This window comes from Demequina sp. NBRC 110051, assembly GCF_002090055.1.
GTDB lineage: Bacteria > Actinomycetota > Actinomycetes > Actinomycetales > Demequinaceae > Demequina.
Genome location: NZ_BBRH01000014.1, coordinates 1 through 55,361 on the forward strand (window position 1 = coordinate 1; position 55,361 = coordinate 55,361).

Sequence of the window (55,361 nt, forward strand, 5' to 3'; positions counted from 1 at the left end):
GGAGACGCCGCCCACCTCTTCGCCGGGCTCGAAGTTGCCCTCGGCGATGTCCTCCCAGAACTGGGGCAGCTCGTCCTCGGTCAGGAGGACGGTGGAGCCCACGCCGTCGACGCTGTGCCCCAGCGAGGTGATGGGCGGGGTGCCGGTCACGGCGTTGCCACCCAAGCCTGCGCGCAGGTCAAGAGCGATCGTCGCGAGGCCCACAAAGTTGGTGCCCTCGTCCACGCGGAAGGCGCCGAGCGTCGCGCTCGTGACGGGGATCAGCTGTGTGGGGTTGAGTACCGTCGCGGGGCTGAGGATCTCCTCGGCCACCGCGGCGACGACCTGGCGCTGACGCTCCGCTCGCCCGATGTCGCCGAGCGGGTCGGAGTAGCGCATACGTGAGAACGCCAGCGCGGTCTCGCCGTCGGCGACGTGGCAGCCGGCCTCCCACTCGAGACCCGACTTCTCGTCGGAGACGTCCTCGTCGTAGCAAAGTTCGACGCCCCCGACCGCGTCCACCATGTCCTCGACGCCACTGAGCCCGATCTCCATGTAGTGGTCCATGGTCAGCCCGGTGAGGTCCTCGACCGTCTCGACCAACAATGGGGGGCCACCAAAGGAGAACGCGGCGTTGATCTTGTTGTTCTTGTAGCCGGGGATAGCGACGTACGAGTCACGCGGGATCGAGATCAGCGCGACCGGACCGGACTCGGGCTTGTGCAGCACCATGATGGTGTCCGTGCGGGCTCCCTCGGTGCCGTCGTCTCCGTCCCACCCTTCGCGCGAGTCGGACCCCACGATGAGTGTGGTCTCCCCCGGTGTGTCCGCCGCGCCCGACAACGCGTCGACGTGGTTGATCTGTCCGTTAACCCAGACGATGAAGACGATCAGCGCGCCCACGAGGATGGCCAGCAGAATCCACGCCCACCGGCAGCAGCGGTGCTTCCCGCGCCGCGGCGACGACGATTGACCGGCGGCCGATGCCGTGGCGGGCTGAGCGCCCTCGTCATACGTTCCGTAGGTCGCCGCCTGGGGCGCCGACGGCCGCTGCTGAGGCGGGTATGACGGCGGCTGCTGACGGGCGGCGGGCTGTGCGGGCATGGCCCGCGTCGGATCCATGACGGGCTCGTTGGCTCGCGCCTGGGGCTGCGTAGCGGCCGGCTGATGCGTCGACACGCGCTTGGGTCGCGGCGGCACCGACGGCGGCATGGGCCGGCTCGAACTGCGCGGCGTCTCGCGCTCCCGATCGTCTGTCACGGTCCCGAGGGTACCTGCGTCGCCTTCACAGACGCGGGAACCGGGGCGCCACGCGCGCCAGCCAACCCCGGGACCGTAGACCCCTCGCCGCGGGACGCCGGGCGTGCCAGGGTAGGTACATGGCCGACTCTTCCAGCCTCTTTCCGGGCGCACAGTTCATCTCGACGGTGCTCGAAACCTTGGAAAAGAAGACCGAGATGAGCGGCACCCTTGCCCGCGTCTACCTCATGCGCGCAGGGATGGCCGGAGCGATCATCGGCATCATGTACCTCACCGAGTTCGCGGTGTTCGCAGCGTTCGGTCACGGCGAGCTCGAGGGCATCGGGCACTTTGTGGGCGCCGCGACGTTTGGCTTCGCCCTCGTCTTCATCTACTTCAGCAAGTCCGAGCTGCTGACGTCGAACATGATGATCGTGTCCATCGGCCGCTACTACAAGGCCGTGAGCTTCCTGCGCGGCCTGCGCCTGCTGGCGTTGTGCTACGCCGGCAACTTCGTGGGAGGGCTCGCGATCGCGCTCGCCGTCGCGGGCTCGACGCTCGGCGCGGGCGACATCGGCGACTCGATTTCCTCAACCGTCGACACCAAACTCGCGTATGTGTCGGGCGGCGCCGCCGGCTGGTCGGACCTCTTCATCCGGGCGATCCTGTGCAACCTGATGATCAACCTGGGCATGCTGATGATCTACAACGGCATGATCAAGAACGACCTGATGAAGGCCCTCGCGATGATTTCCACGGTCTTCGTCTTCGCCTTCGTGGGCTTCGAACACTCGGTGGCCAACACCGTGCTGTTCACCATCGCGGCCTTCCAAGGCGGGCTGGAGTGGGGCCTCGCGCTCGGCAACCTCGCGATCGTCCTGGTCGGCAACCTCATCGGCGGAGGCCTGCTGATCGGCTGGTACTACGCGTACGCCAACGACGACCGCCGCCACCTCGCGCGCAAGGCGCGCTAACAGCGAGAGCCCGCCACGGCATCGGCCGTCTTAGTGGCGCTTGATCTTCTCAATCGCCTTTCCACGCGCGAGCTCGTCGACAATCTTGTCGAGGTAGCGGACCTTCTGCACCAACGGGTCCTCGATGTCCTCGACCCGGTAGCCGCAGATGACGCCGGTGATAAGACTCGCATCGGGATTGAGCGTGGCGGCGTCGAAGAACTCGGGGAACGTCGACTCGTCGGAGGCGAAGGCATCGATCTGGGTCTTGTCGAAACCGGTCAGCCACGTGATGAGATCGTCGAGTTCGGCCTGGGTGTGCCCCTTGCGCTCGACCTTCTGGATGTACATCGGGTAGATCGACGAGAAGGTCATCGAGTACATGCGCTCGCTCATGGGGCTCAGGATAGCGAGCGCAGGAACGGCGGGCCTTCGCAGGCCCGTCGCCGGTGTTTAGGCGACCGGACCTTGCGTCAGGGTGACGGTCGCGGTCGAGGTCGCACCGGTCGCGTCGGACCACGTGAGGCCGACGGCGTCGCCGGGATCAAGGTCCGCGAGCGCGGCCGTCAGTCCGTCGGCGTCGGTGATCGCGACACCGTCGACCGCGGTGATGATGTCGCCCGCGACGAGGCCCGCCTCTGCCGCGGGGGTGTCGTCATAGACGCCGAGCACGGCAGCTCCAGCGGTGGCGGCCTGGGCGTATCGCCCCGTGGTGCCCACCGCGACCCCGAGCATGGCCGGGTAGCCGATGGTGACCGTGCCGGACTCGTCGCCGGCGGTGATCTGCGCGGCGATGGCGAGCGCCTGGTCGATGGGCACGGCGTAGGCGATGGTGGTCGCAAGCCCGCTCGAGGCGGCCGTGGTCATACCGACCACCTCGCCCTCCTCGTCGATCAGGGCGCCGCCGGAGTCGCCTCCCACTACATCCGCGGCGAACTCGATCATGCCGTCGAGAGTCTCGCCCTCGACCCCATACTCAGCGGAGGTGGTCACGGACGAGTCGAGTTCCGTGATGGTGCCGTCGGCGGCCATCAGCACTCCCCCGCCCTCGGCGTTGCCCACGGCGGTGACGGTGTCCCCGGCGCCTGCCTCGTCGTCGTCGATGGTGACGGCGGTGAGGCCCGTCGCACCCTCGAGCTGCAACACCGCGACGTCCTCGGTCGCATCGGTGCCCACGAGGTTGGCGGTGTAGGTCTCACCTGTGGTGCCGATCGTGACCGTGATGTCGGTGGCGCCCTCCACCACGTGATTATTGGTGAGAATCAGGCCATCGCTCGTGAGCACCATGCCCGTGCCGGCCGCGGCCGCACTCTGGTAGCCCAGCTCCGTATCGATGAGGACCAGGCCCGCGGATTCGGCGTCGCTCGCGGTCGTCGCCGCCTCCTGAGCAGTCGTCGTCCCTGAGCCGGTCCACGTCTGACCATCGCCCGGGACAGCGGTCATGCCCTGCTGCGCCTCCCACTGCTCGTAAAGCTCGCGGTACAGCTCCTCCCAATCGGGGCTGGCGGCGCTGCGAGGGTCCTCCTCGTATGCGTCGCCGCTCGCCCCGCCGGGCTGGGCGATCGAGGCGACCGCGGCATCGGCCGTCGTCTCGCGCGGCGCACGCACGATGACCCCGGTGGCCACGGCGCCCACGGCGAGCGCCGCGACCGCTGAAGCCGCCACGACCTTGCGGGCGCGCGGGCGGCGCTTGGTGGTGGCAGATGGTGTGTCGGTGGCCTGGTGCATCGCGTCCTCCTCGGTGGTGTCCTGGGTACTAGTTCAGGACACCGAGCCGGGAGTCGGCCGGGAGATTCCTCAGAGGTGGCTCAGAGTCGCGTCCTGGTCCGCGCCCAGGGCGTCCGTGAGGAGCCCCACGAGCGCCTCGACCTGCACGTCGACCTGGCTCGTCACGTCCTCCTCGGCGGCGCCGTCGAGCGCCCGCGCAGCGAGCCCCGACTTGCTGTCGATGAGCTCGGCGATGCGCGAGTCGATGGTCTGCGCGGCGAGGATACGCCAGGCGGTCACCGGCTCGGATTGGCCGATGCGGTGGATGCGGTCGATCGCCTGCGTCTGTTCCGCGTCGGTCCAGGACAGCTCCGCGAGCACCAGGTTGGAGGCGACCTGCAGGTTGACTCCCACGCCGGCAGACATGAGCGAACACACGATCACGTGGACCTCGGGGTCCTCCGTGAACGCCTTGATGCTCTGCTCACGTGCCTTCGCGCTCTGGTCACCGCGCAGCGTCACATAGCGGATGCCGCGCTCCTCGAAGACCTGCTGCGCCTCGTCCATGACGTCGATGTGCTTGGCGAAGAACACGACCTTGCCGGCGTGGTGCACCAGCTGGGCCGTATAGTCGGCGGCGAGCGACGCCTTTGCCTGGCCGATGCGCCTGACCATCGAGAACACGTTCTCGCCCAACTTCTTGTCGCTCGAGTCCTTGAGTTCCGCGGCCGCGATGCGGTGCGCGAGCTCGAGGTCGATGCCGTCGGTGGGCTCCGCAGCGGGCCGGGCAGCGATCGCACGGCGGTACTGATCGACCATCCGCTCGGCGAGGGCCTTTTCCGCGGCGCGGATCGAGCGCCCCACAGGACCGTCGAGTTCGACCGCAAGGTCGGCGACGCGACGCGCGGGGATGTCCGCAGCGACGTCCACCTTGCGCCGCCGCACGATGCCCTGGGACACCACGGCCGCGCGGGCGGCGGAGTAGAAGCCGCGATCGGTCGGGATAAGTCCGGTGTCCTCGAGCGCGTTGATGAGCGATCCCAGGGGCTTCTCGGCATCGATCCAGCCCAGGAACTCCCAGATGGCGCGGAAGTCGTCGACGTCGTTGATGAGGGGGGTGCCCGTCAGCGCCATCAGCAGCGGCCGCGGCGTGCGCTTGCGGATGCGGTCCGCGAGTCCGAGGACATGCTGCGAGCGCTGCGAGGTCTTGTTCTTGATGAAGTGCGCCTCGTCGACGACCATGCCGCGGAAGCCGTGCTCGGCGAACCATCCCACGTGCCGGTCGAGCACGGCGTAGTTGACGACGATGACGTCCGCGAACGCGTCGACCTCGTCGCCGTCGCCGTGCACCACCGTGGCGGTGCGGTGAGGGGTCCACAAGGAGACCTCGCGCGCCCAGTTCATCTTGACAACATTGGGAGCCACGACGAGCAACGGGTAGGCGTCGGCGGCCTCTGCCGCCATGAGCGCCTGCGCGGTCTTGCCCAGGCCCGGCTCATCGGCCAACAAGAACGTGCGATGGCCTTCGGCGGCGGCGGCGACCAGCTGCTCCTGGTGAGGCATGAGGGCCCGCCCATTGGGCACGCGCAGCGGGCCTGGAAGAGTGTCGCCGTCGGGAAGCTCCATGCACGCGCGGGCGCCCGGGGCGTCACGCTCGAATGAGTGGAACAGCGGGTCGAGCAGCTCCCAGCCGGCGAGCCTGCGCGGACGCGCGGCGCTGCGCTCGCGTGCCGCCGTGAAATCGGGGGCGAGAAAGGGGTTGGCGAGCTGGCGCGACAGCGCCGACTGCGGCGTGACCTGACGAGATGTGTCCGCCTTAGGCGTCACAGGCTCGGGTGCCACGGGTTCTTCGGGGACCTCGCGGCCGGCCTTGGTGAGCAAGGTCGCCTTGTATTCGCGGGCGGACGTGGTCACCCGGGCGTCCTCGGCGAGGAGCGCGAGCAGCGAGGTGTCGCGCACGGCGACCTTGGCGAGGATGGTGGCAAGGCCGTCGAGACGCTTGACGGTCTGCTCCCGCTGGGAGGCCGTCAGCGTCTCGTCACCGGTGACGGCGGCGCGCTCTTCACGGATGAGGAGGGCGACCACCTGGAACTTGATGCGCAACTGTGCGCGCGTGGGGGGACGCTGGACGGCACGGTCGACCTCGCGCGCGACGCTCGCCAGCACCTCGATGAGGTCCTTGGGGGTCGTGGGGCCGCTGGTGCGTGCCCGCGTGCCTGTGTGCCGGTTTCCCGCGCGCGCTCGGCTGGACCGTCGCTGCTGCTCGGGTCGTGCCATCTCGCCTCCTCGACGAATCCTTGCCATCGGCGAGCGGTGAGTGGTGCACCGCTCGTGGTGCGGATGAGTTGGCCTGTACGCCGGGTTCTGTCGGGTGCACGCGTTGCCGCATTGCGCACCGGGCGACCATCCATCTAGGCCCTGGATTGCTCCAGGGCTCCAGCGACCTACCCGAGAGCATCGGGCGGGCAGCCCTCAAACGCTCTCTGTCTGGCCTTGCTCCGGGTGGGGTTTACCGTGCCGCTTCCGTCGCCGGTCGCGCGGTGAGCTCTTACCTCACCCTTTCACCCTTACCTCCGGCCGAAGCCGGAGGCGGTCTACTCTCTGTGGCACTGTCCCGCGGGTCACCCCGGGTGGCCGTTAGCCATCACCCTGCCCTGCGGAGCCCGGACGTTCCTCGGGATCTTGCGATCACGCGGCCGCCTGGCCAACTCATCCGCGGGTCAAGCCTACCGCGACTGCCCTGCTCACGGCAGCAATGACGCGGCCGGGCTGACGGCGCCCTGGGTCGACTCTCGTCGAGCCTGGTGGGTCGACTCCCGTCGAGCCCGGTGCCGGCCGCCCGGCCGGAGGTGTCGTGCTAGTCCTGCTCGGTCAGTCCTGCTCGGTCAGCAGGCGATAAAGGTCCTTCCGTGCGGCCGCGAGAATCGCGGCAGCCTTGGCCACCTGCTCCTCGTTGCCGGCGACCTGACGCGTGACGTGCATGGCGGCATCACGCAGTTGCATCATCTCGTGACGCACCTGGCCAATGCCGGCACCGCCCTCGGGCCTCGCGAAGAGGGCCTCCGGGTTCGGCACGTTCTGCGCGAGCCATTCGCGCCCGGCGTCCGTCACCGAGGCCACCTTGCGGCCCTCGACGAGGTCGATGGTGACGAGCCCCTCGTCTTCCAGTGCCTGCAGCATGGGATAGATGGACCCGGGGCTCGGCGCCCACGCGCCCTCGGTGCGCTCCTCGATGGCGCGAATGAGGTCGTAGCCGTGGCGCTCCTGCTCGGACAGGAGGACCAGCACTGCGGCACGGACGTCACCGCGAGCGCGCCCGCGGCCTCCGCGTCCACCCCGGCCCTGGGGGCCACCAGGACCACCGTGACCGCCCGGGCCGCCGTGTCCGCCGGGGCCGCCGCGCCTGCCGCGGCCGCCACGCTCTCCTGGGCCGCCGTGAGGCCCCTCGAACTCCGCGTCGAAGCGCGGGCCCCCGTGGCCGTGACGCCGGCGCACCTGGCCGCGTGAGGCGTAGGCATCAAACATCGTGTCGTTGTCTCTCATCGATATCTCCTTTTCTCTGATGTCGATACTTTGACGATATATCGCGATATGGCATGAGTCAAGCGTGTCGCTCGAATCTGTTCACTGAAGTCGCGCGAGGTACGGTGCGCACGGCCGGCGCCCCTACCCTGGACGCGTGCTGATCCTGCTTCCCCCGTCCGAAGGCAAGACGGCGCCGCTCGCCGGCGCGCCCGTCGACCTCACAGCGCTCAGCCACCCCGGCCTCGCACCCGCCCGCGAGCGCGTCGGCACGGCGCTCGCGAAGGTCAGCGGCCAACGCAACGCGTTCGAGGTGCTTGATGTGGGGCCAAGCCTGGGCGCCGAGGTCGATCGCAACCGCACGTTGTGGGAGAACCCCACCGATGTCGCCGCACGGGTCTATACCGGCGTGCTGTACGAGGCCGCATGCGCATCCGAGTGGGGCGAGGCCGATCTTGCGCGCGCGGCCGATCGCATCCGCATCGTCTCCGCGTTGTGGGGCGCGGTCTCCCCCGCCGACCGTATCCCTGCGTATCGGCTGTCGATGTCGACGAGCCTGGGCAGGATCGGAGCGCTCGCCTCGTTCTGGCGCCAGCATCTCGCGACGGAGCTGTCACACCTCGCGGGCGACGGGCTCATCGTCGACTGTCGCTCGTCTTCCTACGTCGCGGCGTGGCGCCCCACCGGTCACCCAACGGTGGCCGTCAGGGTGGAGAGGGAACTCCATGGCAAGCGCACCGTGGTGAGCCACATGGCCAAGCACACGCGGGGCCTTCTCACGGGGGTGCTCGCCACGGCAGCCTCCGTCCCCGCCACACGTGACGAGCTCGCGGACGTGGCGCGCACGCTTCCGGGCGTGGTCGACATTGCGGTGAGCGACAAGGAGCTCACCATCGTCATCGCGGGCTAAGCGTCTAGTGTGTCGGCACTCCGAACGCCAACAGGTGGCGCTCGGCAATCGTCCCGTCCTCGCGCACTCGCAGCTGCAAGAGCGTCATCGACGCCGGCTGCGGCCACATGCGCGACCATGACGACACGGGCATGCCCATAGAAATGGCGACCGCGGACTTGATAGCGACGGCGTGTGAAGCGACCGCCCAGGCGCGCGCCTCGTCACGTCCCTCGCGCGCCAGGGACGCGTGTTCGCGCGCGGCGTCCACGATGAAGGAGTCGAAACGCAGACCCACGTCATGCAGCGACTCGCCGCCCGGTGCACGGTGGTCTCCCATGCCCCACAGGTGCATGTTCTCGGGCTCGCGTTGGGTGATCTCCGCGCCGGTCAGCCCCTCCCACTGACCGAAGTGGACCTCGCGCACGCGGTCCTCGGTCTCCACGTGGGCACCCACGCGCCTCCCGATGGCGCCGCCGGTTTCCTGCGTGCGGGTCATGGGCGAGGCGAACACGCGGCTGACGTGTGGCACGCGGTCCCAGTCCTTGCGGCCGATCCGATAGACGGCATCGGCCGCCTTTGCGGCCTGAACCCGCCCGGCAGCGTTCAGCGACGGCCCTACCTCTCCCGAGCCCGACAGGGCATGCGTGACCGTCATGTCCGTCACGCCGTGGCGCACCAGCACCAGGGTCAGCGGGCTCACAAAGCCCTCCTGGCCCAGGTCGTACAGCGACCGGCCGCGAGCGGGCTCGGGCGAGACGTCGGAACCGGTCTCGTGGGCCTCGCCCGAAGGGGCGGAGGGAACGGAGGGAGACGACGTCATGCTCAGGCGTCCGCCTTCCGCACCAGGATCCTTCCGCACTCCTCACAGCGCACCACCGCATCTGGAGCGGCCGACTCGATCTGGCGCAGGTCCGCGGGGTTGAGCGTCATGTGGCAGCCCAGGCACTGGGAACCGCGAAGCGCGGCGGCGCCCACGCCGCCGTTGTGATCGCGCAACTTCTCGTACAGGGCGACCAGCGCCGCGTCGATTCCCTCGACGGCCAGCGCACGCTCGGCCGCGATGTCACCGATCTCCGCGTCGATGGCGGCGAGCTGCTGGTCACGCTCATCGCTCAGGCGCGTAATGTCGGCGGCGATCGCGTCGCGCTGGGCCCGCACCTCGTCGTGGAGCTTCTCCGCGGTCTCGAGCCGCTCCATCGCCTCGATCTCGATGTCCTCGAGCGCGCTCTGGCGCCGGCCGAGCACCTCGAGTTCACTCTGCAGTGCCTGCAGGTCCTTCGCCGACCCGGTGCCGGACTCCAAGCGTCCGCGATCGCGGTCGGCGCGCAGCCGCACCGCTTGCACGTCGTCCTCCGCCTTCGTCACCTCGCGGCGCAGGTCGGAAACTTCCGTGCCGCGCGAGACGGCGTCCTCCTCGAGATCGGCCGCCCGCCCCGTGAGCTCGCGGATCTGCTCGGTGACGGGCAGGGTCTCGCGGCGGTGACGCGCCTGCTGGAGGCGCAGGTCGGCGTCCTGGACGTCAAGCAGTCGCAGCTGGTCGGCGACGGGGGCGGTAGGCACGGGTAGAGCTCCTTGTCACGAGGACGCGTCGCTCGCCGGTGAGGCGAAGTGCGCGGTCCAGGGATCGGTGTTGAGGGTGGACACGATGGTGTCGACGCCTGCGGCGTCGGCGACATGTTCGGCGGCGGCGGTCAGCCACGCCCATTCCGAGGCGTAGTGTGCCACGTCCACGAGGAACGGGCGGCCGTCGCCCAGGTCGGCGAGCTCACGCGCGTCGGACGCGGGGTGGTGGCGCAGGTCCGCAGTGACGTACACGTCCGCCCGTGCCGCCTTCGCGGCCGCGAGGAAGGAGTCGCCCGCTCCCCCGCAGACGGCCACCGAGGTGACGAGAGCGTCGAGGTCCCCCGCGACCCGCACCCCGTGCGCCGTCGCAGGCAGCTTCTCGGCAACCAATTGAGCGAACTCCCCTAAGGTGAGCGGCCCGCCCAGGACACCCATGCGTCCGGTGCCCTGTGTCGCATCGGCCGTCGAAGGAACCAGCGGCACGGTCGAGCGCACGCCGAGCGCCTCGGCAAGCGCCTCGGCGACACCGCCCGAGGCGTGATCGGCGTTGGTGTGCGCGTTGAACAGGCCGATGCCATGGGCGATCAGCTGGTGGACCACCGCGCCCTTGGCACTGGTCACGGGCAGTTGCTGCACACCGCGAAGCAGCAAGGGGTGGTGCGTGACGATGAGGTCGGCATCGACGTCGATCGCCTCCTGCACCACCGCGAGTGTGGGATCGACCGCGAAGAGCACCCGCCCGACGCCCGCCCCGGGATCGCCGACCGTGAGGCCGTTGACGTCCCACTCCTCCGCGAGCGACGGAGGGAACCTGGTGTCGAGGATGTCGACGATGTCTGCGACCGTGGCCATGCCCTCACGCTACTGGGGATTGCGGGTGGGTGAATCCTCAGACTTCTCGAGCGCGGCCGTGAGCCGGTCTATCTTTCCCTCGAGTTCGGCGATCCGGGCCTGCACCTCCTCGTGGCGGGTGACCTCGCGAGCCTCGTCCTCCTGCTCATCGGCGCCGCTCGTGAGGGCGACAAACCAGGCCGCCACCGAGGCCGTCACGACACCGATAAGGGCGATGCCGACGAGCATCATGAGCACCGCGATGACGCGGCCCTCGACCGACACGGGCGAGAAGTCTCCGTAGCCCACGGTCGTCACCGTCACGAAGGCCCACCACAGGGCGTCGCCGAAAGTGTTGATCGCCGAGTCTGTGACCTCGCGCTCGGCGGCGAGCACCGCGACCGAGCCGATCCACAGCAGCAGCACCACCGACAGCACCACTGCCTGCATGGTCTTCATGCGGCCCTTGGCCGTCGCGAAGGCCGTCGCCTGGGTGAAGGCCGTGAGCACCTTGAGCGGGCGGGCCGCAGGGACCAACACCGCGATCACGTCGATCGGGTGCGTCCACAGGAAACGCCAGGACTTCTTCGAGATGATCGTGCGCACGATGAGGTCGGCGAGGAAAATGGCCCAAATCACGCCCTGCACCGTCAGCATCGTGGCGCGCACACCGCCGGGCAGCGAATGAAAGAAGATGATGCGGCCGGACCACACGCACAGGAAGATCAGGGCGAGAGCCGCCATCGGGGCATCGGTCTTCTGGGCGTAGGCGTCGTACTTGTCGCCCATCGGCTCGGCCATCGCGGCGCTTCCCTTCAGTCGCGGACAGGTGCCTCACGCCATCGTACTGACGGCCGATGCCGTGGCTGGGGAGCGCTCGCCGCTCGTCTGCGAGCGGGGTTGAGTCACAGGAGTGGGCCCTGCCGGACTCGAACCGACGACACCTGCGGTGTAAACGCAGTGCTCTAACCAACTGAGCTAAGGGCCCTGGGGTGACCATTGTGGCGCATCGCGACGCCGCGATGTCACACCCCGGTGCGACAGTGCTCTCAGACGAGAGGATTCGCCATGACAGCCACGGCCACGACAACGACCAACGCGCTGCGCCCGCGCTGGAGCAGCCACGGCGACGCGCCGCATTCCGTCGCCACCGAGCAAGACATGGCGGCACATGTCGCTCGACTTGCCATGCCCGGCAGTTGGGCAACCGTCACCCGCCCGGGCGGCGCGTACGAGGTGCGCCGCGTGCCGGGCGGATGGGTCGTCGAACGCGAGGGCGCGTCGCAGCGCTTCCGCCGCGGAGGCGAAGCCGCCCACGCGTTGTGGGCGTGGCGCGTCTAGACGAAGCGCGTCAGTCGAGCGCCGCGATGGCCTCGCGGTAGTCGTCGATACTGCGCGCCTCACCCGTGGGGTTGCGCACCAGCCAGCGGACGATGCCGTCGGCGTCGATGAGGAACGTGCCACGCGTGGCCAGGCCCTTGTCGTCCGAGAACACGTCGTAGGCACGCGCCGCCTCACCGTGAGGCCAGAAGTCGCTCAGCAGGGACTCGTTGAACGCGTGCACGTCGCCCCACGCCTTCATCGTGTACAGCGAGTCGCACGACACGACGGCGACGGCGACGTCCTTGTCCTCCGACAAGGCGCCCGCGTCACGCAGGTCGATGAGCTCATTGGTGCACGTGTCGGAGAAGGCAAACGGCACGAACACCAGCAGCAGCGGCTTGCCGCGGAAGTCGGTGAGCGAGACGTGGCGACCGTGCTGGTCGATAAGCGAGAATCCCGGCGCGGCGTCTCCCACCGCGGGGTGCGTCACTTCTGCCAGCCCTTGTCCACCAGGCGGGTGCAGGACCAGCCGTCTCCGACCACGAAGGTCGAGGTGCCGTGGAGCCCCGCGAGCGAGGAGGCCTCCTGGACGTCGCCGGGAAGCACGTGACCCTTGGTGCCGGCCTTGGGTGTGAGCAGCCACACCTTGCCGCCGTCATCGAGGAGCGACTGGACGTCCATCAGCAAGTCCGCGAGGTCGTCGTCGCCGTCGCGGAACCACACAACGACACCATCGGTGACGTCGCCGTAGTCCTCGTCGACGAGGTCTTCGCCCGTGGCATCCGCGAGAGCGGCGCGTAGGGGCTCGTCCACGTCGTTGTCGTAGCCGAACTCCTGCAGGACCATTCCCTTGGTCAGGTCAAACCGGGCGATGACGCTGGTCGCGTCCGTGCCCTCCTGTGTCGCCACAGCGGCGCCGCTCCTCTCGTTGACGATCACGCGCGGACCCGCGCGTTGGAGTCCACAGTAGAGCCCCGTGCGCGACGGTGGCAACGGCGCCACACCGGGCGCGTCCGCGCGGACCCCAGCGTGACAATAGACTTGTCTATCGACAGAATGAGGCGGACGAGGCGGTCATGGCCGCTCCCCACCCTCCAACTGATAGGGCGCTCAACCCCTGCGCCTGAGAGGAAGTTCACTGGTGGCTTCACACGGCGACATCGACAAGGACCCGAGCGAGACCAACGAATGGCTCGAATCGCTCGATGGGCTGATCGAGGAAGGGGGCGAATCCCGCGCCGAGTATGTGCTCGACCGCATGGTGGACCACGCCGCCTCGAAGCAGCTCTCGGTCCCGCTGAGCCTCAACACCCCGTACGTCAACACCATCCACGCTGACGACGAGCCCGAGTTCCCCGGCGACGAGGAAATGGAGCGCCGCTACCGCGGCTGGATCCGCTGGAACGCCGCGGTCATGGTGACGCGCGCGCAGGCGGCCGGCAAGGGCGTGGGCGGCCACATCTCGTCGTACGCGTCCGTCGCGACGCTGTACGAGGTGGGCCTCAACCACTTCTTCCGCGGCAAGGACCACCCCGGCGGCGGCGACCAGGTGTACTTCCAGGGTCACGCCGCTCCCGGTGTGTACGCCCGCGGCTACGTCGAGGGTCGTTTCTCCGAGGCCGACCTCGACTCGTTCCGTCAGGAGAAGTCCGGCCCGGGTCGCGGCATGTCCTCGTACCCGCACCCGCGCCTCATGCCCGACGTGTGGGAGTTCCCCACGGTGTCGATGGGCCTCGGCCCCGCCTCGGCCATCTACCAGGCGTGGACCAACCGCTACATGCACCTGCGCGGCATCAAGGACACGTCGCAGCAGCACGTGTGGGCGTTCCTGGGCGACGGCGAGATGGACGAGCCGGAGAGCCGCGGCATGCTGCAGCTCGCCGCCCACCAGGGCCTCGACAACCTCACCTTCGTCGTCAACTGCAACCTGCAGCGCCTCGATGGCCCTGTGCGCGGTAACGGCAAGATCATCCAGGAGCTCGAGGCGTTCTTCCGTGGCGCCGGCTGGAACGTCATCAAGGTGGTGTGGGGCCGCAACTGGGACCCGCTGCTGCAGCGCGACGAGGATGGCGCGCTCGTCAACCTCATGAACACCGTGCCCGACGGCGACTTCCAGACCTATCGTGCCGAGTCCGGCGCGTTCATCCGTGACCAGTTTTTTGGCGGCGACCCTCGCGCCAAGGAGCTCGTCAAGGACATGACGGACGACGAGATCTGGGCGCTCAAGCGTGGCGGTCACGACTACCGCAAGCTGTACGCGGCGTATGCGAAGGCCACCACCGAGGCCAACGGCAAGCCCACGGTCATCCTCGCGAAGACCATCAAGGGCTACGGCCTCGGTTCGAACTTCGCGGCGCGTAACTCGACGCACCAGATGAAGAAGCTCGCCGCGGCGGACCTCAAGGTTCTGCGCGACACCTTCGACATCCCCTTCAGTGACGAGCAGCTCGAGGCCGACCCGTACAACCCGCCGTACTACCACCCCGGGTTCGAGGACCCGTCGGTCAAGTACATGCTGGAGCGTCGCCAGGCGCTGGGCGGCTTTGTGCCCGAGCGCCGCGACTCGCGCAAGGACATCGCGTTGCCCGGCGATAAGGCCTACGAGCTCCTCGCCAAGGGATCGGGCAAGCAGGAGGTCGCCACCACCATGGCGTTCGTCCGCCTGTTCAAGGACCTGGTGCGCGACAAGGAGTTCGGCCACCGCGTGGTGCCGATCATCCCCGACGAGGCCCGTACGTTCGGCCTGGACGCCATCTTCCCCTCGGCGAAGATCTTCAACACGAACGGCCAGAACTACCTGCCGGTGGACCGCGAGCTCATGCTGAGCTACAAGGAGTCCGAGGCCGGGCAGATCATGCACACCGGCATCAACGAGGCCGGTTCCGCCGCCGCGTTCCAGGCCGTCGGCACCGCATACGCGACGCACGACGAACCCCTGGTGCCGTTCTACATCTTCTACTCGATGTTCGGCTTCCAGCGCACCGGCGACCAGTTCTGGGCCGCCGGCGACCAGATGACGCGTGGCTTCATCATCGGCGCCACCGCTGGCCGCACCACCCTCACGGGTGAGGGCCTCCAGCACGCCGACGGCCACTCGCCGCTCATCGCCGGCACCAACACCTCGGTTGTCCAGTACGACCCGGCGTTCGGCTACGAGATCCGCCACATCGTGCGCGACGGCCTGCAGCGGATGTACGGCAACGACGGCCGCGACCCGAACGTCATGTACTACCTCACGGTGTACAACGAGCCCATCCAGCAGCCCGCCGAGCCCGAGAACGTCGACGTCGAGGGCATCCTCAAGGGCATCTACAAGTACGCCGACGCCCCCGAGGGTGAGGGCCCCGTCGCCCAGATCCTCGCCTCCGGCGTCGCCGTGCCGTGGGCCCTCGAGGCTCAGGAACTGCTGGCCCGCGACTACGGCGTGCGCGCCGCGGTCTGGTCCGTCACCAGCTGGAACGAGCTGCGTCGCGAGGCCCTCGAGGCCGAGGAGCACAACTTCCTCCACCCCAGCGAGGAGCCCCGCACCGCGTACCTCACCACCAAGCTGCAGGGTGCTTCCGGGCCGTTCGTCGCCACAAGCGACTACGACCACCTGGTCGCCGACCAGATCCGTGCGTGGGTTCCCGGCGACTACGCGACGCTCGGCGCCGACGGCTTCGGCTTCTCGGACACTCGCGCCGCCGCCCGTCGCTACTTCAAGATCGACGGTCCCTCGACGGCGGTCAAGGTGCTCCAGCGCCTCGCCGCCGCGGGCCAGGTGGAGCGCCACCTCGTCCAGGACGCGATCAACCGCTACGAGCTGCACGACGTCCGCAAGGGCACGTCCGGCAACGCCGGGGGCGACGCCTAAGCGTCACCTCTTCTCGAAGCCCGCTCTCGCCTCGGTGAGGGCGGGCTTCGTCGTTCGGGCGGCCGATGCCGTGGCGGGCTTTCAGTCCCGCCGCTGCTCCTCCGCGGGGTCGCCCTGGTCCTCATCCGACTCGTCGCGCTCCGCAGACGCGTCGCCATCCGCCGGCTCGTCGCTCTCCCGCAGCTCGTCACCGTCGCCAGGCTCGTCGGTGTCGAGAGGCTCGACGGCGTCCATGTCACCGCGGTCGGCCTCGGCCTCGTACTCCGCCATGGCTTCGGGATCGCCCTCGGCTTGCCCCATGTGCGACGTGGTCGACGCGCTCAACGAGGTCGAGCGGGAGGAACCCGAACCTGATCCCCCCGAGCCTGTGCGACCCGAGCCGGAATGGCTCGCCGATCCCCTGCCCCGTTCGCTAACCGAGGCGGCAGCGACGCCGGCCGCGGCATCGGCCGTCCGAGCATCGCGGGCTCGCGACGGTTCAGGGTCGCCGGTGACCTGATCGGGCTGCTGGGCCATGGTCCCCGAGGTGAACGTCGCAGGCGCCGTACCACCGGTAGTCGTGATCCGATCCGTGGTGGGGGCGCCGTGGCGGCGCGCGATGACAAGGGAGCGGGCCGTGAGAGTGGCCGCGACCACGATGAGCGCGACGACGACTCCGAGCAGGACCCACAGCGTGATCGCGAGCGTGCCCACAAACGCGCCGTCGTGTGCCACCCGCACGTAGGCATACGCCTCGCAGCCACCCGTCGAGCCTTCGAGGTCACCCCCGAAGTGATACGTCCCCGTCAGCGGAAAGCCGACGGCATCGCGGACGATCTGCTCGCGCGCGTCCACCGAATCCTCGCCCGTGAGATCGAGTGGTCCGGAGTAGGCGTCCTGGCCGTTCCACAGGGGCACGCGGAAGCCCCCGAGCATGAGGGCGACCGACGGCCGCGCCTCGGTGAGCTCGTTCTCCGTGCTCGCGCTCCACACCACGGTGTCGTCCTGCGTCACGTCGAAGGGGTCGGTCGCGGAGGTCTGGGCCGGGCCGCGCGGATCGGGCTCGAGGGACGAGGTCGCCTCAGCAGTGCACCCCGAGCTCAGCGAGCCCGTCCCGACGTATTCGGGGATCCCGGTGAGCGCCACCCCACCGCACAAAGCCGCGAGGACCATCGCGGTCGCGAAGCGCCCGGTGGCGTGGCGCGGCGCCAGGGTCGTGAGGTACGTGGTGACGGCGATCGCCACCGCCACGATGCCGAACAACGGCAGCCTGTCCGGCGGCGTCACACCCAGGATCCAGAGCAAGGCCGACACCACGATTCCCAGGAGGAGGCCCAGGAGGGCGCCGATCAGGGGCTTGGGGCGTGGCGTCGTCACCGTCGTCGTGTCCATGCCTCACGCTAACCCGCCGGCACACGAAACGCCTGGAAGAAGGCGACCACGGCATCGGCCTCAGGGACGGCGCGTTGTGGATGATCCACAAACGAACCGTATGATCTCCACATGTCCCAGACACCCGCCCGCGTCGAGACGCTGAGGCGGCTGAGGGCCGCGACGGGGCGGCTCGCCACGGCCGCGCTGCGCCGGCTCGACGCCGAGTACCCGTGGTTCAGGGCGTTGCCTGCGCAGGAGCGCTCGTGGGTGGGGACGGTCGCCCAGGCTGGCATCTCCTCGTTCGTCGCCTGGTACGCGGACCCCCAGCACAGTCACCGCAGCGCGACCGAGGTTTTTGCGGCCGCGCCGCCCGAGCTCACGCGCTCGGTGTCGTTGCAGCACACGCTGTCGATCGTGCGCACCGTCGTCGAGGTCGTCGAGAGTCACTCGGACGAGTTCGCCTCCCCCGGTAACGAGGTCGAGGTGCGCCAGGCGATCTTGCTGTACTCGCGCGAGATCGCCTTCTCCGCGGCCGAGGTCTACGCCCGCGCCGCCGAGTCGCGCGGAGCCTGGGACGCCCGCCTCGAGGCGCTCGTGGTCGACGCGCTGGTGCGCGGCGAGGTGGACGACGACGTGCCGTCGCGCGCCGCGGCGCTCGGCTGGAACCCCGGTCCCACGCTCGTCATGGTCGGCACCACCGACGGCGCGCTGGGTGAGGTGCAGTCCGCGGAACTGCGCCGCACGCTGCGCCGCATCGCCCCAGGTGCGCTGGTAGGAATCCACGGCGAGGACCTCATCGTGATCGCGCGCTCGGACGACGACCACGGCGCGCTCACGAGGCAGCTCCTCACCAGCTTTGGACCCGGCCCGGTGGTGCTGGGCCCCCCGGCGATCACTCTCGTGGAGGTCGCCCGCGCCACCCGAGCCGCCGTCGCCGGCGTGGCCGCCGCGCCGGCGTGGTCGCTCGCTCCCCGGCCCGTGGGGGCGGATGAGCTCCTGCCCGAGCGCGTGCTCGTGGGGGACGCGGCCGCGCGCGAGCGTCTCATCGCGATCGCCTACGACCCCATCCAGCGTGCCGGCGGGTCCCTTCAGGAGACCGTGGCCACCTATCTGGACTGCGGCCGCTCCCTCGAGGTCGCTGCCCGCACCATGTTCGTGCACGCGAACACCGTGCGCTATCGCCTCCGCAAGGTCGCGGAGATGACGGGCTGGGACGTGCTCGCGCACCGCGACGCCCACGTGCTCGAGACGGCATTCAAACTGGGGCGCCTGCGCGACGCACGCCGCCCATCGTTGTAGGACACCTACAAATCTGGCGGGATGAATCCGTGGCGCGGCAGGCGCGCGGTCGCCGCCGCGTGAGGGATGCTTGGAAGCATGATTGCCGTTCTTTGTCCCGGTCAAGGCGCCCAAACCCCGGGCATGTTGACCCCGTGGCTCGAACTTCCGTCGGTGGCCGCGAGCCTTGCCGAGTTGTCGGAAGCCACAGACGTCGACCTCATCGCTCACGGCACCACCTCGGACGCCGACACCATTCGTGACACCGCCATCGCCCAGCCGCTGTTGGTCGCGACGGCGATCGCGACGGGCCGCGCCGTGCTCGGCGACGTGGTCCCCGGCCTGGTCGCCGGCCACTCCGTGGGCGAGTTGGGTGCCGCAGCGCTGGCGGGCGTCATTTCCGACGCCGACGCGGTGCGCCTGGTCACCGTTCGCGGGCGTGCCATGGCCGCGGCGGCCGCGGATGCGGAGCCGACCTCGATGGCCGCCGTGCTTGGCGGGGTCGAAGAGGAGGTGCTCGCGCGCCTCACCGACCTGGGGCTCACCCCCGCGAACATGAACGGCGGCGGCCAGATCGTCGCCGCCGGCGCCAAGGCCGGGATCGACGCCCTGATCGCGGACGCCCCCGCACGGGCACGCGTGATCGAACTGCAGGTCGCCGGCGCGTTCCACACGTCCTACATGGAGCCCGCAGTCGCCGCGCTAGAGGCAGCCGCGCAGGCCATCTCTCCCTCCGCGCCCACGGCCACGCTGCTGTCGAACGCGGACGGAGCCGAGGTTACGGATGGCACCGACGCCCTCGCACGCATCGTCCGCCAGGTCGCCAACCCGGTCCGGTGGGACCTGTGCCAGGCCCGTATGCTCGAGGCGGGCGTGACCGGCATCATCGAGGTCGCCCCCGGCGGCGTGCTGACGGGCCTCGCCAAGCGATCCCTCAAGGGCATTCCCGCCGTCGCCCTCAAGTCCCCCGACGACCTCGACGCCGCCCAGGCGCTGCTGAAGGAGCACGCGTGACGTCCCTCAACATCAAGCGTGGACCGGAGTTCACGCGCATCCTCGGCCTGGGCGTCGCGCGCGGCGAGAACTCGGTTCCCAACGAGGACCTCATCGAGCCCATCAACTCGTCCGACGAGTGGATCCGCAAGATGACCGGCATCGCCACCCGTGTACGCGCCGACAAGGACACCTCGGTGCTCGACCTGTCCGAGCGCGCCGCCCGTGAAGCAATCGCCCAGGCGGGCATCAGCGCCGACGAGATCGACACGGTCATCCTGTCGACGATCACGTACCCGCACATGACCCCCGGTGGCGCGCCCATCGTCGCCGACCGCCTGGGCATCACCGCGGCCGCTTACGACATCTCGGCCGCGTGCGCTGGCTACTGCTACGGCATCGCGCAGGCCGACGCCTTCGTGCGCGCCGGCACCGCCCGCAACGTGTTAGTCATCGGCGCGGAGAAGATGAGCGACTTCGTCGACCCCGCCGACCGCTCGATCTCCTACCTGCTCGGCGACGCCGCCGGCGCGGTGGTCATCGGCGCCTCCGACACCCCCGGCATCGGCCCCACCGTGTGGGGCTCGGACGGATCCGGCTCGCAGCTGATCCGCCAGACCGCCTCGTGGCTCGAGGTGCGCGACAACCCCGACACCGCGTTCCCCACCCTGTTCCAGGAGGGCCCCAGCGTCTTCAAGTGGGCGTCCTTCAAGATGGCCCCCGTGGCGCTCGAGGCCATCGAGGCCGCCGGCGTCACCCCGGCAGACATCAAGGCCTTCATCCCTCACCAGGCCAACGTGCGCATCATCGACCAGATGGTCAAGCAGATCGGCCTGCCCGACACGGTCGTGGTCGGCAAGGACATCGTCGATTCCGGCAACACGTCCGCCGCCTCGATCCCCCTGGCCACCGAGCGCCTCAAGCGGGAGGGACTGGTCCAGTCGGGCGACCTCGCGCTCCAGATCGGCTTTGGCGCCGGCCTGGTCTACGCCGCGCAGGTGGTGGTCCTGCCCTGAGCGGGCGGACCGTCATAGAGTCACAGTCGTTCCTTACGAACTACCCATCCCCCAACACAAGGAGAACCAGCATGGCTGACACCAACGAGATCCTCGCCGGCCTCGCCGAGATCGTCGCCGAGGAGACCGGCCTCGACGCCGCCGAGGTGACCGCGGAGAAGTCCTTCACCGACGACCTCGACATCGACTCGCTGTCGATGATGACCATCGTCACCCTCGCCGAGGAGAAGTTCGACGTGCGCATCCCCGACGAGGAGGTCAAGAACCTGACCACCGTCGGCGACGCCGTCACCTTCATCGAGGGCGCGCAGAAGTAACCCCCTCTTTTCCCTGATCGACCATCACTGGAGCTGCACATGACTGAAGTCGTCGTCACCGGACTCGGGACGACCTCGCCACTGGGCGGGGACGTCGCCACCACCTGGGAGGGCGCGCTGGCCGGACGGTCGGGCGTGTCGACCCTCGACAACGACTGGGCCGAGACCTACGGCATGGCCGTGAACTTTGCCGGACAGCTCGCCGTGCAGCCCAGTGAGGTCCTCAGCCGGCCCGAGACCAAGCGCATGGACCCGTCCGCCCAGATGGCGATCGTGGCGACGCGCGAGGCTTGGGCCGATGCCGGTTCGCCCGAGGTAGACCCCGAGCGCCTGGGCGCCGTGGTCTCCTCGGGCATCGGCGGCGTGTGGACGCTGCTGAGCGCCTGGGACACCATGAAGGAAAAGGGCGCCTCGCGCGTCCTGCCCATGACCGTGCCGATGCTCATGCCCAACTCCCCCGCCGCGTACGTGTCGCTCGAGCTCACCGCTCGCGCGGGCGCGCACGCCCCCGTGTCCGCCTGTGCCTCGGGCGCCGAGGCCATTGCGATGGGCTACGAGATGATTCAGCAGGGCCGCGCCGACGTGGTCGTGTGTGGAGGCACCGAGGCGGCGATTCACCCGCTGCCCATCTCCTCCTTTGCCGCGATGGCGGCGCTGTCCAAGCGCAACGACGACCCCCAGGCGGCCTCGCGCCCCTACGACACCGAGCGTGACGGCTTCGTGCTCGGCGAGGGCTCCGGCATCGTCGTCCTTGAGTCTGCCGAGCATGCCGCCGCCCGCGGCGCCCGCGTCTACGCCAAGCTCCTCGGACTGGGCCGCACCGCGGACGGCCACCATATCGCCGCCCCCGAGCCCGAGGGCAAGGGTCAGACTCGTGCCATGCAGCAGGCGGTCGAGATGGCGGGCCTCGCCGTCACCGACATCGCGCACGTCAACGCGCATGCCACGTCCACCCCGGTGGGCGACATGATCGAGGCGCGCGCCATCCGCGGCCTGCTGGGCTCGCACTCGGACCAGGTGCTGCTGAGCGCCACCAAGTCGATGACCGGCCACCTCCTGGGTGGCGCCGGCGCGCTCGAGTCGGTCTTCACGATCAAGGCCCTGCAGGAGCGCGTCGCTCCGCCGACCATTAACGTCACGTCGCCCGACCCGGAACTCGAGGTCGACCTGGTGCGCGACACCCCGCGCGCCCTGCCCTCGGAGGGTCAGCTCGCCGCGATCAACAACTCGTTCGGCTTCGGCGGTCACAACGTCGCGCTGGTGTTCGGCACCGCCTGACACCCTCGCCTCGCTGCACAGAGCCCGGTCTCTCCGTCAGGAGTGGCCGGGCTTTTTGCTGTCCTCGGCGCTCAACCACGCTCCGCCCGTACCTCTCACCACACGGCTGAGATTGGTGGGACTCATGGGGCACATGGGAAATCCCAGTAGCCACACCGTGCACATCAGTCCCGGCCGTGTGTTGAGCGGCACAGGGTGGGTCGGGCGAGGACCACCCCGACAAAGGATGCTCCGGGTCAGACCTCCGCGGGCGTCGCCTGGTGAAAGCGCAGTTTCCAGCGCCCGTCGTTGGTCCACACCGACGTCCGATGCGCGGCGCCGCGCGGCGCACGGGCAGGCACGGACGTGTAGGTCACGAGCGCCACGTCCTCGCAGATCGCCACGGCCGAGAATCCACGCAACGGGAATTGGATGTCGATCTCGATGGGGCGAAGATCGAGCGTGTCGTCACGTGTATAGGTGCGGCCAGACTGGCCCACCTCGTGGAAGTTCTCGGCGAGGATCGCCTCCATGTAGCGACGGTCGAACCGGGTCTCGGGTCGCCACATCGCCTCCTCCATCGCCTGGAGGGTGAGGGCCTCGTCGTGAGCGAGCTCCATCATGCGAAGGTCGCGGTGGTGCAGGTGGTCATGCGGCGGGACTTTACCCCACGCGGTGCAGCCACCGCACGGGGGCGCCGGCACCCGCGTAGCGGAACGGTTCCAGCTCCTCGTCCCACGCGGTGCCGAGCGCGAGGTCCATGGCGCGGCGGAACTCCGTGACGGTGCCGGCGCCGTCGAGCGCAGCGCGGATGCGGTCCTCGGGCACCACAACGTTGCCGTGCACGTCGGTGACGGCGTGGAAGATGCCCAGCGACGGGGTGTGCGACCAGCGTGCGCCGTCGGCTCCGAAGGACGGGTCCTCGGTCACCTCATAGCGCACGTGCTCCCAGCCGCGCAGCGCGGAGGCGAGCCGAGCGCCGGTGCCGGGCTGGCCCTGCCAGGCCACCTCGGCGCGGTACAGGGAGGTGCCGGCGGGCTGGTCGGTCCATTCAAAGGAGGCGCGCGAACCCAGCACAGACTGGGCGGCCCACTCGATGTGGGGGCACATCGCTCGGGTCGCCGAATGCACGAAAAGCACACCGCGGGTGATGGTAGCCATGACCCTTCCTTCCTCTTGAGGTGCGTCTTCCCCTACGACCTCATCCGAAGAAACAGTCAGCGTCAGCCCCGGTGTGCTCCTATCGTGCCTGACCAGCGCCGGAAATGCCAGCCCCGCCACGCGCCTCGCGGTCGATCCATGTGCGAACCTGGGGCCATGTCTTCCACCGTCATGACCGTCGCCCAGATCCGTGCGGCCGAGCGGCGTGCCATGGAAACGGTCAGCGAGGCCATCTTGATGGCTCGGGCGGCCGATGCCGTGGCCGCCGAGGCGGAGATGATGGTCGCCGATGCCCGGGGCCGGGTTCCCGGCACCAGGGTCGCCGTGTTGGTCGGCGCGGGCAATAACGGCGGTGATGCACTGCTCGCGGCAGCCCGCCTACAGCACCGCGGCTGCCGAGTCACGGCCGTGCTGGTCGCGTCGCGCTCGCACGAGGAGTCGCGGCTCGAGGCGCTCGACGCCGGAGTGACAACCGTGGATGCTCAGGACTTTCCCCACGTGGCCCAGATGGCAGTCGAGCGCGCGGATCTTGTCATCGACGGGATCGTGGGGTTGGGCTCGTCGCCCGGGCTGCGCTCCCCCGCCGATGCCCTCGTGGCGGCCATCGGCGCCGACACCCCGGTTCTCGCGGTCGACATCCCCAGCGGGCTCGACGCGGACTCGGGGACGGCCGATGCCACCCATGTGCGCGCCGACGCCACCGTCACCTTCACGGCACTCAAGGCATGCCTTGTCGAAAACCCCGCCGCGGCACAGGCCGGGCGGATCATCGTCGCGGACGTGGGCGTCCCGCGCGGCTAGGCGTCAGCTCTGTTCGAGTGACTCCCGCAGCTCGCGCATGGCGCGCTTGCGCACGTCCTTGGCGAGGCGGTCCAGGTAGAGGTGACCGTCGAGGTGGTCAACCTCGTGGTTGATGAGCCGGGCCCAGATCTCCTCGCCCTCGACGACCACCTCGTTGCCGTCGAGGTCGGTGCCGACGACCTTGGAGTACGAGGGGCGCTCGCACGGGTACCACAGGCCCGGTACCGACAGGCAGCCCTCCTCGCCCAACTCCTGGTATTCGGTCGACTTCTCGACGATCTCGGGGTTGAGGATGTAGCCGATGTCGCCATCGATGTTCCACGAGAACGCGCGCAGGGACACGCCGATCTGGTTCGCTGCGAGGCCCGCGCGGCCCTCGTAGTCGACGGTCTCGAGAAGGTCGTCAACGAGGGTGCGGACGCGGTCGTCAATGGTGGTGATGGGGTCGCAAACCGTGCGCAGCACGGGGTCGCCAGTCACTCGAATGTCACGCATGGCCATGGCAGGGATTCTCTCACGGCCTGTGCACTGGCGAGCATTCGCGCTGGTGTCGCCTTGATTTCGGGCACGGCTGTGCAAGTCTGGGGGGCATGAGTGACACGCGCGGCTGGGGCGCGGACCAGGTCCGCGAGCGCTGGGCGGTGCCCGGCGCCGATGACGACAAGTACTCCCGGGGAGTGGTGGGCGTCATCGCGGGCTCGGAGGCCTATCCGGGTGCGGCGGCGCTCGTGGTGTCCGGAGCGGCCCGTGCGGGTGCCGGAATGGTGCGATACGTGGGACCGCCGCGAGCAAAGAACCTCGTCCTCACGCACCGCCCGGAGACCGTGGTGCACGATCCGGGAGACGCCGCCGAGCGACTGCCGCGCGCCCAGGCCTGGGTGGTGGGTCCCGGCGTGGCCGACTATCCCGAGCAGGACGCGGCGATTGGCGCGGCCATGGCCTCCGGGGCCCCGTTGGTGGTCGACGCAGGTGCACTCGAGGCCGTGGCCAAGGCGCGCGCCGCCGGATCGCGCGAGGCCGCAGCCGACCGAGTACTCCTCACTCCCCACGCCGAGGAACTGATGCGCACGCTCAACGCCCTGCGCCACGACGTGTCCATCGGCGACGTGCGCGCCGACCGCGCCGGCCACGCGAGGTTGCTGGCCGAGACCGCGCGCGCCACCGTGCTGCTCAAGGGATCGCGCACACTGATCGCCTCCCCCGGCGGCACCGTCACGGAACTTCCCGAAGCGCCCGCGTGGCTCGCGACCGCGGGCTCCGGCGACGTGCTCGCGGGGATTGCAGGCACGGCCCTCGCGAGCGGCCTCTCGGCGGCCGATGCCGGGGCATGCGCCGCATGGCTCCACGCGCGCGCAGCGGAGCTGGTCAGCGAGGGCGGTCCCCTCGTGGCGCTCGACATCGCGCGAGGCGTGCCTGCTGCCCTCGCGGAGGTGCTCGCGGAATAGCGACGCCGCCCCGTGGTGTTCTCCTGACTGTCCGCTGTTCCGACGATGAAGGAGCTTCACCATGAGCAACACCGACCGACTCAGCAACGCCGCCGAGGATGCCAAGGGCAAGATCAAGGAAGGCTTCGGCAAGGCGACGGACAACGAGCAGATGGAGGCCGAAGGCAAGGCTGACCAGGCCTCGGCAGACGTCAAGGACAAGGTCGAGGACGCCAAGGACGCGGTCGCCGAGAAGTACAACGACCTCACCGACCGCGACAAGGACAAGTAGCCGACACCGCTCCGGGCGGCGCTCACTGCGACTATCGCAGCGAGCGCCGCCCTCGGCATGTCACGTCCCGGCTATCACGGCTCGATCAGCTCGATCGTCAGGCGTGCGGTCCCGTCTACCGAGAGCCCCTCCGCCTTCCTCACGCTCGCCTTCACCGGCAGGATGTACGAACCCTGATCGCTCGAGGGAAACATTGACGTCTCCCACACTGTCGAGCCAATCGTCACACGCACCTTCACGGCACCGAAACCGCGTCTCAGCCCCGTCTGGAGGTCCTCGACCTCGTCAGCGATGTCCTCCGGCACGGTGACGAACGTCCAGGTTTGGTTCCGTGCGCGCCACACCCACAGCGGAGCCGTAAATGCATACTTCGTCATGCCCACGCCCCGTACAAGGTGATGTGTGCGACGCGGGCGGTCTTGCCGTGGCCCGAGAACGTGACGACGTGGCAGAACTCGTGCTGTTCGCCCTCGCAGACCAGCGCGCCCGCTGCGACGACCACCTTGCCGTGGCTGATCACGGTGTCCAATCGAATGCGGGAGAGGCCCGGGGGCGTCATCGCCTCGACGAGGCGTGACGCGGCGTGGTCGGGCGACGGTTCAGCGCCCGCGGGGCGCACGGTGGCGTCGGGCTCGAGCGCCGCCTGGACGCCGTCATCGTCACCGCGCACTCCCGCCACGAGCATGTCCCTGACGAATGCCTGCTTGGGGACGTTGCCGCAGTCGGCCGCGACGTCGATATCCACCATGCGCGCCACGCTATCGGTCATCGCTCCACGAGCGCCGGCTCGAGGCCGTAGCGCTCCAGCAGTTCCATCATGAGCGGCGAAGGCTCCCCCGACATCGTGACGTCCGCCGAAGTGAACGTCGTCGCGTCCGGCTGGGGAGTGACCCACACGGTCCATCCCGGCGCGTGCGGCGACACCGCGCCAATTTGGATGTCCACCCGCGCAATCCCGCCCGTTCGCCAATAGATCTGCGTGCGGTCGACGCTTGCTTGCGCCAGATGTCCGTAGACAGTCCACAGGTCCGCGCTGACCCAGTTCGCGGCGCCTCGCGGGATCTCTGAGTCGCCGAAGTAAGGGTTCTGCGAGTCCTCTTCGATCTCCGTGTCGTCGCTGCCGATCTCGACGGCAAAGTCGGGAAGCGCCCGTCGCAGGATGCGTTCCCAGGCGTCGATCTCGATGCTTTCCGAGAGCCTGCCGCGCACGTCGATGCCTTCGTCGGCCTCGCGCAACGTGTCCAGGCCGCGATCGATGTCCATGCGAGTCGAGAGCAGCCGCCCGCACGCCGCGTGCCGGGCGCACAGCCAACACGAATCCGGCGGATCGCTCTCGACGGCCTTCCGGCTAGCGCCGCGCCGCCACTCCAGATCGCTCTCACGCGGGACGAAGTCCACGAGCGCTCCGTCGTCGCCCACGACGAAGCGACACACGGCGCACCTCATCGCTTCCATGCGTTCACGCTAGGCCACGGCACCGACATCCGCCCGTGAACACTCGCGTGGGATACCGTGGCGCGCATGAACTGGCTGAGGACCGTGCAGCGCGTGCGGTGGTCATGGGTGCTCGCTGCCGTGATCTGCCTGGCCGTCGGCTTCGTCACCTTCACCAATGCATCCACGCAGTCGTGCATTGACGGCGAACAATGCTGGCCTACCTTCCAGGACCGCGTGGGTCAGGGCCTTATCGCCATCGCCACCATGGCGGCCGTGGGCTGGTGCGCCTGGCGCGCGCTGCGCCACGACCCGGGTGTCGATCTCGAGGACACCGACTCGGACGCCACGGGGTAGCCGGTCAGACGCTCGGTTCACTCCGCTGCCGCCGCGTGCGCGCCGCCCAACGTCCCTCGCGGTGCTCTACCTCGATCGGGTAGTCGAAGCATGTCGTCACCATCGCGGTCGTCAGCACCGTGTCAACCGGGCCGGCGCTCACGACTGCCCCGTCGCGCAGCAGCAGCGCATGGCTCGTGGTGGACGGCAGTTCCTCCAGGTGATGGGTGACGAGGACGCTCGCGAGGTCCGGATGAGTCGTCGACAACAGGTCGACCGTGGCGAGCAGCTGCTCGCGCGCGGCGACGTCGAGGCCCGTGGTCGGCTCATCGAGCAGTAACAGGTCGGGCTCGGCGATCAGTGCGCGGGCGATCAGCGTGCGGCCGCGCTCCCCCCTGGGACAGCGTGGGCCACCGCCCTTCCGCGTGGCGCTCGAGGCCCAGCAGGCCGATCAACTCACGCGCCCGGGCGAGCTCGCCCGCGGAAGGCGACCACCGCATCGGCCGTTCGATGGTTCCCGTGATGCCTGTCAGGACGACGTCGGTCACTGTGAGTGCCGACGAGAGGCGGTGGCGCGGGTCGACGTGGCCGATGCGCCGGCGCAGCCGCTGCAGTTCGATGCGCCCAAGTCTGCCGCCGAGCACCTCCACGGTGCCCGACGTCGGGTGCATCTCGGCGCCGCAGAAACCGAGGATGGTCGATTTTCCTGCGCCGTTGGGACCGAGCATTGCCCAGTGCTCGCCACGCCCGACCTGGAAGGTGATGCCGTGCAGGATCTCGGTCGAGCCCCGTCGGTAGGTCACGTCGGTCAGGGCGAGGACCACCTCGCCGGCGCCATCAACAGTCACCGGGTCAACCTATATGCCAAGCGCCGGCCGCCCACAAAGGGCGACCGGCGCATCGGCCGTATATGGCGTTTTATTCGACGTCGTCGTCGACCCAGTCGAGGGTCTTGGTGACGGCCTTCTTCCAGTTGCGCATCAGGCGGCCGCGCTCGTCGGCGTCCATCTGCGACTCCCAGCGCTTGTCCTCGGCCCAGTTGTCGATGACGTCTTGCTCGCCGGACCAGTAGCCCACCGCGATGCCGGCGGCGTAGGCGGCGCCGAGCGCGGTGGTCTCCGCGACCTGGGGCCGGACCACGTCGACGTCGAGGATGTCCGCCTGGAACTGCATGAGCACCTCGTTGGCGACCATGCCGCCGTCAACCTTGAGCTCGGACAGCTCGACACCGGAGTCGGCACGCATGGCCTCGAGGACCTCGGCGGTCTGGAACGCCGTCGCCTCGAGCACCGCGCGGGCGATGTGCCCAGCCTTGACGTACCGGGTCAGGCCCACGAGGGCACCTCGTGCGTCGGCCCTCCAGTGCGGGGCGAACAGGCCCGAGAAGGCGGGCACGAAGTAGGCGCCGCCGTTGTCGTCCACGGTCGCGGCGAGCTTCTCAATCTCGGGCGCATCCTTGATGAGACCCAGGTTGTCGCGCAGCCACTGGACCAGCGAGCCGGTGACGGCGATCGAGCCCTCGAGCGCGTACACCGTGGGCTGGTCGCCGATCTTGTACGCCACCGTGGTGAGCAGCCCGTTCTTCGAGGGCACCGCCTCGGTACCGGTATTCATGAGCATGAAGTTGCCCGTGCCGTACGTGTTCTTGGCCATGCCGACCTCGAAGCACGCCTGGCCGAACGTCGCGGCCTGCTGGTCTCCCAGGATGCCCGCGATCGGCACCTCGGGCAGCATGCCGCCCTTGCGGCCCTTGCCGTAGACCTCGGCGGAGGAGCGAATCTCGGGCAGCATCGACATCGGAATGCCCATGTCGGCCGCGATGGACTCGTCCCAGGACAGGGTCTTGAGGTCCATCAAGAGGGTGCGGGAGGCGTTGGTGACGTCGGTGACGTGCACACCGCCGTTGACACCTCCGGTCATGTTCCACAGCACCCACGTGTCGATGGTGCCCATGAGGAGGTCGCCCGCCTCCGCCTTCTCACGTGCACCCTCGACGTTCTCGAGGATCCACATCACCTTGGGGCCGGCGAAGTAGGTCGCGAGCGGCAGGCCCACGGTGTCCTTGTACTTGTCCATGCCCGCGTCACCGGCGAGCTTCTCGATGATCTTCTGGGTGCGCGTGTCCTGCCAGACGATGGCGTTGTAGACCGCCTCACCGGTGTTCTTGTCCCACACCACCGCGGTCTCGCGCTGGTTGGTGATGCCGACGGCCGCGATGTTCTCGTGCGTCAGATCGGCCTTGGTGAGGGCCTGGCCCACCACCTCGCGGACGTTGGACCAGATCTCGTGCGGGTCGTGCTCGACCCAGCCGGCCTTGGGGAAGATCTGCTCGTGCTCCTTCTGGCCGGTGGACACGATGGTGCCCTTGGCGTCGAACACGATGGCACGCGAGCTGGTGGTGCCCTGGTCGATGGAGAGAACGTAGTCAGTCATGAGGGTTTCCCTTTCACTTCATTGTGTGTCGGGACGGGGACGTCCCTAGCGTGTCAGATAGGCGCCGGTCAGACGACCGTGGAGAGCAGCCCGGCCGCGACGCCGCCGATGATGGGGCCGACAATCGGCACCCAGGCGTAGGACCAGTCGGACGAGCCCTTGCCCTTGATGGGCAGCAGCGCGTGGGCGATGCGGGGCCCGAGGTCACGGGCGGGGTTGATGGCGTAGCCGGTGGGGCCACCCAGGCTGGCGCCGATGCCGACCACGAGCAGCGCGACGGCGAGCGGGCCGATGTCTCCGGGCCAGTTGCCGAAGCTCAGCACCACGAAGACCAGGACGAACGTGCCGATGATCTCCGTCACCAGGTTCCAGCCGTAGGAGCGAATCTCGGGTCCGGTCGAGAAGACAGCGAGTTTGAGCCCCGCGTCCTCGGTCTCGTCGAAGTGCTTCTTGTAGGCCAGGTAGGCCAGGGCGGCACCGACCATGGCGCCGAGGACCTGCGCGACGATGTAGATCGCAAAATTGCCGGCCGTCACCGGGACACCGGTCGCGAACTCCTCGGCTCCCGAGGCCCAGATGCCGAAGGTGACGGCGGGGTTGATGTGGGCGCCGGAGGCGAAGGACACATACACACCGGCGAAGACCGCGAGGCCCCAGCCGAAGTTGATGAGCAGCCAGCCGCCGTCGAAGCCCTTGGACTTGGTCAGCAGCACGTTGGCCACGACTCCCGCGCCGAGCAGCAGCAGCATGGCCGTGCCCAGGAATTCCGGGATGAAGATGTCGGACATGGGGACATTTCCTTTCGTACACGTCGTTGTGACGGGGTGCGACACGGGCGTCGCGGCATGCCGAGTCCGGGGTCGGTAGGCATGCGGGGGTGGCACGCGGCCCCATGCGGGGGCCGCGCGCTGGGTTCTTGCGCTACGGGGCCGGGTCTGCTCCGGTGAGCGGCACCATGGGTGCGATGTCCTTGGCGGCAGCACGTGCCTCGATGGCGGCGGGCTCGGACTGGGCGGCCGCGGCGGCGGCGTCGGCCTCTACCCGTGCCCGGTAGGACGCGATCTCGCGTTCGCGGTGCTCGTCGCTCCATCCCAGGACGTCGCCCACGATCTGGGCGATCTCGTCCGCGGCGGCGACGCCTGCATCGGCCACCTCGTAGACCAGGCGCGTGCGGTGCAGCATCACGTCCTCGAGGTGGATCACCTGCTCGTGGGTGGCGGCGAAGTGGATCTCGGCCCTGAGGTAGGCCGATGCGTGCTCGAGCGGGCGAGCAAGGTCCGGTTGCGCTTCGATCGCCTCGAGCAGCTCCGCGATGCCGGAGCCGTAGCGGTGAATGAGGTGATCGAACATCGCTCGGGTCCACCCGTACTTCTCGGCGAGCGCCCGCCCGCGGCGCTTGACGGCGCGCAGGCCCTCGGCGCCCCACAGCGGGATGCGGTCGGTGATGGACGGCAGCGCGGTGGCGCGGGGACCGAGCGCGAAGTCCACGGCGTCCTTGGCCATCACGCGGTAGGTGGTGAGTTTGCCGCCGGCGACGACGGTGAGTCCGGGGGCCGGGGACGCGACGGTGTGCTCGCGCGAGACCTTCGCCGACGACGTGCCCTCCTTGGTACCCGGCTGAAGCAGAGGGCGAAGACCCGCGTAGGTGCCGATGATGTCGTCACGCGTCAGCGGATCGGCGAGCACCGCATTGGCGTGCTCAAGGATGTAGTCGATGTCCTGCGCCGTCGCGACGGGGTGGGTGGGGTCGTGCTCGAAGGGCGTGTCCGTGGTGCCGATGATCCAGTAGCGCGACCACGGGATGACGAACAGCACGGACTTCTCGGTCTGGAGGATCAGGCCCACGTCGCCGCGGATCTTCTCGCGCGGCACCACCAGGTGCACTCCCTTAGAGGCCAGAACGCGGAGACCGCCCTCGCCCTCGGCGAGCGCCTCGGTCTGCTCCGTCCACACGCCCGTCGCGTTGATGACGCGCTTGGCCTTGATGGTGTGGCGCTCGCCGCTCTCGAGGTCCTCGACCACGGCGCCCGTGACGGTGCCGGCCGGCGAATGCGTGAGCTCGACCACCTGGGTGCGGTTGGCGGCCATGGCGCCGTACTGGGCGGCGGTGCGGACGAGGGTGAGGACCAGGCGGGCGTCGTCGACGGCCGCGTCCCAGTAGCGGATCGCACCGATGGCGGCGTCGTGACGCAGGTCGGGGAACTTCTTGGCCATGCCTGCGCGGGTGAGGTGACGGTGGATCGGCATCGCGCGGCGGCGTCGCCCGTTCACGGAGGCGAGGGTGTCGTACAGCGCGACACCGGCGCCCACGTAGGCACGCTCCCAGACGCGATTCTCGAGGGGGTAGAGGAACGACACCGGTTCCACCAGGTGGGGGGCGAGTTCCGTGACCAGCAGGTCGCGTTCCGTCAACGCCTCGTGCACCAGGCGGAAGTCGAGCATTTGCAGGTAGCGCAGGCCGCCGTGGACCAGCTTGGACGAGCGCGAGGAGGTGCCGGAGGCCCAATCCTGCGCCTCGACGATGCCGGTGCGCAGGCCGCGCGTCGCGGCGTCGAGCGCGACGCCGGCACCGGTGACACCGCCACCGATGACGAGCACATCGAGTCCGTTCTCGTCGCTCATCGCCTCAAGATCGGCGGTCCTACTGTCCGGGGTCAGGGTGCTTCGCATGGCTGGGGACGCCTCCTTACGTTGCCGTCATCAAAACTCAACGTGAACGGATGATCAACTAAGGTGCACATATGTGCAGCGCAAGGAGGCGACCGTGAGAAGCCGTGACGAAACACGCGGCCCGGGAATACCGGCCCGCGAGGCGCTCATGCGCGAGGCCGCGGCGCTGTACTACCTCGAGGACCTCACCATGGAGGCCGTCGCGCGCCGGCTGGGCCAGTCGCGCTCGGGGGTGTCAAGGCTGCTGAAGGCCGCACGCGAGGCCGGGATTGTGCGGATTGAGGTGCGCGACCTCTCCACCGTCGCGACGCTCGAGTCGCAGGTCCAGGAGGCCTTCGAGGTCAGGGCGCGCGTGGTCAACGTACGCGAGCCCATCACGGACGGCGAGAGGCTCGATGCCGTCGCGCGCTTCGCCGCGAGGGCCCTCGCGGATTGGTTCGACGACGGCATGACGCTGGGTGTGGCGTGGGGCACCACGGTGTCCGCGATCATCACCCACCTGGGCGATCATCCATTGACCGATGCGACGGTGGTGCAGCTCAACGGCTCGGTCACGCCGACGATGTCGGGCCGCGCCCTGGGCGCCGAGCAGATCGGCGCCATCGCGGAGGCCTTCAACGCCACCATGATCCCCTTTCCCGTGCCCGCCTTCTTCGACTTCCCCCGCACGCGCCAGATGATGTGGCAAGAGCGCTCCGTCCAGCAGGTGCTGGAGCGCCAGGGTTCCGCGGACCTTGCCATCTTCGGCGTGGGCGCCATCCACTCCCCCGTGCCATCGCACGTCTATGCGTCCGGCTACCTCGACGAGCCCGACCGCCGCACGCTCGCCGCCCAGGACGTCGTCGGCGACGTCTGCACCGTCTTCTTGCGCGCAGACGGATCCTGGCGCGACATCGCGATCAACACGCGTGCGAGCGGGCCTACGCCGCTGGAGCTTCGCCGCATCCCGCGTCGCGTGGCGGTGGTGGCGGCGCCGGCCAAGTCCGTGGCACTACTGGCGGCCCTGCGGGCCGGGACCATCACAGAGCTCGTCATGGACGCGGGAACGGCACGGGCCTTGCTCCTGGAGGCGGGACGGGCGGTGCCGCGCGCGAGTGTGCGAGCACCAGGGGTGACGCTGCGGTGAGCGCCGCTGCTCAGGAGGCAGCCATGCGGAAGAGGAATGCCGCAGTCGCCTCACGAGTCACGTTGCCATACGGCCGGAAGCTACCATCCGAATATCCCGTGGTGATTCCCCGTGCCGCGAGCCATGACACCTCCCTGAAAAAGGGGGAACCCGTGCTCATGTCGTCGAATCTCGAGGACCGCGGCGCCACGAACGCCGGCGCACCCTCGAACCGATATAAGAACGCGGCCATCGCATTGCGCTCAATACTCTCTCGCGGCCGGAAGGTGCCGTCCGGCCAGCCGGTCGTGATGCCTTGTTGCGCCAGCCAGACAATCTCTCGATAGAACTGGGAGTCACGCGACACGTCGCTGAAGGGCGAGCGTCGAGGAAGCGCGACCGCCGGCCGTCCCGCCAGGCGATAGAGGAATGCGGCGAACGCCTCGCGCGACACGTCACGTGACGGCCGAAACGTGCCATCTGAGTAGCCCGTGGTGATGCCCGCGGTCGTCAGCCACGAGATCTCGCGCACGAATTGGTGCGTTCTGGGGACATCGAGCGCTGGCCCTGTCGCCGACCCATGGAGGGGGAACCTGAGCGTCGACACGGCGGGCGCATCGCCCCGTGCCGCCACCTCTGTCAGCGCCGAGAGCCCCTGCGGCGTGCCGTAAGCCACCTGCCACCCGGTCCACGCGAGCCGCGCATTCGTCTGCCCGGTAAACCACAACACATCGTCACGACCGTCTGCATTCACGTCGACGATGGCCAGGGTGTCATCAAGAGGGGTCACGGGAGAGTGGAGCGCTTCGATAAATCGCCCGGTGTGCGAGGTGGTGCCATGCGCAATCTGCCACCCTGCTCGGCTCGCACCCGGCGCAGTCGTGCCCGTGAACCACAGGAGGTCGTCCCTGCCGTCGCCATCGAAATCGCCCACACGATAGGCGTCGTCCTTGGACGCGGCGATGGCGTCGTACTGCGCGGAGGGGGCGCGATCCGTCGAGCCGTGAGGCCGGAGGGCGTATGGCATGCGGCCCGAAAGGTTGAAGTTCATGGAGGTGATCCACGACGTGCGGCCGCTGGCCGTTTGCAGGATCTCACCGTCACCCAAGTAGAGGGCCACGTGATAGATCCCCGAGGTCCGTCCGTCGCGAGACCAGAAGAGCAGATCTCCGGCACGCAAGGCGGATTCTTTCAGCCGCGATCCGGTACCGACGTAGACGCGCGTTCCGTCACCGTCGTATTGGCGTGCGGACCAGTCATTGCGCACCTTACCGGGCACCGCGTGCTTCCACGCCAGATATGCCGACCCGGAGCAGTCGAAGCCGTCTTCGCCCCGATATCCCCAGAGGTAAGGCCGTCCCACGAGGTGTTCGCGCGCATATGTCGCTGCCACGTCCCCCAAGGTCGTGTACGTCGCGGCGGTCGCCGGTCCGGCAGGCAACATCACCGTTGCGACGAACATGACGGCGAGAGCAGTCCACCACCGTGCGCGGGGACGAATCGGACGTTCTAGGACACGCGCGCTGAGGCTCGAAAACACCGCTTCTCCAGGAGTTTTACAGCGAGGACGCGTCACTGTATCGGAAATGAGAATGCCTGCCCCGCGGCGCGCGCGAGCACACGGGCAAACGCCAGAAGGGTGGGCGCCACTCGGACGTGACTGACCAGGGTCATGCGGCGCCGATGAGAACCCCAGCGCATCGCCGATCTGCGCGCAGGCCTGCGCAGGCTGGCGCACCTCGTTGAGTGGCACGGCCACCAGCGACGATGCTCCGCCTCGGGATGTCACCTGCTGCGCCTTTCGGCTGCCGGCCCTCCGGTCGACGGATCACCCCACACCTGATGCTCGCGCTACGAGGGTACGAGCACGGGGTCGCGCACGCCAGACGGGCCCTGCTGACGTCTATTCGTGCTCAGACAGCCGCGGCGCCGACACACCGGAGTCGCGACCGATGAGAGCGGCCCGCGTGACGGCGGCGGAGCCAAAGCGGTCGCGAACCGCATCGAGGGCGCTGTCGATGCGCGCACCATCGTCGCCGTCGCTCCCGTCGAAGGGAAGCTCCAGCTGAACCATGCCGGCACTGGTCAGTTGAGCGAGCGAGACTCCGACAAGTGTGACGCCCCGGTGGGCGATCTCGGGACCCGCCGCAGCGAGCAGGCGCTGGGCGACGCCGAGCACCACCTCGGTGCGATCGGTGGGCGCGGAGAGCGTGTGCGATCGGGTCGCCTTCGCAAAATCGCCGAAGCGAAGCCGCAAGACCACGGTGGAGCACGACGATCCGCGATCGCGCAGGCGCTTCGCGAGGCCGTCGACGATCTGAGTGACGATCAACTCGAGATCTCCACCGGTGTACGGGCGATCGCCCAGCGCGCGCTGCGAGCCGATGGATTCATGGCGTTTGGTCGTCTCAACCGGCCGCGGATCCCGCAGGCGTGCCAGCGCGTGTAGACGCACTCCGGCCGCCTTCCCGAGCCATCGCTCGGCTGTCGCCGCCTCGAGCTCGGCCAGCTGCCCGACCGTGTAAACGCCGTTGTTGTGCAACTTCTTCGCGGTGACCGCACCCACACCCCAGAGCCGTTCGACGGGGAGTGGATGAAGGAACGCCTCCTCGCGGTCCGGCTCCACCACGAGGAGCCCGTCGGGTTTGCTGGCCGCGCTCGCCACCTTCGCGAGGAACTTGGTCCTCGCGACACCCACGGAGATCGGAAGCCCCACGTCGGCACGCACGCGCTCCCGCAGGCGGACCGCGATCTCCTCGGGAGTCCCCGCAATGCGGCGAAGCCCGCCCACCTCGAGGAATGCCTCGTCGATCGAGAGCCCCTCCACGTACGGAGTCGTGTCGTGGAAGATCGCAAACACCGCACGGCTCGCCGCCGAGTATGCCTCCATCCGGGGAGCAACCACGATGGCGTCGGGACAAATTGCCAGCGCCCGCTGCACCGCCATCGCCGTGCGCACGCCCCGTGCTTTCGCTTCATAGCTCGCCGCCGCCACGACCCCGCCGCCCACAATCACAGGCCGTCCACGCAGTGCGGGATCGTCCCGCTGCTCGACCGAGGCGTAGAACGCGTCCAGATCGGCGTGGAGCACCGTCGCATCGCCGCGCATCTCACACCTCCCGCCACTACCCGGAGACTCTCGTCCTTGATGGGCTGATAGCCACCAAGAATTCCGGGGAGCATCAGTGGGCCAGGTGGGGCTTGAACCCACGACCGACGGATTATGAGTCCGCTGCTCTAACCGGCTGAGCTACTGGCCCGTGGCCGCCCTCACTGCACCACACGGGCACCGGGGAAGAACGACCGCAGATCAGTCTAGTCAGCGCCCCTCGGCGTCATCACCACCCCGGATTGTCCTGTAGTATTTCTGACTGCTGATCCTCCATAGCTCAATTGGCAGAGCAGCCGACTGTTAATCGGCAGGTTGTTGGTTCGAGTCCAACTGGAGGAGCGCACAGAGAGCCGGTCCCACGGGGCCGGCTTTCGTCGTTTCCGGGCTCGACCAGGGCCGATGCTCTACTCACCCCTCAGGCAGATCGTCCGGGATGCGCGTGGCGCCGTCCTCCCCGGTTACCCAGAACGGGTTCACGGCGAGTTCCCACACGTGGCCGTCGGGGTCAGCGATGTAGCCGCTGTAGCCGCCCCATTCGGCGGCGACGGGCCTCTTCAGGTCGGTCGCGCCGGCGTCCAGCGCCGCCTGGTAGCGCTCGTCGACCTCAGCCTCGGACACATAGTTCTGCGCCAAGGCGGAGCCGCCTACGCCCAAGCCGGCCACGGCATCGGCCCTCCCCTGGTCCTCGGCGAAGGCCTGCAGCGGAAAGAGTGCCAGCACCATCGTGCCGAGCTGATAGAACACGATCTCGTCGGTCGCCTGGCGGGCCGTCCACCCCCACGCGTCATAGAAGGCGCGCGAGCGCCCAAGGTCGGCGACGCCGAGGGTCACCATGGATACACGTTGAACCGTCATAGAACGAGGCTAGCCCCGGGCACCGACACGCGCCCGGGGCTAGCAACAGCGGATCAGGCCTAGAGGTTGGCCTCGGCCTTTTCCTTCGATGACACGTGCTGGCCGGAGCCCGCGATGATGCGGTGGCGGATCGCTCCGGAGATGGCGTCGACGATCAGCGTCACCACGATGACGACAGCGAGCGTGATGCCGATCTGCTCCCACTCACGCTGGCCGAACAACTGACCGAGCAGCTGTCCCACACCGCCGGCACCGATGATGCCCAGCACCGCGGAGGCACGGATGTTGACCTCGAAGCGGTACAGCCAGAACGCGACCACCTCGGGCAGCACCTGCGACCAGTACGCCCACCGGAGCACGGGCAGGCCCTTCGCGCCGGATGCCCTGGCCGCCTCGACGGGACCGGGGTCGATGCCCTCGAGCGCCTCCGCCGTGAGCTTGCCGAGCGTGCCGACCGCGCCCACTCCGAGCGCCACGGTGCCCGCGACGGGACCGAAGCCGAACACCGGCAGCATGATGATGATCGCGAAGACCAGTTCGGGGATGGCGCGGATGAGGTTGAGGAACGCGCGCGTGATCTGCACTGTCACGGGGCCGGACACGTTGCGTGCGGCGAGGAACCCGAACGGGATCGAGATGACGGCGCCGATCATGGTGCCGATCCACGCCATGTAGACCGACTCCATCATGCGCTCGAACGCGAGGGTCCAGTAGCCCGACCACGGCTCCGAGAACGGATTCTGGAACAGCCCCTCGCCCATGAGGCCCAGGTAGCGCCAGCCCTCGGTGAAGACGTCGGTGATCTCGCTCCACTTGGCGTTGGACAGCCATGCGGCGCCGCCGAAGATGACGACGAGAGTGATCCAGGTGAGGGTGACCTTGGCCTTCGACGGCTCGGTGGGGCGGGTGGGGGTGGCCGATGCTGCGGCCGGCTCTGTCACGGCGCTCACACGAACCTCCGGCGCAGATACTGGCTCAGCTGGTCAATCAGCAGGACCACCACGAACAGCGCGACCACGATCGCGGACACGTTCTCGTACTCGAAGCGCGAGAACTGCACGTTGATGACCTGGCCGATACCGCCACCGCCGGCGATACCGATCACCACGGACGAGCGGATATTGAGCTCAAAGACATACAGAAAGTAGGACAGGTAGTTGGGCAGGATCTGTGGAAGCACCGCCCACCGGGCGCGTGACCACGTGCCAGAACCCGCGGCGTCGACCGCCTCGAGCGGGCCGCGGTCGATCGCGTCGATGGTCTCGCTGGTGAGCTTGGCCGCAATGCCGATGTTGAACAGGATCAGCGCCAGGATTCCGGCGAGCGAGCCCACTCCCACGAGGGCGACGAAGATGAGCACATACGCAATGTCGGGTAGCGAACGCAGCACCGACAGGAACCAACGCGTGGCGCGATAGAGCCAGCCCGAGCGGTTCGTGACGCGCGAGGCCATGAACGCGAAGAGCAGGCCCAGACCGGCACCCACGAACGTCGCCACGATCGCGATCGCGATGGTCTCGACCCACGCGTCCCACACTCGCCAGATGAACGGCCAGTTGGGGCTGAGGAATTGCTCGATGACCACCCAGCCGTTGGACCAGTTCTCGATCAGCGGGCGCAGCGAGAAGCCCATCGAGTGCCCGGCCCACCACGTAAAGACCGCGGCGAGCACCAGGCCCGCGATGACGGGAATGGAGGGGGCAGGCTTCTTGGGCCGCTGCGTGACAGGGGCCTGTGCCGTGGTGACCTCGGACGTCATGCGGGCTCGGCGAGCGTGTCGTCTGCCGTGAGGGAACGCCCGTAGATCTTCTCGAACACGGCGTCGTCGGCCTCCGCGCCCGTGCCGTCGAACACGACCTGGCCGGCGCGCATGCCGATGACGCGGTCGCCAAACTGGCGTGCGAGGTCGAGGAAGTGCAAGTTCACCAGCGTGGTGATGCTCAGCTCACGGTTGATGCGCTGCAAGTCCTTCATCACCATCTGTGCGGTGGGCGGGTCGAGGCTCGCGACGGGCTCGTCGGCCAGCATCACGGACGGGTCCTGCGCGAGCGCGCGGGCAATAGCCACGCGCTGCTGCTGGCCGCCCGACAGCTCGGAGGCGCGGGTCCAGGTCTTCTCGACGATGCCCACACGCTCGAGCGCCTGGTACCCCTTCTCCTTCTCCTCCTTGGACCACGCGCCAAGCATGGAGCGCCACGAGGGAATGTCGTGCAGCTGGCCCATGATGACGTTGTTCATCACGGACGTGCGCTTCACGAGGTTGAAGGACTGGAAGATCATGCCGATCTTCGAACGGATGGCGCGCATCTCCTTCTTGGAGGCGCTGGCCACGTCCATGCCGTCGACCAAGAGGGATCCCGAGGTCACGGGCACCAGGCCGTTGATGGTGCGAATGAGGGTGGACTTTCCCGCACCGGAAAGGCCGACGACGACCACGAATTCGCCGTCGGGGATGGTCAGGTTGACGCCGTCCAGGCCCACGACCCCGTTGGGGTAGCGCACCGCGACGTCCTTGAGCTCGATCATGAAGTCACTATCTCGTTGGAATGCCGACGCGGTGGCCGCGCCCCGCCGAGCGGGACGCGACCACCGCGTGTGGTCAGGCTGTTTAGCTCTCGCCGAAGTTGGCGGCGACCTGACGGGCCTCGTCGAGCGCGTCGACATCGGCGGGCTCGAGGCCCTCGATGTTGTAGACCGCGTCGAGGGCGGCGAGGCCCTCCTCGGTCTCGGCCAGCGCCATCAGGGCGTCGGTGATCTGGGTCTGAGCGTCCTCGGACAGGTCCGAGGACAGCACCACGCCGTCGTTGGGGATGTTCGACGAGTACGCGAACACGACGACCTTCTCGCCGACGTCCGGGAACTCCTCGGCCAGCTCGGAGCGCGCGTCGTTGAACGACGTGCCCACCAGGGCGTCGCCGTCGTAGACCGACTGCACGGCCTGCGGGTGGCCGCCGGCGAAGAACGACGCCGACAGGTCGGTCAGCGGGTCGATGCCCAGGATGTTCTGCAGCTGCGTGGCCGGGTAGTAGTAGCCCGAGGCCGATGACTCGTCCACGAACGCGATGTCCGCGCCCGGGTCGAGCAGCGCGAGAGCGTCCTCACCGGCGGGGCCCTCGTAGCCGGTGGCACCGTTGCAGTACGAGTAGTTGACGCCCTCGTCATCAGCCTCGGTGGTGACCTCGTCCAGGCAGAACGTGTCGGGGTCGTTGGTCATCCACTGGGTGACGTAGCTCGACGAGCCGTAGCGCACCGACTGGAGGACCGGCACGGCACCGGCCTCGTCGACGGCCTGCACCATGGCGATCGGGCCGAGGAAGCCGATGTCGGCCTGGTCGGTCTGCAGCGCGACGACCACGGCGGCGTACGAGTCGGGGATGAAGGTCGTGACCTCGACGCCCAGCTCCTCGCTCAGCAGCGCGGCGAGCGTGTCGCCGTCGGTGACCAGCTGGTCGACCTCGTCGGAGGGCACCAGGCCAAGGATGAGCTCCTCGGGCAGGCCCTCGGACTCCATCGCGTCGTCGGTAGCCTCGGCGGTCGCCTCGGTGGTGGGCTCGGTGGAGGTGCCGGTGGTGGCCTCCTCGTCGGTGCCATCGCTCGAGCAGCCCGCCACGGTCAGAGCGAGCGCGCCGGTAAGCGCGGCCGCCGCCATGGGGTTGAACTTGATCTTCACAGTCTCGTCTACCTTCCGGTCGGTATAGCCAGCCGCCCCCTGCCGGCGGCGCTGGTCGCGTCGCCGCATCAACGCGGCTTCCTAGGACCGTACCCGCCCGCGCGGGCGCGTGGCGCGGGAACGAGGAGATTTATCGTGCCTGTAACAGGGATTTCACTCAGACGTTCCCTGGACGAGACGTTCTTGTGACCTTTGGACGCTGGACAATCCGTTCACGGCATGCGGGGGCCGCGGGCCTGCCCCACACCTCTACCGCGGGTCAGGACTCGCGCAGCTCGCGGCGGCGCGTCTCGATGCGGATCATCTCTGCGAAGGCCTCCTGCGCCTCAGGCGTTCCCGTGCCCGCGCGCTGCATACGGCCACGCAACGCTGCGACCTGGCGCGTGAGGCTGAGGTCCAGCACCCGGGCCAGCACCGTCCCGGCGTAGTGCCCCAGGGTCTCGGGCTTGTCATGCGGCAGGGGCGAGACGGCGAGTTCCGAGATGGTCGCGACCAGGGTGTCGCCCGCCTGCTCGGCCACGTCGTTGGCCCAATCCGGTCCCGCATTGCCAGGGCCGCCCGCGGCGAGGATCGCCTCATAGACCGCGCGGTACTGGGGCACCGTGTAGGACTCGGGCGTCAGCTCCTTGACGATCGCGGCAGCGAACGGGTCGTGCGAGATCTCGGAGGGCGCCTGCAGAAGCGTGCCCAGCGACAGCGCCTCGGCGCGCACCACGGGGTCGCGCCGGTCGGGGCGCGCTGGGCCGGCAGCCGACCTGACCCCATCCCCACTGGCGCCGCCGACGGGGCCTCCCCACGCATCGGCCGCGCTCGGGGAAGCCCTACGAGACTGGCCGTCGCCTCCCCGGCCGCGTGACGCATCGGCCACCTGCCTGCGCACCACGTCCATCTCCATGCCCAGCCAGCCGGCGAGCAGCCGCGTGTACTCGGGCTGGATCGCGCGATCCCGAATGCCTGCCACCACGGGTGCGGCGGCACGGAGGGCACCGGCGCGGCCCTCGGGGGTGTCGAGGTCGAACTGGGCCAGGGAGGCGCGGATCACGAACTCGAACAGCGGCTGGCGGTGCTCGAGCAGCGCCTGGACTGCGGCGTCTCCCCCGCCCATCCGCAGGTCGCACGGGTCGTTGCCCTCGGGGTCGACGGCCACGAACGTCTGCGCGAGGAACTGCTGATCCAGCTGGAAGGACTTGAGGGCGGCGTTCTGGCCGGCCTCGTCGCCGTCGAACGTGAAGATGACCTTGGCGCCGGTGGAGCCGATCTTCAGCTGAGAGCCGCCCACGTCGCCCATCAGGCGGCGCACCACCTTGACGTGCTCCTCGCCAAACGCCGTGCCGCAGGTCGCGACGGCGTTCGTGATGCCGGCAAGGTGACAGGCCATGACGTCCGTGTAGCCCTCGACCACCACCGTGGTGCGCTCAGCACGGATGGCGCCCTTGGCCAGGTCGATGCCGTACAGCACCTGGTTCTTCTTATAGAGAGGAGTCTCGGGAGTATTGAGGTACTTGGGCCCCTGGTCGTCCTCGTGCAGGCGCCGCGCGCCGAAGCCGATGACCTCGCCCGTGACGTCGCGAATGGGCCACACCAGGCGCCCGCGGAAGCGGTCGTAGATGCCGCGCTGGCCCTCGGACACCAGACCCGACGCCCGCAGCTCCTCCTGAGTGAAGCCCTTGGACTGCAGGTGGTCGGTGAGGTGGTTCCAGCCCTGCGGGGCGTAGCCCACGCCGAAGTGCTCGGCGGCTTCCCGATCGAATCCGCGGTCCCTCAGGAAGTCGCGGCCGATGCGCGCATCAGGGGTGTTCAGCTGGTCGGCGAAGTACTGCTGAGCCACGCGGTGGGCCTCGAGCAGGCGCTTACGCTGACCCGCGGTGCCCTCGCGGCGCGGGCCGCCTCCCGCCTCGTAGCGCAGGGTCACGCCGGCACGTTCGGCCAGGTATTCGACCGCCTCCGCGAACGGCAGGCCGTCCATCCGCATCACAAACTCGATAACGTCGCCGCCCTCGCCGCAGCCAAAGCAATGCCAGCGGCCGGCGCCCGGGCGGACGTGGAACGACGGCGACCGCTCGTCGTGGAACGGGCACAGGCCCTTGACCGAGCCCACGCCTGCCGGCTTCAAAGCGACGTGCTGGCCGATGATGTCCTCGATCGGGGCGCGCTCGCGCACCTGCGCGATGTCATCCCTGTTGATCGTTCCAGCCACGGCTGCATGGTACTCGGCTGCTGTGACCGGGGGTTGCGCCACGAGCGGAACGCGCGCCCGTCACGGGTACCCTGGTTCGAGTTGCCTTCCATGAAAGGAAAATCAGTGAGAATCGATGCCTTCCTCGCCGACTCGGCCGAGGTTGTCCAGGGCAAGATCTACGCGCTCGGCGCCGGCTGGAACACGATCTACGTGCGCCAGTTCCCCGCCGCACACCGTCGCCTCGCCGTCGCGGCCACGGTGCACGTGCCGTTCACCGCGACCAACATGTCGCACCAGCTCGAGCTGAAGCTGCTGACCGAGGATGGCAAGGAATACCCCATCGGCATCCGTGCCGACGCCGAGGGCAAGCCCCAGCCGGTGCGCGGCATGGGCGGCGAATTCACGCTGGGCCGTCCCGCCCACTTGGTGGATGGCGACGAGCAGGTCGCGTGCTTCGCGTTCACCATCGATGGCATCCGCTTTGTGCAGGCCGGCATGTTCTCCTGGGTCGTCTCCGTCGACGGCGAGGAGCTTGCGCGCCTTCCCATGCGCGTGCAGCAGTCGCAGCAGCAGAACTAACCCCCACCCATGGGTCTGTACGGAGGGCTGGTACTACCGGCCTATCTGGCGGTGTGCGCGCTGCTGGTGCTCGTCGGGATCGCGACCATGATCTGGGTGCCGGTGCACCGCGTGCTGAAGTGGGTCGTCACGGCGATGTGGATCGTGACGGCCGTGCACCTGCTGGCGGTGCTGGCGATCCTCATCGGCGGGCACAGCGCCCCCATCGTGCTGACCCTGGGCTACCTGTTGGCCTCGGTCATCCTGGTGCCGCTGCTCGGCATCGGCCGCCTGGGTGAGCCCGATGCCGCCGCCGCGGACCCCGACCCCCACCGCCCCGTCCTCGCGCCCGACCAGATCGCGCGCGTGGACGGCGGCGCGGCCGTCATCATCGGCATCGCCGGGGCGGTCCTCGCCTGGCGCGTCGTCATTCTGCTGGGAGGCTGAGTGAACCCCGTCGGACGCATCGTCCTCATCGCCGCGTACGCCGTGCTCGGCCTCGCGGCCGTGGGCAGGTCCTCGTACCAAATCTCCACCAAGCTGGCCGAGGCACCCCTGCCCTACCTCATCTCCGGCGTCTCCGCCCTGCTCTACGTGGTCATCGCGATCGCACTGTGGCGCGGCTGGCGACGTGTGGCGCTCTGGGGCACGTCGCTCGAGCTTGCAGGCGTCCTGATCGTCGGCACGCTCGGGTACATCGAGTCCGACTGGTGGGCAGACGAGACCGTCTGGACCGGCTACGGCTCCGCCTACGGCTGGGTGCCGCTGCTGCTTCCGCTTGCGGCCCTGTGGGTGTTGCTGCGCGGCCGTTCGGTACGGTCCGCCGATGCCGTGGCTGGCTCCACTGGCGAGGTCGCCCAGTGAACGTCGACCTGGGTCGCACGGCGCTGAACGCCGTGCGCGGCGCCTTGATCGGTGCCGCCGAGTCCGTGCCGGGCGTCTCCGGCGGCACCATCGCCTTGATGACGGGCGTCTACGAGACGCTGCTGACCTCCGCGGGGCACTTCATCACGGGCGCGCGCATTGCCGTCGTCGACATGGTGCGCGGGCGTGGCGTGGAACGGTCTCGGTCCGACTTCGCGCGCGTGAAGTGGGCCGTGCTGATCCCGTTGGGCATCGGCATGGTCATCGCGCTGCTGGCCATGGCATCGGTCATGGAGACGCTCGTCGAGGAGCACCCCGAGACTATGCGGGCCCTGTTCTTCGGGCTCGTGCTTGCGTCGCTGTCGGTGCCGTTCCGCCTCGCGGCGCACGCGCCTTTGGGTGGACGGCCGGACGGCCGGTGGGGCGGCAAGGACTGGGCGCTCGCCCTGGCGGGCACCGTTGCGGCCGCGGTCATCGTGTCGCTTCCCGGCGGCAACCTCGACCCCTCTCCCCTGGTGCTGGTGCCCGCGGGCGCCATCGCCGTGTCCGCCCTGGCGCTTCCCGGGTTGTCGGGATCGTTTCTCCTGCTGACGATGGGCCTGTACGAGCCCACCCTCGCTGCGGTGAACGACCGCGACCTGGGCTACCTGGTGTGGTTCGCGCTGGGTCTCGTGATCGGCCTCGTCTCCATCGTGAAGGCGCTGCAGTTCCTCTTGGAACACCACCGCCGCAACACCCTGGTGGTCCTCACCGGCGTCATGGCCGGCTCGCTCGTCGCCCTGTGGCCGTGGCAGGACGAGGACGGCACCACACTCGCGCCCTACGGGGACCTGGTAGCGCCGCTCGTGGCGTTCGTCGCGGGCTTCGTCGTGGTCATCGCTCTACTCGCGGTCGAGTCCCGCATCCTCACGGGCCAGCAGACCCAGATCGACGCGGACGAGTCCACGTCCCTCGACTAACGCAGTTCTCCTGGCGGCCGCCCAGGCGACCACGGCATCGGCCCTACGCCTGAACGCAGTACTTGTGGTGCCAGTTGTAGGCGGACGTGTCGGTGAGCGAGGCGACCTGGTCGACGGCGACGCGCAGGCGGGCGGCATCGTCTGACGCCTCGCGATAGTCGGCGGCGAACTGCGGCTCCATCGCGTCGGGACCACGATCTGCGAGAGAAATCACGAGTTCCTTGAGCACCCGGCGCTGCTTCGCATAGGTGGGGCTGGTCTCGCGCGGGGCCATGAGGAAGTGCACCGCGATGCCCTTGAGGATGAGGATCTCGTCCAGGGTGTCCTGTGGCACCACGATGGACGCGCGGTGGCGAGTGAGCGGCTCGTCGCCGTGCTCGGCCTGCGTGGCGGAGATGATCGCCTGTGCGAAGCGGCCGATGATCTGGCTCGTCATATCCTTCAGCGCCGCGAGCGAGGCGCGCGTGCCGTCGTAGCGCTCAGACCACCACGGGAACGCCTGGAGGCGACTGAGCGCGGCGCTGAGCGCCTCCTCATCGCCACCGCCGTACCACTGACGGGTGTGTTCGATGACGGCCGCGACCTGGCCCGGATCGCGCAGGGTCGACAGCTGCACGGCGCGGTAGACGATCGAGTCCTCGACATCGTGGACCGAGTACGCGATGTCGTCGGAGACGTCCATCACCTGGGCCTCGAGCGACTGCTGGGTGCCCGGCGCGCCCTGGCGGAGCCAGTCGAACACCGGAAGATCGTCCTCGTACACCCCGAACTTGCGCGTGGGCGTACCGTCGGGCCGCATGGGTGCGGCGGGCTCGCGCCAGGGGTATTTGACGGCGGCGTCGAGGCTCGCGCGGGTGAGGTTCAGCCCCACGCTGCGGCCCGTCGCGGGGTCGAACGTCTTAGGCTCCAGGCGGGTGAGCAGGCGCAGGGTCTGGGCGTTGCCTTCAAATCCGCCGATGTCGCGGGAGACCTTGTCGAGAGCCCGTTCCCCGTTGTGACCGAAGGGCGGGTGGCCCAGGTCGTGCGCCAGGCACGCAGCGTCCACGATGTCGGGCGAGCATCCCAGCGCCTTTCCCAACTCACGGCCCACCTGCGCGACCTCAAGCGAGTGAGTTAGGCGCGTACGCACAAAGTCGCCGCTGCCGAGTCCCAGCACCTGGGTCTTGGCGCCGAGCCGACGCAGGGCGCTCGAGTGCAGAATGCGCGCGCGGTCACGCTCGAAGGGCGAGCGGTGGGCGGCCTTGGCGGGCTCGGGGATAAAGCGTTCGACGTCGGCCTCGGTGTAGCCGTGCGAGTTCGCGTTCACAGGTCCAACTTAGTCATGCCTGGTGAAGGCGCGGTGCAGGCGGGCCGCAGGGTGGGCTCCCCCACGCCCGCGCGTACCGATGTGACGGTGATCCTGACCGGGTCCCGGCGTGTCGCGCTCCTCAGGCGGCGTGTCAGCCAGATCACCGTCACTTCGTGACGCTGAGTGCGCAGGGCGACGCGATCACGCACCCACGAGCCCACCGGTGCACGAGCCCACCGGCGCACGAGCCCACGCGCGCCAGGCCGGGCGCGCGTACCGTGGTGTCATGAGTCGCGTTCTCGTCTACTGCGCCATGTCCGTCGACGGTTTCATCGCCGGTCCGGGCGACGACATCGCCTGGCTCGAGGCACCGCGGCCGTCATGGGCGCCCACCGCAAACGGACCGTGGGCTGAGGATCGCGCGACGGAGGGCGTCGAGTACGACGACTTCTTCGCGGGCATTGGCGCCATGCTCATGGGCAGGCGCACCTTCGATGTGGTGCACGGCATGGGTGAATGGTTTTACGGCGACACGCCGGTCATCGTCGCGACCGGAAGGCCCCTTCCTCCCGACCCTGGCGTGCCCGCGAGCGTGACCACGGCATCGGCCCCCATTGCGAACCTCGTCGCCGAGGCCCTCGAGGCGGCTGGCGAGCGCAACGTGTATCTTGACGGCGGTTCGCTCATTCGTCAGGCGCTCGATGCGGATCTCATCGACGAGATGGTCGTCACCATCCACCCGACCATCCTGGGCGCGGGACACCCCTTGTTCGCCGGCGCCGAGCAACGACACATGGTCACGGTCAACGAGGTGCGCCGCTTCGGCGAGGGGTTGGTGCAGCTCGTCATGCATCCGGCGCGCAGGCCCGTCGACCACTCGCCCGTTCCGGCGTACGGAGGCCCAGCGGGGGCCGATGCCGCAGACGCCGGCGCGCTCGGCCACGCGTAGCGCGAGGGTTAGCCGCCCGACACGCTGAGCTCCGCCTCGCGCAGGCGCAACTCGAGGTCGGGAGTGATCTCCTGGGTGTCGAGCCAGCCCTCGGGGCACGACGGCGACTTGGGCGTGCCCTGACGGCCGCGCGGGCCCTCGGCGCCCTCGCCGGGGTACGGCTGGTCGAGCGGCAGACCGTCGAGCAGCGAGCGGAGGTCGGCCAGCGTCTCCACGAGCCCCAGGTTCTTGCGCACCTCTCCCCCGACCGGATATCCCTTGAGGTACCAGGCGACATGCTTGCGGATCTCGCGCATCGCCTTGAGTTCGTCGTCGCCGAAGAACGGGATCATCAGCTCGCCGTGGCGATAAATGGTGTCGGCCACCACGCGCAGGCCTGGACGCACGCGCTCCGACCGCCCCTCGAACGCCGCCTGCAGGTCGGCAAACAGCCACGGGCGACCCTGGCACCCGCGGCCCACGACTACGCCGTCCACGCCCGTGCGCTCCACCATGTCCAGCGCATCCTCGGCCGACCAGATGTCGCCGTTGCCGAGCACCGGGATCGACGTGACGGCCTCCTTGAGGCGCGCGATCGCCTCCCAGTCGGCATGACCGGAGTAGTAGTCGGCGGCCGTGCGGCCGTGGAGCGCGACGGCCGCGGCACCCTCCGCCTCGGCCATGCGGCCCGCGTCGAGATACGTGAGGTGGTCATCGTCCACACCCTTGCGCATCTTGACCGTGACGGGGATGTCGTACGGCGACGCCTCGCGCACCGCCGCACGCACGATGTCGCGGAACAGGTCCTTCTTCCACGGCAGCACCGCGCCGCCGCCCTTCTTGGTGACCTTGGGCACGGGGCAGCCGAAGTTCATGTCGATGTGGTCGGCGCGGTCCTCCTCGACCAGCATCTTGACCGCGGCGCCGATGGTCGACGGGTCCACGCCATAGAGCTGCACCGACCGAGGGGTCTCGTCGGGGTCGTGGTGGATGATCCGCATCGACTCCTTGGTGCGCTCCACCAGGGCCCGCGACGTCACCATCTCCGCCACATAGATGCCGCCGCCGTGCTCGCGGCACAGGCGCCTGAAGGCGGCGTTGGTGATACCCGCCATCGGCGCGAGCACCACGGGGGTGTCGACCGTCAGGGGGCCGATCTGCAGGGGCGGCAAAACACGGGCAGCGGCCGATGCGGTGGTGGTCATTCCTCCATTGTCGCCGATGCGCCGGGCTGGCTTGGCGACCTGGGGTCGCCGGTCGCGGCCGGCTCGGCCTCATCGCCGGGTTCGGCGACGGGGTCCTCGTCGGCGATCGCGCCGTCGTACCCGACGACGAGCGCGGCGATGGCGGTGGTCAGCGGCACGGCGAGCACGAGGCCGATGGACGTCACGAGCGTGCGCACCACCTCCTCGGCGATCTCGGCGCTTGTCAGCGTGGTGGCGAGCGAGTTGTCGTAGAGCGTCACGAGCATCAGCGTGGGAAGGGCGGCGCCCACATACGCGAAGGCGATCGTGTAGACCGTCGAGGCAATGTGGTCGCGACCGATGCGCATGCCGCGCGCGAACAGCGACCACCGCGAGATGTCGGGCCGCGCGGCACGCAGTTCCCATACCGCGGACGACTGCGTCACCGTCACGTCGTTGAGCACACCGAGACCGGCGATGATGATGCCGCACAGCACCAGGCCCTGCAGGTCGACGGCGCGGCCGGCTAGTTCCAGATGCGTGCCGTCCTCGGACCAGATACCGGTCAGCCGCGAGGCACCCACCGCCCACCAAGCGAGCAGAGCGGTGATCAGCAGGCCCGCGAGCGTGCCCAGGTAGGCGGTCGTGGTGCGCGCGTTCACGCCGTGCGCCAAATACAGCAAGACAAACAGGGCACCCGCGCCGGTCACCAACGCCACCACCAGCGGGCTGGAGCCGTCGAAGAGCGCAGGCACCGTGAAGAAGACGACCACACCGAACGCGGCGAGCAGCCCCAGCAGCGCACCGAGGCCCCTCCAGCGCGCGATCACGACGACAAGCAGCACGTATGCGATGAGCAGGATCAGCATGGGTGATCCGCGCTCAAAGTCTCCGAACACCACCTCGCCGGTGTCGAGTTGCAGCGCCCGTACCTGGTCGCCCACCTGGTATTCGAAGGTGGTGAGGCCAGGATCGGCGAGTTCGAGTTCGTCTCCGTCAAGCGAGACGGTCGCGGAGCCTGTCTCGGCGTCGACGGACTCGACGGTCACCGTGACCCACGAGGCCCCCTCATACGAGGTCGGCACCGACCGCATGAACGACCAGTCCGACGGCCACACCGCGACCGCCCCGGCCACGGCGAGGAACACCACCACGCCCACCAGGACGGTGAGCACCGTGGTGGTGCGCTCGGACGCGCGCGGGGCCTGCTCGAGCACGCCGTCGGCGCCGCCCAAGCCCAGCCCGTGCGAGTGACCGGCGCCCACTATCGAGAACCCAGCGCCGGCATCGGCCGCACGAAAATCCTTACGCGCCGATCAGGCGCGTGGCGAGGTAGGCCTGCACCTGCGACAGCGCCACGCGCTCCTGCTGCATGGTGTCGCGGTCGCGGATGGTGACGGCCTGGTCGTCCTTGGTGTCGAAGTCGATGGTGATGCAGTACGGCGTGCCGATCTCGTCCTGGCGGCGGTAGCGCTTGCCGATGGCCTGCGTGACGTCGAGGTCCACGTTCCAGGCGCCGCGCAGCTCCTTGGCGAGGGCCTCGGCGGTGGGCAGCAGCTCCTCTGACTTGGACAGCGGCAGCACCGCGGCCTTGACGGGGGCGATGCGGTGGTCCAGGTGTAGCACCGTGCGCTTGTCGACGCCGCCCTTGGAGTTGGGAGCCTCGTCCTCGTCGTACGCCTCCACCAGGAAGGCCATGAGCGAGCGGGTAAGGCCCGCCGCGGGCTCGATGACGTACGGCGTGTAACGCTCGTTGGTCTGCGGGTCCAGGTACGACAGGTCCTTGCCCGAGTGCTCGGAGTGCGTCGACAGGTCGAAGTCCGTGCGGTTCGCGATGCCCTCGAGCTCGCCCCACTCGGAGCCGGTGAAGCCGAACCGGTACTCGATGTCCGTGGTGCCCTTGGAGTAGTGCGACAGCTTCTCCTGCGGGTGCGCGTACAGTCGCAGGTTGTCCTCGGAGATGCCGAGGTCCTTGTACCAGGCCAGACGCGTGTCGATCCAGTACTGGTGCCACTCCTCATCCGAGCCGGGCTTGACGAAGAACTCCATCTCCATCTGCTCGAACTCACGGGTGCGGAAGATGAAGTTTCCGGGCGTGATCTCGTTGCGGAACGACTTGCCGATCTGGCCGATGCCGAAGGGCACCTTCATGCGCGACGTGCGCTGGACGTTCTCGAAGTTCACGAAGATGCCCTGGGCGGTCTCGGGGCGCAGGTAGTGGAGGCCCGACTCGTCCTGGTTGACGCCCAGGTAGGTCTTGAGCAGGCCGTTGAACATCTTGGGCTCGGTCCACTGGCCGCGCGTGCCACAGTTGGGGCAGGCGATGCCGGCGAGGCCACCCTCGGGGGCACGTCCCTTCTTCTCCTCGAACTCCTCGATGAGGTGGTCTTCACGGAAGCGCTTGTGGCAGGACAGGCACTCGACGAGCGGGTCGACGAACGCCTTGAGGTGGCCCGAGGCCTCCCACACCTTGGGCGGCAGGATCACCGACGAGTCGAGGCCCACGATGTCGTCGCGGCTCGACACCATCGCACGCCACCACTGACGCTTGATGTTCTCCTTCAGCTCCACACCGAGCGGCCCGTAGTCCCACGCGGAGCGCGTACCTCCGTAGATCTCTCCGCAGGGGAACACGAAGCCGCGTCGCTTGGCGAGCGAGATCACGTTGTCGAGGCGGGAGGGCTGGGCCACGGAGAACTCCTTGGGTGGGGTGAGGCTTGACTGCGCGACAGTCTATCGGCGGCCGATGCCGTGGCGGGCCGGGCGCGTCGGCTCGTCTGCCCGACGCTCGCCGTCCGTTCCAGCCCGTGGCCCAGCCCGGCCCCCGCCCCCGCCCGCGCCCCCGGCGACGAAGTGACGGTGATCTGGACGGCGCGCCGACGCAGAGGCCGTCTGCGCCGGCGTGTCGGCTGAGAGACCGTCACTTCGTGACTGCCAATGCGAGCGCACCGGATGGCGACGGACCGCGCCGGGCGCGTCGGCTCACCTACCGCTCGCCGCTCGCCCGCTAGTTTGACAATGATTCTCATTTCGTCATACGGTGGCGGTCATGAACGTTTCCCGCCCCCTGATCGTCGGCGGAGCGGTCGGCACCCTCCTTCTCGCCGGCTGCTCCGCCGATCCCTCCACCGCAACCGACGATGACGCGAGCGCGAGCGACGCCTCGCTTTCCGTGGGCGCCGCCTTCTACCCCGTCCAGTTCGTGGCAGAGCAGGTAGGCGGCGACGACGTCGCCGTGACCCCGCTGATCGCCGGCGGAGTAGAACCCCACGACGCTGAACTCTCCCCCGCCACCGTGCGCGAGATGCAGAGCATGGACACCGTCCTGTACCTCTCGGACTTCTCGGCGGCGGTGGACGACGCGATCGCCACCACGGGCGCTCGCGCCCTCGACGCGCACCACATCATCGATGAGCACGGCGAGGAGGTCGCGGTCCACGAGGCCGAGACGCACGACGGCGAGGAGCACGCGGTCGATGACGGCCACGAACACGGCGTCGCCGATCCCCACTTTTGGCTCGACCCCACGCTGCTCGCCGAGTACGCCCAGGACGTCGTCGCCGAGTTCTCCGAACTCGACCCCGACAACGCCGCGGCCTACGAGGAGCGCGGCAACGCCCTGGTCGCGAGCCTGACCGACCTCGACGAGACCTTCACCGAGGGCCTCGCCGTGTGCGAGCGCCGCGAGATCTTCGTGAGCCACGAGGCGTACGGCTACCTGGGCCTGCGCTACGACCTCGCCCAGGAGGGCATGTCGGGCCTGGACCCCGAGGCGGAACCCTCCCCCGCCCGCCTGCGCGAGATCCGCGACCTCATCGAGGACTCCGGCGCGACCACCATCTTCACCGAGTCGAAGGTCAGCGCCGCGGTCGCCGAGTCGCTCGCGAGCGACGCCGGCGTCACCACCGCGGTGCTCGACCCGGTCGAGACCGCCACGAACGGCGATGACTACATTGACATCATGACCCGCAACCTGGAAGCGCTGAGGACCGGCCTTGACTGCAGCTGACGTCGACTGCCTCAGCCACGACACCCCACCCGCCCTCACGGCGCGCGGGGTGCGCGTGCGCCTGGGCGGCCACGAGATCCTTCACGGGGTCGACCTCGACTCCCACCCCGGCGAGGCCGTCGCGATCATGGGCGGCAATGGCTCGGGCAAGTCCACGCTGGTGCGCTCCCTCGTGGGGGCGATCCCGACGACGGCGGGCGACATCACCGTGTTCGGCGAGCCCCGCACTCGGCTGACGTCGCGGCGCATCGGCTACGTCCCCCAGCGGGCCTCCGCGGGTGGCGGCGTGTCCGCGACCGCTCGCGAGGTCGTCACCTCCGGCCTGCTCGGGGTCGGCGCCCTGCGCACGCCCCGCGACGCCAAGGCCCGGGCGCTCGCCGCCCTCGACGACCTGGGAGTCGCCGACCTCGCGGACCGCGACGTCACGGCGCTGTCGGGTGGCCAGCAGCAGCGCGTCCTCATCGCTCGCGCCCTGGTACGCGACCCCGACCTGCTCATCCTCGACGAGCCCATGGCAGGCGTCGACGTCCCCAGCCAAGAAGCCCTCGCGGCCGCGCTGACCAAGCGCCGCGACGCGGGCGCCGCCATCATCGTGGTGCTCCACGAGCTCGGCGCGCTCGCGCCGCTCGTCCACCACGCGGTGGTGCTCGAGCAGGGCTGCGTCACCCACATCGGCGCTCCCCCACGCGCGCTGGGCGTCCACGCGCTTCCCGGCCACGACCACGACCACGCCCATCCCGACGTGCCCGAGCCGGTCGCGTCGACCTTCGCCTGGGAGGTCCGCCAGTGATCGACCTCATCACCGACCCGCTCGTGCAGCGCATGCTGCTCGTGTCCCTCATGGTGGGCGCCACCGCACCCATCGTCGGCACGTACCTGGTACATCGCCGCATGTCGCTTCTGGGCGACGGCATCGGCCACGTCGCCCTCGCCGGTGTCGCCGCGGGCTGGCTCGCCGGCTCCGCCGCGGACCTCGCCCAGGTCGACGCGCTCGCCATCCCCGGCGCCATCGTTTTCGCCGTGGCCGGCGCCGTCGTCATCGAGCGAATGCGGGCCAGGGGCGTCGCGGCCGCCGACGTCATCATGGCGATCATGTTCTATGGCGGCATCGCGTCCGGCGTGCTGCTCATTTCCGCCGCGGGCGGCTCCAATGCCAACCTCATGGGCTACCTGTTCGGATCGATCTCGACGGCGAGCTGGACCGATGTGTGGGTCACCGTGGGCCTGGCCGGCGTCATCCTCGTCATCGGCCTGGGGCTGCGCGCGTCGCTGTTCGCCGTCACCCATGACCAGGAGTTCGCGCACTCGACGGGACTGCCCGTCGCCGCGCTCAACATGGCTGTCGCCATTCTCGCCGCCATTACCGTCACCGCGGCCATGCGTGTGGTCGGCGTGCTGCTGGTGAGCGGGCTGATGATCCTGCCCGTCGCCATCGCGCAGCTCATCACGCGCTCGTTCACCCGCACCATGACCATCGCCATGGTCACCGGCGTGGTGCTGTGCCTCGCCGGCGTGGGCATCACGCTGTTCTACAACCTGCAGCCCGGCGCCCTCATCGTGGTGCTCGGCGTCATCGTGTACACCGTGGTGGCCTCCGGCGCGGGGCTGCGCAAGCGCCGCAGGCGCCTGCGCGACGAGGCCGGCCACGCCGGTCACGACGAGAGCCACCGCGAGCACCAGCACCCCACCCTAGGAGCACCCGCATGAGCCCGACGAGTGGAGCATCGGCCCCCCGCATGACCAAGCAGCGCGCTGCCGTGCTGGACGCGTTGTCCGGCACCGACGAGTTCCGCTCGGCCCAGTCGTGGCACGACACGCTGCGCCACGACGGCTCGAGCGTGGGCCTCGCGACCGTCTACCGCTCGCTGCAGGCGCTCGCCGAGGCCGGCGAGGTCGACGCCGTCGTCACAGAAACCGGCGAGACGCTCTACCGCCGTTGCGGCGCGGTCGACGAGCACCACCACCACCTGCGCTGCCGCGTCTGCGGCACGGCGGAGGACATCGAGGTGCCGCAGTTCGAGGA

Annotated in this window: 58 protein-coding genes, 3 tRNA genes and 1 other RNA gene (1 of these 62 running past the window's edge); 25 read left to right on the forward strand and 37 right to left on the reverse strand. The window is 69.0% G+C overall.

Features of this window, described 5'->3' with window-relative positions:
* A partial coding sequence (locus tag B7K20_RS08260; protein ID WP_234985775.1) for an LCP family protein occupies positions 1 to 1,239 on the reverse strand: 1,239 nt, incomplete at its 3' end.
* 119 nt (positions 1,240 to 1,358) lie between these two features.
* Here B7K20_RS08260 and B7K20_RS08265 point away from each other — a divergent pair.
* Complete coding sequence (locus B7K20_RS08265) at positions 1,359 to 2,192, forward strand: formate/nitrite transporter family protein (protein ID WP_084102063.1); 834 nt, start codon at positions 1,359 to 1,361, stop codon at positions 2,190 to 2,192.
* 30 nt (positions 2,193 to 2,222) lie between these two features.
* Here B7K20_RS08265 and B7K20_RS08270 read toward each other — a convergent pair whose 3' ends face one another.
* From B7K20_RS08270 to B7K20_RS13065, 5 genes are all read right to left on the reverse strand, one after another.
* Entirely contained in the window at positions 2,223 to 2,567 is a 345-nt protein-coding gene (locus tag B7K20_RS08270; RefSeq protein WP_084102064.1) for a DUF2200 domain-containing protein, read from the reverse strand.
* 57 nt (positions 2,568 to 2,624) lie between these two features.
* Positions 2,625 to 3,899 (reverse strand): S1C family serine protease, encoded by a 1,275-nt coding sequence (locus B7K20_RS08275; RefSeq protein WP_084102065.1) that lies wholly within the window; start codon positions 3,897 to 3,899, stop codon positions 2,625 to 2,627.
* A gap of 69 nt (positions 3,900 to 3,968) precedes the next feature.
* Entirely contained in the window at positions 3,969 to 6,155 is a 2,187-nt protein-coding gene (locus B7K20_RS08280; protein ID WP_084102066.1) for a DEAD/DEAH box helicase, read from the reverse strand.
* Between the two features lie 60 nt (positions 6,156 to 6,215).
* Positions 6,216 to 6,590: RNase P RNA component class A (gene rnpB, locus B7K20_RS08285), an RNA gene on the reverse strand.
* Between the two features lie 159 nt (positions 6,591 to 6,749).
* Entirely contained in the window at positions 6,750 to 7,421 is a 672-nt protein-coding gene (locus B7K20_RS13065) for a PadR family transcriptional regulator (RefSeq protein ID WP_159449366.1), read from the reverse strand.
* Positions 7,422 to 7,557: 136 nt separating this feature from the next.
* On the opposite strand from B7K20_RS13065, the gene B7K20_RS08295 reads away from it, so the two are divergent.
* Complete coding sequence (locus tag B7K20_RS08295) at positions 7,558 to 8,310, forward strand: YaaA family protein (protein ID WP_084102067.1); 753 nt, start codon at positions 7,558 to 7,560, stop codon at positions 8,308 to 8,310.
* Between the two features lie 4 nt (positions 8,311 to 8,314).
* Here the strand turns inward: B7K20_RS08295 and B7K20_RS08300 are convergent, their stop codons facing one another.
* The 5 genes from B7K20_RS08300 to B7K20_RS08320 form a co-directional block, all read right to left on the reverse strand.
* Complete coding sequence (locus B7K20_RS08300; RefSeq protein WP_084102068.1) at positions 8,315 to 9,112, reverse strand: histidine phosphatase family protein; 798 nt, start codon at positions 9,110 to 9,112, stop codon at positions 8,315 to 8,317.
* Positions 9,113 to 9,114: 2 nt separating this feature from the next.
* Complete coding sequence (locus B7K20_RS08305) at positions 9,115 to 9,852, reverse strand: zinc ribbon domain-containing protein (RefSeq protein ID WP_084102069.1); 738 nt, start codon at positions 9,850 to 9,852, stop codon at positions 9,115 to 9,117.
* A 15-nt stretch (positions 9,853 to 9,867) separates the two neighbouring features.
* Complete coding sequence (locus B7K20_RS08310) at positions 9,868 to 10,707, reverse strand: Nif3-like dinuclear metal center hexameric protein (RefSeq protein WP_084102070.1); 840 nt, start codon at positions 10,705 to 10,707, stop codon at positions 9,868 to 9,870.
* Positions 10,708 to 10,716: 9 nt separating this feature from the next.
* Complete coding sequence (locus B7K20_RS08315) at positions 10,717 to 11,487, reverse strand: potassium channel family protein (protein WP_084102071.1); 771 nt, start codon at positions 11,485 to 11,487, stop codon at positions 10,717 to 10,719.
* Positions 11,488 to 11,600: 113 nt separating this feature from the next.
* Positions 11,601 to 11,674: transfer RNA gene (locus B7K20_RS08320), tRNA-Val, on the reverse strand.
* 80 nt (positions 11,675 to 11,754) lie between these two features.
* On the opposite strand from B7K20_RS08320, the gene B7K20_RS08325 reads away from it, so the two are divergent.
* Positions 11,755 to 12,027, forward strand: a complete 273-nt coding sequence (locus B7K20_RS08325) for a hypothetical protein (protein ID WP_084102072.1) — start codon at positions 11,755 to 11,757, stop codon at positions 12,025 to 12,027.
* A 10-nt stretch (positions 12,028 to 12,037) separates the two neighbouring features.
* Here the strand turns inward: B7K20_RS08325 and B7K20_RS08330 are convergent, their stop codons facing one another.
* A complete protein-coding gene (locus B7K20_RS08330; RefSeq protein ID WP_234985776.1) occupies positions 12,038 to 12,499 on the reverse strand; it encodes a peroxiredoxin in 462 nt (153 codons plus the stop codon).
* A complete protein-coding gene (locus tag B7K20_RS08335) occupies positions 12,496 to 12,918 on the reverse strand; it encodes a DUF3052 domain-containing protein (RefSeq protein WP_255372760.1) in 423 nt (140 codons plus the stop codon). The genes B7K20_RS08330 and B7K20_RS08335 overlap by 4 nt, the downstream gene beginning before the upstream one ends.
* Before the next feature lie 232 nt (positions 12,919 to 13,150).
* On the opposite strand from B7K20_RS08335, the gene aceE reads away from it, so the two are divergent.
* A complete protein-coding gene (aceE, locus tag B7K20_RS08340; protein WP_234985777.1) occupies positions 13,151 to 15,862 on the forward strand; it encodes a pyruvate dehydrogenase (acetyl-transferring), homodimeric type in 2,712 nt (903 codons plus the stop codon).
* 81 nt (positions 15,863 to 15,943) lie between these two features.
* Here the strand turns inward: aceE and B7K20_RS08345 are convergent, their stop codons facing one another.
* On the reverse strand, positions 15,944 to 17,233 hold the full coding sequence (locus B7K20_RS08345; protein ID WP_084102074.1) for a hypothetical protein: 1,290 nt from the start codon (positions 17,231 to 17,233) through the stop codon (positions 15,944 to 15,946).
* 111 nt (positions 17,234 to 17,344) lie between these two features.
* Between B7K20_RS08345 and B7K20_RS08350 the strand changes: the two genes are divergently transcribed.
* The 5 genes from B7K20_RS08350 (at position 17,345) to fabF (ending at position 22,097) form a co-directional block, all read left to right on the forward strand.
* Positions 17,345 to 18,514 carry a CdaR family transcriptional regulator gene (locus B7K20_RS08350; protein ID WP_084102075.1) on the forward strand — a complete coding sequence of 390 codons (1,170 nt, stop codon included), beginning with the start codon at positions 17,345 to 17,347 and terminating at the stop codon, positions 18,512 to 18,514.
* Between the two features lie 78 nt (positions 18,515 to 18,592).
* Positions 18,593 to 19,507, forward strand: a complete 915-nt coding sequence (locus tag B7K20_RS08355) for an ACP S-malonyltransferase (protein ID WP_084102076.1) — start codon at positions 18,593 to 18,595, stop codon at positions 19,505 to 19,507.
* Positions 19,504 to 20,502 carry a beta-ketoacyl-ACP synthase III gene (locus B7K20_RS08360; protein ID WP_084102077.1) on the forward strand — a complete coding sequence of 333 codons (999 nt, stop codon included), beginning with the start codon at positions 19,504 to 19,506 and terminating at the stop codon, positions 20,500 to 20,502. The genes B7K20_RS08355 and B7K20_RS08360 overlap by 4 nt, the downstream gene beginning before the upstream one ends.
* A gap of 71 nt (positions 20,503 to 20,573) precedes the next feature.
* Positions 20,574 to 20,819 (forward strand): acyl carrier protein, encoded by a 246-nt coding sequence (locus B7K20_RS08365; RefSeq protein WP_084102078.1) that lies wholly within the window; start codon positions 20,574 to 20,576, stop codon positions 20,817 to 20,819.
* Positions 20,820 to 20,858: 39 nt separating this feature from the next.
* The gene (fabF, locus tag B7K20_RS08370; protein WP_084102079.1) at positions 20,859 to 22,097 is read left to right on the forward strand and encodes a beta-ketoacyl-ACP synthase II; all 1,239 of its coding nucleotides are present in this window, start codon (positions 20,859 to 20,861) and stop codon (positions 22,095 to 22,097) included.
* Between the two features lie 236 nt (positions 22,098 to 22,333).
* Here the strand turns inward: fabF and B7K20_RS08375 are convergent, their stop codons facing one another.
* Both B7K20_RS08375 and B7K20_RS08380 read right to left on the reverse strand, forming a co-directional pair.
* Positions 22,334 to 22,699: a DUF4440 domain-containing protein gene (locus tag B7K20_RS08375; protein WP_144018600.1), complete on the reverse strand. Its 366-nt coding sequence runs from the start codon at positions 22,697 to 22,699 to the stop codon at positions 22,334 to 22,336.
* A gap of 40 nt (positions 22,700 to 22,739) precedes the next feature.
* The gene (locus B7K20_RS08380; protein ID WP_084102081.1) at positions 22,740 to 23,237 is read right to left on the reverse strand and encodes a DUF3145 domain-containing protein; all 498 of its coding nucleotides are present in this window, start codon (positions 23,235 to 23,237) and stop codon (positions 22,740 to 22,742) included.
* Between the two features lie 156 nt (positions 23,238 to 23,393).
* Between B7K20_RS08380 and B7K20_RS08385 the strand changes: the two genes are divergently transcribed.
* A complete protein-coding gene (locus B7K20_RS08385) occupies positions 23,394 to 24,038 on the forward strand; it encodes an NAD(P)H-hydrate epimerase (protein WP_159449367.1) in 645 nt (214 codons plus the stop codon).
* Positions 24,039 to 24,041: 3 nt separating this feature from the next.
* Here the strand turns inward: B7K20_RS08385 and def are convergent, their stop codons facing one another.
* A complete protein-coding gene (def, locus tag B7K20_RS08390; RefSeq protein WP_084102082.1) occupies positions 24,042 to 24,539 on the reverse strand; it encodes a peptide deformylase in 498 nt (165 codons plus the stop codon).
* 89 nt (positions 24,540 to 24,628) lie between these two features.
* Between def and B7K20_RS08395 the strand changes: the two genes are divergently transcribed.
* Positions 24,629 to 25,483: an NAD(P)H-hydrate dehydratase gene (locus B7K20_RS08395; protein ID WP_084102083.1), complete on the forward strand. Its 855-nt coding sequence runs from the start codon at positions 24,629 to 24,631 to the stop codon at positions 25,481 to 25,483.
* Positions 25,484 to 25,544: 61 nt separating this feature from the next.
* The gene (locus B7K20_RS08400; RefSeq protein ID WP_084102084.1) at positions 25,545 to 25,754 is read left to right on the forward strand and encodes a CsbD family protein; all 210 of its coding nucleotides are present in this window, start codon (positions 25,545 to 25,547) and stop codon (positions 25,752 to 25,754) included.
* Between the two features lie 74 nt (positions 25,755 to 25,828).
* Here the strand turns inward: B7K20_RS08400 and B7K20_RS08405 are convergent, their stop codons facing one another.
* From B7K20_RS08405 to B7K20_RS08415, 3 genes are read right to left on the reverse strand one after another with little or no spacing between them, the layout of a single operon-like run.
* On the reverse strand, positions 25,829 to 26,131 hold the full coding sequence (locus B7K20_RS08405; protein WP_084102085.1) for a DUF1905 domain-containing protein: 303 nt from the start codon (positions 26,129 to 26,131) through the stop codon (positions 25,829 to 25,831).
* Positions 26,128 to 26,523 carry a hypothetical protein gene (locus tag B7K20_RS08410; RefSeq protein WP_084102086.1) on the reverse strand — a complete coding sequence of 132 codons (396 nt, stop codon included), beginning with the start codon at positions 26,521 to 26,523 and terminating at the stop codon, positions 26,128 to 26,130. The genes B7K20_RS08405 and B7K20_RS08410 overlap by 4 nt, the downstream gene beginning before the upstream one ends.
* A complete protein-coding gene (locus B7K20_RS08415) occupies positions 26,520 to 27,152 on the reverse strand; it encodes a hypothetical protein (protein ID WP_144018601.1) in 633 nt (210 codons plus the stop codon). Before B7K20_RS08415 ends, B7K20_RS08410 begins: the two co-directional genes overlap by 4 nt.
* A gap of 123 nt (positions 27,153 to 27,275) precedes the next feature.
* On the opposite strand from B7K20_RS08415, the gene B7K20_RS08420 reads away from it, so the two are divergent.
* Together B7K20_RS08420 and B7K20_RS13450 are read left to right on the forward strand one after the other, a co-directional pair.
* Complete coding sequence (locus B7K20_RS08420; RefSeq protein ID WP_084102088.1) at positions 27,276 to 27,545, forward strand: hypothetical protein; 270 nt, start codon at positions 27,276 to 27,278, stop codon at positions 27,543 to 27,545.
* A 169-nt stretch (positions 27,546 to 27,714) separates the two neighbouring features.
* Positions 27,715 to 27,864, forward strand: a complete 150-nt coding sequence (locus B7K20_RS13450; RefSeq protein WP_371327878.1) for a hypothetical protein — start codon at positions 27,715 to 27,717, stop codon at positions 27,862 to 27,864.
* Here the strand turns inward: B7K20_RS13450 and B7K20_RS13455 are convergent.
* The 4 genes from B7K20_RS13455 to B7K20_RS08440 form a co-directional block, all read right to left on the reverse strand.
* Positions 27,851 to 28,372, reverse strand: a complete 522-nt coding sequence (locus tag B7K20_RS13455; RefSeq protein ID WP_371327879.1) for an ATP-binding cassette domain-containing protein — start codon at positions 28,370 to 28,372, stop codon at positions 27,851 to 27,853. The genes B7K20_RS13450 and B7K20_RS13455 overlap by 14 nt on opposite strands.
* Before the next feature lie 70 nt (positions 28,373 to 28,442).
* On the reverse strand, positions 28,443 to 29,957 hold the full coding sequence (gene glpK, locus B7K20_RS08430) for a glycerol kinase GlpK (protein WP_084102089.1): 1,515 nt from the start codon (positions 29,955 to 29,957) through the stop codon (positions 28,443 to 28,445).
* 68 nt (positions 29,958 to 30,025) lie between these two features.
* Positions 30,026 to 30,745 carry an MIP/aquaporin family protein gene (locus B7K20_RS08435; RefSeq protein WP_084102090.1) on the reverse strand — a complete coding sequence of 240 codons (720 nt, stop codon included), beginning with the start codon at positions 30,743 to 30,745 and terminating at the stop codon, positions 30,026 to 30,028.
* A 133-nt stretch (positions 30,746 to 30,878) separates the two neighbouring features.
* Positions 30,879 to 32,579, reverse strand: coding sequence for a glycerol-3-phosphate dehydrogenase/oxidase (locus B7K20_RS08440; protein WP_234985778.1), 1,701 nt, complete (start codon positions 32,577 to 32,579; stop codon positions 30,879 to 30,881).
* A gap of 142 nt (positions 32,580 to 32,721) precedes the next feature.
* On the opposite strand from B7K20_RS08440, the gene B7K20_RS08445 reads away from it, so the two are divergent.
* Positions 32,722 to 33,753 carry a sugar-binding transcriptional regulator gene (locus B7K20_RS08445; RefSeq protein ID WP_234985779.1) on the forward strand — a complete coding sequence of 344 codons (1,032 nt, stop codon included), beginning with the start codon at positions 32,722 to 32,724 and terminating at the stop codon, positions 33,751 to 33,753.
* 10 nt (positions 33,754 to 33,763) lie between these two features.
* On the opposite strand, the gene B7K20_RS08450 is transcribed toward B7K20_RS08445, so the two are convergent.
* The 3 genes from B7K20_RS08450 to B7K20_RS08460 all read right to left on the reverse strand — a co-directional run bounded on the left by B7K20_RS08450 (position 33,764) and on the right by B7K20_RS08460 (position 36,992).
* A complete protein-coding gene (locus B7K20_RS08450) occupies positions 33,764 to 35,485 on the reverse strand; it encodes an S-layer homology domain-containing protein (protein WP_144018602.1) in 1,722 nt (573 codons plus the stop codon).
* Between the two features lie 150 nt (positions 35,486 to 35,635).
* Complete coding sequence (gene dinB, locus B7K20_RS08455; protein ID WP_084102094.1) at positions 35,636 to 36,841, reverse strand: DNA polymerase IV; 1,206 nt, start codon at positions 36,839 to 36,841, stop codon at positions 35,636 to 35,638.
* A 77-nt stretch (positions 36,842 to 36,918) separates the two neighbouring features.
* Positions 36,919 to 36,992 (reverse strand) — tRNA-Ile (locus B7K20_RS08460).
* Positions 36,993 to 37,110: 118 nt separating this feature from the next.
* Between B7K20_RS08460 and B7K20_RS08465 the strand changes: the two genes are divergently transcribed.
* Positions 37,111 to 37,183: transfer RNA gene (locus tag B7K20_RS08465), tRNA-Asn, on the forward strand.
* A gap of 69 nt (positions 37,184 to 37,252) precedes the next feature.
* Here B7K20_RS08465 and B7K20_RS08470 read toward each other — a convergent pair.
* The 6 genes from B7K20_RS08470 to dnaG all read right to left on the reverse strand — a co-directional run bounded on the left by B7K20_RS08470 (position 37,253) and on the right by dnaG (position 43,566).
* Positions 37,253 to 37,699, reverse strand: a complete 447-nt coding sequence (locus tag B7K20_RS08470; protein ID WP_084102095.1) for a VOC family protein — start codon at positions 37,697 to 37,699, stop codon at positions 37,253 to 37,255.
* A 59-nt stretch (positions 37,700 to 37,758) separates the two neighbouring features.
* Positions 37,759 to 38,649 (reverse strand): phosphonate ABC transporter, permease protein PhnE, encoded by an 891-nt coding sequence (phnE, locus tag B7K20_RS08475; protein ID WP_084102096.1) that lies wholly within the window; start codon positions 38,647 to 38,649, stop codon positions 37,759 to 37,761.
* Positions 38,646 to 39,458: a phosphonate ABC transporter, permease protein PhnE gene (phnE, locus tag B7K20_RS08480; RefSeq protein ID WP_084102097.1), complete on the reverse strand. Its 813-nt coding sequence runs from the start codon at positions 39,456 to 39,458 to the stop codon at positions 38,646 to 38,648. The genes phnE (B7K20_RS08475) and phnE (B7K20_RS08480) overlap by 4 nt, the downstream gene beginning before the upstream one ends.
* The gene (phnC, locus tag B7K20_RS08485) at positions 39,455 to 40,225 is read right to left on the reverse strand and encodes a phosphonate ABC transporter ATP-binding protein (protein ID WP_084102098.1); all 771 of its coding nucleotides are present in this window, start codon (positions 40,223 to 40,225) and stop codon (positions 39,455 to 39,457) included. Before phnC ends, phnE (B7K20_RS08480) begins: the two co-directional genes overlap by 4 nt.
* Positions 40,226 to 40,307: 82 nt before the next feature.
* Positions 40,308 to 41,369, reverse strand: coding sequence for a phosphate/phosphite/phosphonate ABC transporter substrate-binding protein (gene phnD, locus B7K20_RS08490; RefSeq protein WP_234985780.1), 1,062 nt, complete (start codon positions 41,367 to 41,369; stop codon positions 40,308 to 40,310).
* Positions 41,370 to 41,628: 259 nt separating this feature from the next.
* Complete coding sequence (gene dnaG / locus B7K20_RS08495; protein WP_084102206.1) at positions 41,629 to 43,566, reverse strand: DNA primase; 1,938 nt, start codon at positions 43,564 to 43,566, stop codon at positions 41,629 to 41,631.
* Between the two features lie 105 nt (positions 43,567 to 43,671).
* On the opposite strand from dnaG, the gene B7K20_RS08500 reads away from it, so the two are divergent.
* Genes B7K20_RS08500 through B7K20_RS08515 form a run of 4 tightly spaced genes read left to right on the forward strand, consistent with a single transcriptional unit; the run spans position 43,672 to position 45,929 of the window.
* Positions 43,672 to 44,127, forward strand: coding sequence for a hypothetical protein (locus tag B7K20_RS08500; RefSeq protein WP_084102099.1), 456 nt, complete (start codon positions 43,672 to 43,674; stop codon positions 44,125 to 44,127).
* Between the two features lie 9 nt (positions 44,128 to 44,136).
* Positions 44,137 to 44,553: a hypothetical protein gene (locus B7K20_RS08505; protein WP_084102100.1), complete on the forward strand. Its 417-nt coding sequence runs from the start codon at positions 44,137 to 44,139 to the stop codon at positions 44,551 to 44,553.
* Positions 44,554 to 44,970 (forward strand): hypothetical protein, encoded by a 417-nt coding sequence (locus B7K20_RS08510; RefSeq protein ID WP_084102101.1) that lies wholly within the window; start codon positions 44,554 to 44,556, stop codon positions 44,968 to 44,970.
* Positions 44,967 to 45,929 carry a DUF368 domain-containing protein gene (locus tag B7K20_RS08515; RefSeq protein WP_144018603.1) on the forward strand — a complete coding sequence of 321 codons (963 nt, stop codon included), beginning with the start codon at positions 44,967 to 44,969 and terminating at the stop codon, positions 45,927 to 45,929. The genes B7K20_RS08510 and B7K20_RS08515 overlap by 4 nt, the downstream gene beginning before the upstream one ends.
* 43 nt (positions 45,930 to 45,972) lie before the next feature.
* Here B7K20_RS08515 and B7K20_RS08520 read toward each other — a convergent pair whose 3' ends face one another.
* Complete coding sequence (locus tag B7K20_RS08520; RefSeq protein WP_084102102.1) at positions 45,973 to 47,235, reverse strand: deoxyguanosinetriphosphate triphosphohydrolase; 1,263 nt, start codon at positions 47,233 to 47,235, stop codon at positions 45,973 to 45,975.
* A gap of 268 nt (positions 47,236 to 47,503) precedes the next feature.
* Between B7K20_RS08520 and B7K20_RS08525 the strand changes: the two genes are divergently transcribed.
* Positions 47,504 to 48,166 carry a dihydrofolate reductase family protein gene (locus B7K20_RS08525; RefSeq protein WP_144018604.1) on the forward strand — a complete coding sequence of 221 codons (663 nt, stop codon included), beginning with the start codon at positions 47,504 to 47,506 and terminating at the stop codon, positions 48,164 to 48,166.
* Between the two features lie 8 nt (positions 48,167 to 48,174).
* On the opposite strand, the gene dusB is transcribed toward B7K20_RS08525, so the two are convergent.
* From dusB to B7K20_RS08540, 3 genes are read right to left on the reverse strand one after another with little or no spacing between them, the layout of a single operon-like run.
* On the reverse strand, positions 48,175 to 49,350 hold the full coding sequence (dusB, locus tag B7K20_RS08530; protein ID WP_084102104.1) for a tRNA dihydrouridine synthase DusB: 1,176 nt from the start codon (positions 49,348 to 49,350) through the stop codon (positions 48,175 to 48,177).
* Positions 49,347 to 50,594: a YibE/F family protein gene (locus B7K20_RS08535; RefSeq protein WP_084102105.1), complete on the reverse strand. Its 1,248-nt coding sequence runs from the start codon at positions 50,592 to 50,594 to the stop codon at positions 49,347 to 49,349. The genes dusB and B7K20_RS08535 overlap by 4 nt, the downstream gene beginning before the upstream one ends.
* Before the next feature lie 40 nt (positions 50,595 to 50,634).
* Positions 50,635 to 52,020, reverse strand: a complete 1,386-nt coding sequence (locus B7K20_RS08540) for a glycine--tRNA ligase (RefSeq protein WP_084102106.1) — start codon at positions 52,018 to 52,020, stop codon at positions 50,635 to 50,637.
* Between the two features lie 358 nt (positions 52,021 to 52,378).
* Between B7K20_RS08540 and B7K20_RS08545 the strand changes: the two genes are divergently transcribed.
* The 4 genes in view from B7K20_RS08545 to B7K20_RS08560 are tightly spaced (each overlapping or abutting the next) and all read left to right on the forward strand, a layout consistent with a single transcriptional unit that may run on beyond the window.
* Positions 52,379 to 53,338, forward strand: a complete 960-nt coding sequence (locus tag B7K20_RS08545; protein ID WP_084102107.1) for a metal ABC transporter substrate-binding protein — start codon at positions 52,379 to 52,381, stop codon at positions 53,336 to 53,338.
* Positions 53,325 to 54,128: a metal ABC transporter ATP-binding protein gene (locus tag B7K20_RS08550; RefSeq protein WP_084102108.1), complete on the forward strand. Its 804-nt coding sequence runs from the start codon at positions 53,325 to 53,327 to the stop codon at positions 54,126 to 54,128. The genes B7K20_RS08545 and B7K20_RS08550 overlap by 14 nt, the downstream gene beginning before the upstream one ends.
* Positions 54,125 to 55,045 (forward strand): metal ABC transporter permease, encoded by a 921-nt coding sequence (locus B7K20_RS08555; RefSeq protein ID WP_255372761.1) that lies wholly within the window; start codon positions 54,125 to 54,127, stop codon positions 55,043 to 55,045. Before B7K20_RS08550 ends, B7K20_RS08555 begins: the two co-directional genes overlap by 4 nt.
* On the forward strand, positions 55,042 to 55,361 hold the 5' portion of the coding sequence (locus tag B7K20_RS08560) for a Fur family transcriptional regulator (RefSeq protein WP_084102109.1). The gene runs 100 nt beyond the window's last position; 320 of the gene's 420 nt are visible here — the first part of the coding sequence; the start codon lies at positions 55,042 to 55,044; its stop codon lies beyond the right edge, outside the window. The genes B7K20_RS08555 and B7K20_RS08560 overlap by 4 nt, the downstream gene beginning before the upstream one ends.

Coding starts and splice junctions, on each gene's coding strand:
- def (WP_084102082.1), bottom strand. CDS start 24,539: ATGGCCATGCGTGACATTCGAGTGACTGGCGACCCCGTGCTGCGCACG.
- B7K20_RS08315 (WP_084102071.1), bottom strand. CDS start 11,487: ATGGCCGAGCCGATGGGCGACAAGTACGACGCCTACGCCCAGAAGACC.
- phnC (WP_084102098.1), bottom strand. CDS start 40,225: ATGATCGAGCTCAAGGACGTCGCGGTGCGCTACCCCAACGGGGTCGTG.
- B7K20_RS08280 (WP_084102066.1), bottom strand. CDS start 6,155: ATGGCACGACCCGAGCAGCAGCGACGGTCCAGCCGAGCGCGCGCGGGA.
- B7K20_RS08435 (WP_084102090.1), bottom strand. CDS start 30,745: ATGTCCGACATCTTCATCCCGGAATTCCTGGGCACGGCCATGCTGCTG.
- dusB (WP_084102104.1), bottom strand. CDS start 49,350: ATGACCACCACCGCATCGGCCGCTGCCCGTGTTTTGCCGCCCCTGCAG.
- B7K20_RS08545 (WP_084102107.1), top strand. CDS start 52,379: ATGAACGTTTCCCGCCCCCTGATCGTCGGCGGAGCGGTCGGCACCCTC.
- B7K20_RS08410 (WP_084102086.1), bottom strand. CDS start 26,523: ATGACCGATAGCGTGGCGCGCATGGTGGATATCGACGTCGCGGCCGAC.
- B7K20_RS08505 (WP_084102100.1), top strand. CDS start 44,137: ATGGGTCTGTACGGAGGGCTGGTACTACCGGCCTATCTGGCGGTGTGC.
- B7K20_RS13065 (WP_159449366.1), bottom strand. CDS start 7,421: ATGAGAGACAACGACACGATGTTTGATGCCTACGCCTCACGCGGCCAG.
- B7K20_RS08275 (WP_084102065.1), bottom strand. CDS start 3,899: ATGCACCAGGCCACCGACACACCATCTGCCACCACCAAGCGCCGCCCG.
- B7K20_RS08400 (WP_084102084.1), top strand. CDS start 25,545: ATGAGCAACACCGACCGACTCAGCAACGCCGCCGAGGATGCCAAGGGC.
- B7K20_RS08350 (WP_084102075.1), top strand. CDS start 17,345: ATGTCCCAGACACCCGCCCGCGTCGAGACGCTGAGGCGGCTGAGGGCC.
- B7K20_RS08470 (WP_084102095.1), bottom strand. CDS start 37,699: ATGACGGTTCAACGTGTATCCATGGTGACCCTCGGCGTCGCCGACCTT.
- B7K20_RS13450 (WP_371327878.1), top strand. CDS start 27,715: ATGGCTCGTGGTGGACGGCAGTTCCTCCAGGTGATGGGTGACGAGGAC.
- B7K20_RS08270 (WP_084102064.1), bottom strand. CDS start 2,567: ATGAGCGAGCGCATGTACTCGATGACCTTCTCGTCGATCTACCCGATG.
- B7K20_RS08375 (WP_144018600.1), bottom strand. CDS start 22,699: ATGATGGAGCTCGCTCACGACGAGGCCCTCACCCTCCAGGCGATGGAG.
- B7K20_RS08420 (WP_084102088.1), top strand. CDS start 27,276: ATGAACTGGCTGAGGACCGTGCAGCGCGTGCGGTGGTCATGGGTGCTC.
- glpK (WP_084102089.1), bottom strand. CDS start 29,957: ATGACTGACTACGTTCTCTCCATCGACCAGGGCACCACCAGCTCGCGT.
- phnE (WP_084102097.1), bottom strand. CDS start 39,458: ATGACGTCCGAGGTCACCACGGCACAGGCCCCTGTCACGCAGCGGCCC.
- fabF (WP_084102079.1), top strand. CDS start 20,859: ATGACTGAAGTCGTCGTCACCGGACTCGGGACGACCTCGCCACTGGGC.
- B7K20_RS08365 (WP_084102078.1), top strand. CDS start 20,574: ATGGCTGACACCAACGAGATCCTCGCCGGCCTCGCCGAGATCGTCGCC.
- B7K20_RS08345 (WP_084102074.1), bottom strand. CDS start 17,233: ATGGACACGACGACGGTGACGACGCCACGCCCCAAGCCCCTGATCGGC.
- B7K20_RS08395 (WP_084102083.1), top strand. CDS start 24,629: ATGAGTGACACGCGCGGCTGGGGCGCGGACCAGGTCCGCGAGCGCTGG.
- B7K20_RS08310 (WP_084102070.1), bottom strand. CDS start 10,707: ATGGCCACGGTCGCAGACATCGTCGACATCCTCGACACCAGGTTCCCT.
- B7K20_RS08300 (WP_084102068.1), bottom strand. CDS start 9,112: ATGACGTCGTCTCCCTCCGTTCCCTCCGCCCCTTCGGGCGAGGCCCAC.
- B7K20_RS08525 (WP_144018604.1), top strand. CDS start 47,504: ATGAGTCGCGTTCTCGTCTACTGCGCCATGTCCGTCGACGGTTTCATC.
- B7K20_RS08405 (WP_084102085.1), bottom strand. CDS start 26,131: ATGACGAAGTATGCATTTACGGCTCCGCTGTGGGTGTGGCGCGCACGG.
- B7K20_RS08440 (WP_234985778.1), bottom strand. CDS start 32,579: ATGAGCGACGAGAACGGACTCGATGTGCTCGTCATCGGTGGCGGTGTC.
- B7K20_RS08325 (WP_084102072.1), top strand. CDS start 11,755: ATGACAGCCACGGCCACGACAACGACCAACGCGCTGCGCCCGCGCTGG.
- dinB (WP_084102094.1), bottom strand. CDS start 36,841: ATGCGCGGCGATGCGACGGTGCTCCACGCCGATCTGGACGCGTTCTAC.
- B7K20_RS08380 (WP_084102081.1), bottom strand. CDS start 23,237: ATGGCTACCATCACCCGCGGTGTGCTTTTCGTGCATTCGGCGACCCGA.
- B7K20_RS08265 (WP_084102063.1), top strand. CDS start 1,359: ATGGCCGACTCTTCCAGCCTCTTTCCGGGCGCACAGTTCATCTCGACG.
- B7K20_RS08355 (WP_084102076.1), top strand. CDS start 18,593: ATGATTGCCGTTCTTTGTCCCGGTCAAGGCGCCCAAACCCCGGGCATG.
- B7K20_RS08385 (WP_159449367.1), top strand. CDS start 23,394: ATGTCTTCCACCGTCATGACCGTCGCCCAGATCCGTGCGGCCGAGCGG.